This is a genomic window from Streptomyces sp. NPDC002870 (assembly GCF_042888505.1).
Lineage (GTDB): Bacteria > Actinomycetota > Actinomycetes > Streptomycetales > Streptomycetaceae > Streptomyces.
This window is the reverse complement of the sequence record NZ_JBIAPW010000023.1, coordinates 1-55,997: the sequence shown is the minus strand read 5'-3', so window position 1 is coordinate 55,997 and position 55,997 is coordinate 1. Positions and strand designations below refer to the sequence as shown.

Below are 55,997 nucleotides of genomic sequence, written 5' to 3'. Positions count from 1 at the left end.
CAAAGGAGGTGGTTCACGTGCCGGGCACACCCCTGCTGGCGCTGCGCGGAATCTGCAAACGGTTCGGCGCTGTCTGGGCACTCACGGACGTCGAGCTGGAGATCCACGCAGGGGAAGTCGTCGCTTTGGTGGGCGACAACGGCGCGGGCAAGTCCACCCTCGTCAAGGTGATCACCGGCGTCGGCCCCGCCGACGAGGGTGTCATCGAGTGGAACGGCCGTCCCGTCCGGATCACTCGCCCTCGTGACGCCCAGGGCCTGGGCATCGCCGGCATCTACCAGGACCTGGCCCTGTGCGAAACTCTTGATGTCGTCGGCAACCTCTTCCTCGGCCATGAGATGGGCAGCACCGGAGTTCTCGACGAGGTGTCCATGGAGCGCCGGGCCCGGGAACTGGACCTCCTGGACACCCTCTCCATCGGCATCCCCAGCGTCCGGGTCCCCGTCGCCTCCCTCTCCGCGGCCCAACGCCAGACGGTCGCGATCGCGCGCGCTCTCCTCAGCGAGCCCAGGATGCTCATCCTCGATGAACCGACCGCCGCGCTGGGCGTCAGGCAGACCACCTACCTCCTCGACCTGATCGAGCGGCTGCGGGACCGCGGGATCGGTGTTCTCCTCGTCAGCCACAACCTGGGTGACGTCAAGGCTGTCGCCGACCAGGTCGCGGTGCTGCATCTCGGTCGCAACAATGGTTTCTTCAGCGTGCCGACCACGTCCCAGGAGCAGCTCGTCTCCTCCATCACCGGCGCCACGGACAACGCAGTCACCCATCGCACGGCCCGGGCGGGGGAGGGAGCGATGTGAACAGGACACGAGCATCGGAGAACCTCGATCCCGCCAGGGCGGGTGGCGACCCAGCCCACGCCGCACCCACAGCCGTCGACCAGCGCCGGACAGCGGGCGAAGCGGGCTTCAGGAGCTACGTCGGCGACTACATCGGCAAGCTGCGCAGCGGCGAACTCGGATCGCTGCCCGGCGTCATCGGCGTCGTCCTGCTCTGGACCGTTTTCCAGAGCCTTCACCAGCAGTTCCTTTCGCCCCGGAACCTGTCCAACCTCAGCGTGGACATCGTCGGCACGGGCATGATCGCCCTCGGCATCGCCTTCGTACTGCTGCTCGGCGAGGTGGACCTGTCGGTCGGCTCCGTCAGCGGGCTCACGGCCGCGGTGTTCGCCGTGCTGAACGTGAGCAACGGCCTGCCGGAGTGGCTGGCGATCATCGCCGCCATGCTCGTCGGAGCAGCGATCGGAGCGGTTCAGGGGTTCTTCTCGGCCAGGGTCGGCGTCCCGGCGTTCGTCGTCACCCTGGCTGGGTTGCTGGCCTGGAACGGCCTCATGCTCTACGTCCTGGGCGCGAGCGGCACCATCAACCTCGACGAGCAAGGCCTGATCCACGCGCTGACCAGTTACTACTTCCACGACGCGGCAGTCGCGTACGGACTGGCGGCGCTCAGCGGGGCCGCGTTCTTCCTCGCGTCCTATCGGGACACACGCCGCCGCAGGGCCGCCGGCGTGCTGTCCCGGCCGCTTGGCGTCATCGCCGTGCGCACCGGTGCGGTGGTGCTGGTCGCGTTCGCCGCCGCGTATGTCCTCAACCGGTTCCAGGGCCTGCCGCTCGCTCTTCTGATCTTCCTGGCCTTCGTCGTCGGCCTCGACTTCGTCCTTCGCCGCACGTTCTACGGGCGGAAGATCTTCTCCATCGGCGGGGGCGCCGAGGCGGCCCGCCGCGCCGGCATCAACGTGGTGTGGTTGCGGATCTCGGCGTTCATGGTGTCCGGGACGCTGGCCGCTGTCGGCGGGCTCTTCCTGGCCTCACGCGTCGCCGCGGTGGGCCAGACCTCGGGCTCCAGCATCCTGCTGATCAACGCTGTCACCGCGGCCGTCATCGGCGGCGTCAGCCTGTTCGGTGGGCGCGGTACCACCTGGTCCGTCCTGCTCGGCATGCTCGTCATCCAGTCGATCGCGTCGGGCATGGTCCTGCTGAGCATCCCGACGCCGATGCAGTACGTGATCACCGCTGGTGTGCTTCTCGCCGCCGTGGTTCTCGACTCTCTGACCCGCCACTCGCAAAAGGCGCACGGCAGGGCTTGACCGCGTATGCGCCGGGACCCGGGCGATGAACCCGTAGGCCGGAGCGGCGACGGGGCGACGGCTTCGTCCCGGATAAGACGCGGCAACCCCTTGACTGGAGCAGAATCGGGAGGAAACTGGTCAATACACCGGACAACCGGAGAGAGCCACACGGCCGATGGAGACGTCCTGAGGTGCGCGTGACCCTTTTCTCGGCTCTGGCCAGGCCCCCGGCAGAAGCTGTCGATATCGGAGCCAGCAGCGACGACTGGGACTCTCGGCATCGTCAAGGACCGCCGGGGACTGTCATGTCCGGACCCGTGCGCGGCCGGGGGCGGGTTGCCCCGGCATTTCTCGTTGCCCCGGCATATCTCGCGGAACCCCGGGCGTCCAGCAGGGCTGTGCCCTCCACCTGGATCTGAGCGCCGCCGCAACCTCCTGCGCCATGCGCAGCTCAGTGGGCTCACGAGCTCTCCCGGCGCGGGCAGATACGTCCGTACTGAACGGGGATCGCCGTCCCCGGTCGACCGCGCCCCAATCACCCGTGCAGATGCCCCGCAGTGGATCTCTCGGCCTCACTCATGGCTGCCCGGCTCGCCGCCGCTCCCCCACATCACCCTCACGCGTGGTCCGGGTGGCGCGGCCGCGTCCGCGGGTGCTTGCTGGTCCTAGTCCTCAGGCTGTCACCGGACCCGGTGACGCAGGGACCGGGAGAGGAGCGAACGACCGCCCATGGAGACCGTGGAGAGGAAAGGGCCTCAGGCGCTGCGCACTCCACGAGCCGCCGGCCTGGTAGGGATCGTCTTCGCCGTGTTGCTGGCAGCTGCCATCATTCTGATCCGCCTGGCGATCCCGAGTGAGCCGAGCAGCGGGGGCAGCAGCTGGGTCAGCGACCCCTCGCGCCGGCGCACGGTGCAGACGGCGCTCGACCTCATCCCGTTCGCGGGCATCTTCTTCCTGTGGTTCATGGGCGCTGTGCGCGCACGTATCGGAGAGGCGGAGGACCAGTTCCTCGCCACTGTCTTCCTGGGAAGCGGTCTGCTGTTCGTGGCGACTCTTTTCGGGGCCGCGGCGGCGGCCGGAAGCCTGCTGGTCACGGCCGGTTCGTCCGGGGCTGATTCCCACCTGGAACTGCGGGTCTTCGGCCAGCACTTCACCTACAGCCTTCTGACGACCTACGCGATGCGCATGGCCGCGGTATTCGTCTTCTCGACCTCCTCCATTGGGCGTCGGCTCGGAGTACTTCCCCGCTGGCTTTCCCTCCTGGGCTATCTCGTCGCCCTGACACTGCTCCTCGCGTCGGACAGCATCGCTTGGTCCGAGCTGGTTTTCCCCATGTGGGCTCTGGTTGTCAGCCTCTACATCCTTGTGGCCAGTTCCCGTCCACGGCGCGTTATCGACCAATAACTCCTCTGGCCCGCCTGTGCTCGCGGAAGCACAACACCACTCGCATGCTGGGGCAGGGAACTACTGAAAGGGCGGTCCCTTGATGAGGCTTGCCGTCGATCTCAACCGGTGTCAGGGGTACGCGCAGTGCGCCTTCCTCGCACCCGATGTATTCGCCATGCACGGCGACGAGGCGCTGTTGTACAACCCGCACGCCGACGACGCACAGCGGGAGCACGTGGCCCGCGCCGCCGCGGCGTGTCCGGTCCAGGCCATCTTGGTGGACGACCTGGGCGACAACCCCGGCGCGGTGAGGGAGGGCCTGTCCAGTGTCCAGTGACGGGTTCTTGGAGTGGATGAGGAGTGAGGGGCGGATCGTGATCGTGGGCGCCTCCCTGGCCGGTCTCCGAGCCGCGGAGACCCTACGGGAGGAGGGCTTCACCGGTTCCCTGACGCTGATCGGCGACGAGCCCTACAAACCGTACGACCGGCCGCCGCTCTCCAAGCAGGTCCTGCTCGGCAAGGCGTCCGCCGATCGCACCGCACTGCCCCGGCGCTGGGCGATCGACGCCGAGTGGCGGCTCGGTGTCGCCGCAACCGGGCTGGACATGGCGGCCAAACGGGTGCGCCTGGCCAACGGCGACGAGGTGGAGTACGACCGGCTGCTGATCGCGACCGGCGTTCGCGCCCGGCCCTGGCCGCACGAGACAGAAGCCGACCTGGACGGGGTCTTCGTACTGCGCACGCGGGACGACGCGGCCGGGCTGCACCGGCGGCTGATGGCCGCGCCCCGCCGGGTGCTCGTCATCGGCGCCGGCTTCACCGGCTCGGAGATCGCATCCGCCTGCCGCGAGCTCGGGCTGCCGGTCACCGTCGCAGAACGCGCGGCAGCGCCTCTCGTGGGCGCGCTCGGCGGCGTGGTCGGCCAGGCGGCCGCAGAGCTGCAACGCGAACACGGCGTGGACCTGCGCTGCGGCGTCATGGTCACGGGGTTGGAGGGCGACTCGGCAGGACGCCTGCGAAGCGCCCACCTGTCCGACGGCACCACCATCGACGCGGATGTCGCGGTGGTCTCGCTCGGCGCGACACGAAACACCGCGTGGCTGGCGGGATCCGGCCTCGGCGCAGGCCCGCGCGGAATCGCCTGCGACGCCGGATGCCGCGCCTTTGACTTCCGGGGCATCGTGACCGACGACATCTTCGTCGCCGGCGACGTCGCACGGTCCCCGCACGCGCTGTTCGGGTACCAGTTCCTGTCCCTCGAGCACTGGGGCAATGCCGTCGCCCAGGCCGAGATCGCGGCGCACAACATGATCAGCGCCAGTTCGGACCGTCGTCCACACCTGTGGGTGCCGGCCTTCTGGTCCTCCCAATTCGGGGTCAGCATCAAGTCGGTCGGCGTCCCGTCACTGGGCGAGGAGGTCCTCATCGCCCAAGGGTCGCTCGCCGAGCGCCGCTTCACCGGCGTGTACGGATACCAGGGCCGCGTCATCGCCGCCGTCACCTTCGACCAGACGAAGTGGCTGGAGTTCTACGAGCGGCAGATCGAATCGGCTGCGGCGTTCCCGCCGGCATTCCCCACGGTGGACCGCCGTCCCGAAAGTCTGCGGCCGGTCCCGGCCGACTTCCCAGACCCCTCACTGCCCACCCACGGGCCGTCCGTCACCGTCAGCGGCTACTCGCCGACCGACCGGCGGATCACCTTCACCCCTGCCCGAGCCTGACCGCGCCACGGGGAACCCCGGAAGCCCGCTGCCCAACGCGCCCGACCCCAACGCCCAGTGCCCAACGCCCACAAGGACGCCATCATGACGCAAGGCATGCTCCTGCGGCAGATCACCGATCACGCCAACCGCGCCGACCCCTATCCCCTGTACGCCGAGCTCCGCAAGACGCCGGTGTCCCAGCAGGGAGACGCTCTGTTCGTCGTCAGTACCTACTGGGAGATCAAGAGCCTGCTGCACGATCCGCGGATCAGCTCGGACGCCCGTAACCTCTCCCCCCAGGCCGCCGGCGCACTCCCCCCACAGGAAGAGGAGACGACGGCTCTGCCACCCGCCTTCCTGAAGCTCGACCCTCCAGAGCACGACCGGTTGCGCCGTATGACGATGCGCCCGTTCGGACCGCCGCACACACCCCGGCGCGTCAACAACATGCACGGCGAACTGGCCCGGATCGTTTCCGACCTCATCGACGGCTTCGGAGACCGGGACCAGGTCGACCTCGTCGACAACTTCTCCTACCCCTTCCCCGTGACCGTGATCTGCCGACTGCTCGGGATTCCACGCGAGGACGAGGCACGCTTCCACTCCTGGGCCGACACCATCGCCGCCAGCCTCGACCCGGACCCGGACCAGGACCCCGGCGAGCGGCTCCGCGTCACCCAGCAGGCCCGCACCGAACTGGGCATGTACCTGTCCGGGCTCATCGACGAACGTCGCGGCGCACCCGGCGACGACATGCTCTCCGCCCTGGTCACCGACCATGGCCCGGACGGGCAGATGACCCCGATTGAGGTGCTCAGCACTGCTGCGCTGCTCCTGATCGCCGGCCACGAGACCACGGTCAACCTCATCACCAACGGCATGCTCACACTGCTGCGCAACCCGGACGTTCTCAAGCGGCTGCGGGACGAACCCCGCCTGGCCGTCCCGCTCGTGGAAGAACTCCTGCGCTTCGAGCCCCCCGTGCAGCTGCTTCCACAGCGCACCACCCTCGCGGACATCGACATCGCCGGCACCACCATCCCCAAGGGCGCCTCCGTCTGGCTCGTCCTGGCCTCCGGCAACCGGGACCCGCAACGGTTTGCCGACCCCGACCGGTTCGACCCCGACCGCAAGGACAACCAGCACCTCGGTTTCGGCAGCGGCATCCACAACTGCTTCGGCGCGCCCCTCGCCCGCCTGGAGGCGCAGCTCGCCCTGACCGAGCTCGTCCGCAGGCTCGACAACCCCCGCCTGGTCGAGGACCCACCCCCCTACCGCCAGAACGCCGTGCTGCGCGGACCCCGCCACCTGAACATCGCGTTCGACGGCTTCCGTGCCTAGCGTTGTCACCCGGCCCGGCCACACCGCCCGGCCCGAGACGGAGTTGGCCCACTCGGGGGGACGTGAGCGGCCATTCGCGCACAGTAGGTATCCATCCGCTCACTCCATGTGGCGAGCTCGGATGATCGCCCATAGCTTCGCCTCATGACGAAACGACAGATCAGATGCCTCGCATGCATCTCAGTAATCATGGTCACAGGACTGGGCGCGGCGGCGCCGTCCACCGGACCGGCCAGGCACACGGTGTATCCGGGCGAATCGATTCAGGCGGCGGTCAACGCCGCCGCGCCGGGAGACACAATCTTCCTCTACCCCGGCACCTACCGAGAGAGCGTGCTCATCACCAAGGCGGACCTGACCCTGCGCGGGTCCGGCAGGAGCACGGTCATCATGCCGGGGCCCGCTGCCACGCCTGTCGCCAACACCTGTGCGCAGAGCGGCAACGGCATCTGTGTGATGGGTACGGCGGCCAAGACCGTCGACGGGGTCAGCATCCGCTCGCTCACCCTCTCGGGCTTCAAGAAGAACGCCATCTGGGCGTCCGGCACCGACCGGCTGACGGTCAGGCGGGTGCTCGCCGAGAAGAACGGCATCTGGGGCATCGCTCAGCAGAAGTCCACCCGGGGTGTGTTCCGTGGCAACGTCGCCCGGGACAACGGCGACGCCGGCATCTTCATCGCCAACACGGTCGACGAGGAGGGCGGGGCGACCGACACCATGGGTGCGGTGGTCGCGGACAACGTACTGATCGGGAACCGGATCGGAGTCACGGTCAGGCGGGTCCGTAACCTCACCGTCCGCGGCAATGCCATGACCGAGAACTGCGCCGGTGTGTTCGTCGTGGGCGACGAATCAAAGCCCGCGGCCGGCGCGATGACCGTACGCGGCAACATGATCTACAAGAACAACAAGTTCTGCGCCGCCACCCCGCGCCTGCCCGCCATCCAGGGCTCCGGCATCGTCCTCACCGGTTCCGAGGCGACCGTCGTCCGCTCGAACCAGATCCTGAACAACGTGGGCGCAACGCCGCTCTCCGGCGGAATCGTGCTGTTCAAGAGCTTCGTGGGCGCCCAGAACACCGCCAACGTCATCCAGAACAACCAGGTGCAGGGCAACAAGACGGCGGACCTGGTCAACCAGGAAGGGGGGACGGACAACACGTTCCTCAACAACGTGTGCCAGGAATCCGCCCCCGCAGGGATGTGCTGACCGGTGCTCCCCGACACCCGGAGAATCGAGGCGGTATGACCACCGTTAGCCCCAGTCCAGCGACAACATTCGAGTCCACTCCCCAGTCGGCCATGCGTCTGCGGGAGCTCGCCTTCGGAGCCGCGTGCGCCGCGGCCGTGCGTGCGGCGGCCCGGTTGGGTGTGGCCGACGCGCTCGGCGACGCGCCCGCCACCGCGGAGGAGCTCGCGGCCGCGCTGAACACCGAACCGCAGCCCCTGCGCCGGCTCCTGCGGGCCCTGTCCTGTTACGGCGTTTTCGCCGAGACCGAGGACGGGACGTTCGCCCATACGGACATGTCCTGCATGCTGCGCGAGGACGCCCCGAACAGCCTGCGCTACATCGCCCTTTGGTGCACGGAGCCATGGACCTGGGACGCGTGGCCGCGGCTCGACGACGCGGTGCGTTCGGGCAAGAGCATCTTCCACGAGGTGTACGGCAAGGGGTTCTTCGAGTATCTGCACCAGGATGCGCACGAGTCGGCCCACGTCTTCAACCGGGCCATGACCACCTCCAGCGTGCAGTCCGCGCTGGAGGTCGCGGAGCTCCTCGACCTGACCGGGGTCCGTGTGGTCGCGGACATCGGAGGCGGCCAGGGGCATGTGCTGGCGAGTCTGCTCGAGAAGCATCCGGACGTCCGGGGCACACTGCTCGATCTGCCCGACGTGGTGGCGAAGGCGGACCCCCGGCTGCGGGCCGGCGGCTCACTGGCGGAGCGGGTTCGCATCGTTCCCGGGGACTGCCGGGAGGACATCCCGATCGAGGCCGATCTCTACATCGTGAAGAACATCCTGGAGTGGGACGACGAGAGCACTCTCAGGACGCTGGGGAACATCGTCACAGTCGCCCGCCCCGGCGCCAGGGTCGTCGTCATCGAGAATCTCGTCGACGACACTCCCTCGATGAGGTTCACGACGGCGATGGACCTGCTTCTGCTCCTCAATGTGGGCGGCGCGAAGCACACCAAGGCAAGCCTGGTGGACAGGATGACGGAGGCGGGCCTGCTCGTGGGCGAGATCCGTCCGGTGAACGCGTACCTCCACGCGTTCGAGGGCGCCGTGCCCGAGTGACCCCCTGCGGCACACTCCTGCGGCACAAAAGCCCCGGGCCCGGCACAGAGCCGGGCCCGGGGCAATCCTTGTGTCAGGACGCCGCGTCACGCTCCCACCGGTAGAACTGGCGGGCCATCGCGTCCTTGGGGGTGCGCCAGGTCTCCGGGTCGTACGGGCTGACGAAGGCGGTGAGCCGCTCGCTGATGTCCCGGAACGCCGGATGCTCCGTTACCTTCGCGATCTCGGGGCCGGGCGGCCGCTCTGATTCGATCAGGTGCAGATACACGTCGCCGAACTGGAACAGGCTGCGCCGGGCGACTCCGACGAGGTGCGGCAGTTCGCCGCGGTCGGAGTCCTCGAACAGCCTGGCGATGTCCGGGGCCGACTCCGGCGCCATCCGGGCGACGATCAGGGCTTGGTGCATAGGGGAGCTCCCTTTCTCTCTCAGGTCCCTTGCCCGGGGTTCAGTTGGCGGTGACCGAGGCGCTGCGGCTCTCGCGGTCGCGCTGCTCGATCTTGTCCCGGATGAGTTCCATCTGGACGCGGGAGTTGCGGTTGATGTTGTCGGTCATCCAGTCGTCGTCGACCGGGGCGTCCGGCTTCATCGCGAAGTCCTGCGTCCAGTGCATGCGCGTACCGCCCGGGACCTCCGAGTACTCCCAGTGGATGTCCATGAACTGGAAGGGGCCGGTCTCGACCCGACGGGCCTCTACCTTGCGGCCCTTGCGGTCGGTCGTACGCTCCGAGACCCAGCTCCAGACCGTGCCGTTCTCGTCGGGGTGCATGGTCAGGCGGAAGGTCGTGGTGCTGCCCTCCCGGCTGAGGATTTCGACCGACGCGTACTCGCTGAACAGTTGGGGCCAGTTCTCGATGTCGTTGGTCACCTCCCAGACGAGGTCCAGGGGGGCGGCGACGGTGATCTCGTTCTCGGTGTGTCCGGGCACTTCAGGCTCCAGTCATGAGGGTGTTGTTGACGAGGTCCACGAACTCCTGGGGGGTCTTGCAGCGGTCCGCGTCAGGGGGCAGCGGACGGCCGTGCCGGTTCTCCAGCTCGCCGACGATGCCGAGCAGGCCCAGCGAGTCGAGGCCGAACTCGTCGAAGCGGGCCTGGGGCCGGCTCGCCAGGTCGACGGGGTCGACGGTGAGTCCGGCGCCCTTCTTCATCAGGGCGGCGAGTTCTTCGATGGTCAGTCGATCGGACATGGGGACTTCTCCTTCTCACGAGGGGGTGTCGGTGGCGCTGCGCAGCACCAGCGCCGCGTTCGAGCCCATCAGCCCGCGGCTCAGCACCAGCGCGGTCCGCAGCTGCGCCGGGCGGGCCTTGCCCGTCACGACGTCGAGGTCGTGACACACGTCGAAGACGTTGGGCGTGGGCGGTACGAGGCCGTGCTCCATGGCCAGCACCGCGGCGGCCGTGTCGAGCACGGGGCCTCCGCAGTAAGCCCGTCCGGTACCGGTCTTGGGCGCCGTCACCGGTACGCGCAGGCCGTGTGCGCCCAGTGCGTCGGCGATCGCCAGCGCCTCGGCCCGGTCGGCCTCCGGCACGCCGAGCGCGTCCGCGAAGACCACATCGACCTCCTCGGGCGCGCACTCGGCCTCCGCCAGCGCACCGCGGATCGCGTGGGCCAGCCCCTCCCGGGACCGCTCCCACTGGGAGGGCCCGGTGAAGGTGGCCGCGTGCCCTGCCACCAGGGCGCGCGGCCGGGCGCCTCGGCGGCAGGCCGCCGCCGCCTCCTCGACCACGAGCATCGCTCCGCCTTCGGCGGGGACGAAGCCACAGGCGTCGGAGGTGAAGGGCCGGTAGGCGCGCGTCGGGTCCTCGCAGATGCTCAGGTCCTCGTACCCGAGCTGGCAGACGACCGAGTACGGCGCGAGCGGGGCTTCCGCGGCGCCGACGACGACGGCGTCGGTGCCGCGTCGTACCGCCCTTGCCGCGTGCGCGAACGCGTCGAGTCCACCCGCTTCGTCGCTGGCGACGACGCCGCAGGGTCCCTTGAAGCCGGCCCGGATGGATATCTGGCCGGTGCTGGCCGCGTAGAACCAGGCGATGGACTGGTAGGGGCCGACGAAGCGGGAGCCCTGTCCCCACAGCCGCTGCAGTTCACGCTGTCCGAATTCGCCGCCGCCGGACCCGGCGGCGGTCACCACACCCACGGCGAAGGGCGAGCCTTCGTAGTCGGCGCGCCCGAGCCGGGCATCGTCGAGGGCGAGATCGGCCGCGGCCATCGCGAAGTGCGTGAAGCGGTCGGTCTGGACGAGATAGCGCTCCTCGATCAGCGCACCGGGGTCGAAGTCGCGCACCTCCCCCGCCACGCGGAGCGGCAGATGTTCGCAGCCCTCGCGGGTGACCCGGTCGAGGACGCTGGTGCCCGCCTGGGTCGACTTCCAGAAGACTTCGGTGCCGACCCCGTTGGGGGCGATGACGCCGATGCCTGTGATGACCGTCTGGCGGTCCTGTCCGGAGCTCATCGCGCCCTCCCATTCGGCCGGGTGAGGACGACCGCCGACTGGAATCCGCCGAACCCGCTGCCGACCGAGAGCACGCTGCGCAGCTTCCGGGGGCGGGCGGTGCGCGGCACATAGTCCAGGTCGCACTCGGGGTCGGGGGTCTCGTAGTTCGCCGTCGGCGGCACTACTTGCCGGTCCATGGCGAGGACGCAGGCCACGAGTTCGATCGCGCCGATGGCGCCCAGTGAGTGCCCCACCATGGATTTGATCGAGCTCATGGGCGTCTTGTAGGCGTGGTCGCCCAGGGAGCGCTTCACCGCGGCCGTCTCGTGCCGGTCGTTCTGTTTGGTGCCCGAGCCGTGCGCGTTGACGTAGTCGATCTCGGTGCTGTTGATACGGGAGTGCTCGAGGGCGCTGTTGATCGCCTGGGCCATCTCCAGTCCGTCGGGGGTCAGGCCCGTCATGTGGTAGGCGTTGCCGAAGGTGGCGTAGCCGCCTATCTCGCAGTACACACGGGCCCCGCGGGCCCGGGCGTGCTCCAGTTCCTCCAGGACCAGAACGGCCCCGCCCTCGCCCATGACGAACCCGTCCCGGTTGGCGTCGAACGGCCGGGACGCGTGGGCCGGGTCGTCGTTGTTCGGCGAGGTCGCCTTGATCGCGTCGAAGCACGCGACCGTGATCGGTGAGATCGGCGAGTCCGAAGCGCCCGCGATGCAGACGTCGAGCCGGCCGTCCTCGATGGCGTGGAAGGCGTAGCCGATCGCGTCGAGCCCGGAGGTGCAGCCCGTCGAGACGGTCTGCACCGGGCCGTGTGCGCCGACCTGTTCGGCCACCGCGGAGGCGAGGGAGCTCGGCGAGAACGCGCGGTGCAGATGCGGTCCGGCCGGCCGGTGGTCCACGTCCCAGCGCTCGCCCTTGCCGCTGACCGCGACATAGTCGTGCTCCAGGCGGGTGGTTCCACCCACGGCGGTGCCGAGCGAGACCCCTATTCGCCAGGGGTCCTTCTTCTCCGGATCTATGCCGGAGTCGCGTATCGCCTCCTCGGCGGCCACCAGCGCGAACTGGATGTACCGGTCCGAGCGAGCCACTTGCTCCCGGTCGAGACCGTGGGCCCCGGGGTCGAAGTCGACCTCGGCGGCGATGCGCGAGCGAAAGCCCTCCGGGTTGAAGAGCGTGATGCCGCGCGTCGCGGTACGGCCGTTCGCGAGCAGGTCCCAGAACGCCTGGGCGCCGACTCCACCGGGGGCGACGATACCGACCCCGGTGACCGCCACCCGCCGGCTCACGAAACGACCCCAGTCCGTTCCGGCGGCCTGCCCTGCTCGGCGCTTCCGGGGTGTCCGGTGTCGTCAGTCTGCTCGTTCTCCTCGGTGTCGACGTGCCCGAGTTCCGGGCGCGGGGCGAGCGGGCCGAGGTGGAAGACCATGCGGGCCTCCACGTCCCCGACGTTACGGAACCGGTGGCGCACGTTCAGGGGGATCAGGAGGCCCTGATCCGGCCGCATCGGGTGCGTCTCACCATCCAGGTCCACCTCCAGAAGCCCGTTCACCACGTACACGAACTCCTCCGAGTACGGGTGGTAGTGCTCGCCGATGCGTTCGCCGGGCTGCACGATGGCAAGGCCCATGAATCCACTGGTGGCGCCCACCGCGGTGGGGGTGAGCATGGCGCGCAGGTCGCCTCCGCGCCTGCGGTTGGGCTGGGTTTCGCTGAGGTCCACGATGCGTGGGCGGTGCGTGGTCATGACTGGTTCCTCCAGGTGCTTGCCCCCGACGGCTCGGCCGGTGGCCGTGATGGCCAGACGCGCGGTTCAGGATTCCGGCGACGCGATCCGGTCGGTGATCAGGTGCATTTCGGAGTCCGCGAGGAATCGCGACATCTCCTTGTCGGTGGTCGGCATGGCGTCCTCACCGACTGCGAGCAGCCGGGCGAGGGTGGCGGCCTTGCGGGGTCCGTTGACGCCGAGCGCCAGGGCGGGCTTCGCGTTGAGCCCGCCGCTCACATCGAGGAGGCGGACGACGATGTCGTCGCGCTGGAAGATGGTGCTGCTCGCGATGGGGCTCTCGGGGTTCTCGGCCGCCGCCTCGTCCTGCTTGGCGAGCAGCCGGGCCAGCGCCATTCCGCAGCCCTCCTTGGCCGGGTAGTAGAGCGCGTGCCGGCTCAGCTCGGCGGGGTCCCGTCCGTCGCCCGCCACGTGGTGGACCGCCGGGAGCGCCGCCCGGGTGAAGAACATCCGTGCGGAGTCGGGGTCCTCGAGGTCCCGGTCCTGTTCCAGATACGGGTTGATGGCCTCCTCCACGGCCCTGACCTCGGGCTGCCTTGCCACATGGCGCAGTCCGGCGAGGAGGTCGCCCTGCACCTCGACCGCACGCACGACGCGGTTGCCGTGCATGAAGAGCGAGGTGCGGCGCAGCCGGGTGTTCTCGTCGACGCGGGCCGCCGGGGAGGTGTACCCGGCCAGGATCTTCGCGACTTCCTTCTCGCTGCCCGGCTTCACCGTGAAGGTGAGGGCATGCCGTACGACTCCGTCGCCGACCCGGGGTGCGGCCTGGAGCCTGCCCTTGAGCTGTTCGGGTGTTTCTGTGAAGGCCTGCCCGGTCTCCCGCAGGACGCTGAAGCGCAGCGAGCGGGTGTCCCGTACGCAGTTGTGCAGCGGCTGGACCGTCTTCACGTGCTCCTCACTGTTCACCCAGGCGAGGAAGGGCGGGGCGCCCTCCCATTCGCTGGTGATGAGCCACTGCGAGGGGTTCTCGATCGACTGGCACAGCTGGTCGCTGATGTGACCGGGGATCGATGCAACCTGGTTGCGCAGATGCTCGTACGCCTCGAGGAACTGCTTCTGCGCGCCGTCCTGGAGATCCAGCAGCAGCACGACCCGAAGCCTGGAGCCATCGAAGGCGGACTGCGATATCCGTTCCGACAGGGTTGTCATCATTCACACTCCTTATCGACAGCTCGGCCGCCACATGCTGTGGCCCCTCGTCCGTCGTCGGTGGAATCCGCCCGGGTTCAACCACCCTGCGGATACGGACGGTCCGCCTCCCTGGCTCGGGTGGCGCTCCCGCAATTGATCGTGGTCCGGTACTTCGACTGGCGCGAGAGCTGAGAACCAAGCGGGTGAATGGGCGAGGGAACCGTTCCTCCACAGGGCATGAAAGTTCCATCCCCCCGGGCGGCAGGAGCTGGAGCGACTCATGGCAGAGATGGAAGAGAACGTCGACCACCGCGTACCGGTCCTGATCGTGGGCGGCTCCCTGGTGGGCCTGTCCACGTCGGTGTTCCTGGGCCGCCACGGCGTCAGACATCTGCTGGTCGAGAAACACTCGGGCACCTCGATGCATCCGCGTGGGCGCGGAAACAACGTGCGGACGATGGAGCTGTTCCGGGGCGCCGAGGTCGAGGCGGACATCCGGCAGGCCGCGTCGGTCCTCGCGGACAACCACGGCATCCTTCAGGCGGGCTCGCTGACCGGCGACGACCAGGAGTGGCTGTTCAAGGAGATCGACCCCGGCGGCGGGCTGGCCCGCTTCAGCCCGACCACATGGTGCCTGTGCAGCCAGAACGACCTCGAACCCGTGCTGCTGGACCGTGCCCGCGCGCAAGGCGGCGACCTGCGGTTCTCCACCGAACTGCTGAGCTTCGAGCAGGACCCGACGGGCGTGATGGCGGTCCTGAAGAACCGGGACACCGGCGAGCACAGCACCGTGCGTGCCGACTACCTCGTCGCGGCCGACGGGCCTCGCAGCCCGGTCAGGGAACAACTGCGCATCGGCCAGACGGGCAACGGCGATCTGTTCCACAACGTGAGCATCGCCTTCCGCTCCCGCCGGCTCATGGACGCGGTGGGAGACCGGCGCTTCATCGTCTGTTATCTGACCAACCCAGAGGCCGACGGGGCTCTGCTGCCGGTGGACAACCGGGAGCTGTGGGTGTTCCACGCGCCCTGGCACCCCGAGCAGGGCGAGGCACTCGAGGACTTCACCGACGAGCGCTGCGCCGAGCACATCCGCAAGGCAACCGGCGCGCCGGACCTGGACGTTGAGATCACCGGCAAGGCACCGTGGCACGCCGCGGAACGCGTCGCCGGGAGCTACTCGTCAGGCCGGGTCTTCCTGGCCGGCGACTCGGCCCACGAGATGTCCCCGACCGGGGCGTTCGGCTCCAACACCGGCATCCAGGACGCCCACAACCTGGCCTGGAAGCTCGCGCTGGTGCTTGACGGCTCTGCGGGTCCCGGGCTGCTCGAGACGTACGACGCGGAGCGGCGCCCGGTGGCGCGTGCGACGAGCGAACGCGCCTCGTCACGCTCGGCGGAACACAGCCACCCCGGCTACGCACCCGCGATCGCCCCGGGCGGCGGCAAGAAGGGCGGGATCCTCGCGGTGGCGATGGGTTACAGCTATCTGCACGGCGCGGTTCTGGGCGTCACCCCGGACCGGCCCATCGTGCCGGAGCGGATGGAGCTGATGGGTGCCCCCGGCACCCGGGCCCCGCACATGTGGGTCGCAGGGCCGACCGGGAGGGTGTCGACCCTGGACCTCTACGAGCGGTCGTTCGTGCTGCTCAGCGCGGCGGGCACGGCATGGCAGGCAGCGGCGCGCAGGGTCGCGGAGCGGCTGTCCGTGCGGTTGGACGCGTACGCGATCGGTGCGGGTCCGGACGCCGATCTGGTCCCCGAGGGCGATGCGGACTGGGCCGCGATGCACGGCACGACGCCCGAAGGCGCGCTGCTGGTACGCCCGGACGGCTTCGTGGCCTGGCGTTCGCCGGGTGCGGTCCAGGATCCGGAGGCGACGCTCCATGCGGCGGTGAGTACGCTGCTGAGCCGCGCCTGACCGACGTTCGCGCCGCCCCTCCCCGCCGCAGATCCGCCGAACAGATCCGCGGGACCCCACTAAATCTGCGGCGAACGCGTCGCGCGTGGGGCTTCTGCCCTCTACGGTGCGCAGATAGCTCAGCGTATGCGGGAGGTGTAGAAATAGGATATGGCCGCACGCTACGGCCGCCCGCGCTCGGTTCTGCGGATGCGAACTGTCGCAGGTCAGGTCTTTCTCCTGCAGTTGGCGATCGTGGTGTTGCTCGTTGCGGCAGCCATGGTCGCGCTCGTCCTGCAGTCCAGAGCCGACAGCGAGCGCGAGGCCCGCAACCGTTCGGTCGCCGTCGCCGAGACCTTCGCCCATTCGCCTGGCATCGAGGCGGCGCTGAAGAGTCCCGATCCGACGGCGGTGCTCCAGCCGCGCGCCGAAGAGGCCCGCAAGCGGTCCGGCGTCGACTTCATCGTGGTCACCAACACCGACGGAATCCGCTACACCCACCCGCTGACCGACCGGATCGGGAAGAAGTTCGTCGGCAATCTGGGGCCCGCGCTGGCCGGCGGCATCACGACCGAGAAGATCACCGGGACGATCGGGCCGCTCGTCCAGGCGGTGGTGCCGGTCACCGGACGTGACGGCAAGGTCATCGGTCTGGTGTCCGCCGGGATCACGATCGAGCGTGTCAGTAACGTCGTGCAGGACCAGTTCCCGCTGATGTTCGCGGCCACCGGGGCGGTGCTGCTCGTCACCACCGGCGGTACGGCGCTGGTCACCCGGCGGCTGCGCCGCCAGACCCATGGCCTCGGCCCCGCCGAGATGACCCGGATGTACGAGCATCACGACGCGGTGCTGCATGCCGTACGGGAGGGCGTGCTCATCGTCGGCGGCGAGGGGCTGCTGCTGCTCGCCAACGACGAGGCGCGCAGGCTGCTCAATCTGCCGCCGGACGTGGAAGGCCGCCCGGTCACCGACCTCGGCCTCGACCCGCTCACCGCCCGGCTGCTCGCCTCCGGGCGGACCGCCACTGACGAGGTGCATCTGATCGGAGACCGGCTGCTCGCCGTCAACCAGCGCCCGACGGACCAGGACGGCGGCCCGCCGGGCAGCGTCGCGACGCTGCGCGACACCACCGAGCTGCGGGCGCTGACCGGGAAGGCGGATGTGGCGCGGGGGCGTCTGAAGCTGCTGTACGACGCCGGTACCGAGATCGGCACCACCCTCGACGTGGTGCGCACCTGCGAGGAGCTGACGGAGTTCGCCGCGGCGCGGTTCGCCGACTACGCCACCGTCGACCTGCTGGAGGAGGTGCTGCGCGGCGAGGAGCCGACGGCCGCGGGCCCCGGGCACGAGATGCGCCGGGTGGCCTTCACGGGGCTGCAGGAGGACACCGCGCTCTACCCGCTGGGCGAGCTGATCCACTTTGTGCCGTCCACGCGGGTGGGTTTCGGCATCCGCAGGGGCGAGGCGGTCCTGGAGTCGGACCTGGCCGCGTACGCCGGATGGCAGAAGCAGGATCCGGAGCGGGCCAGGAAGCTCGTCGAGCACGGAATCCACTCGATGATCGCGGTGCCGTTGCGCGCCCGTGGCGTGATTCTGGGCGTGGTGCTGTTCTGGCGCTCCCAGAAGCCCGAGCCGTTCGAGGAGGAGGACCTGTCCCTCGCGGAGGAGCTGGTCGCGAGGGCCGCGGTCAGCATCGACAACGCCCGCCGCTACACCCGCGAGCACACCATGGCGGTGACCCTTCAGCGCAGTCTGCTGCCGCGCGGACTGCCCGAGCAGAACGCCATCGACGTCGCCTACCGCTACCGGCCCGCGCAGGCCGGGCTCGGCGGGCTCGGCGGCGTCGGCGGGGACTGGTTCGACATCATCCCGCTGCCGGGGGCCCGGGTGGCGCTTGTGGTGGGCGACGTCGTGGGCCACGGCCTGCACGCCGCGGCGACCATGGGCAGGCTGCGGACCGCGGTGCACAACTTCTCCAGCCTGGACCTACCGCCCGACGAGCTCCTGTGGCACCTCGACGAGCTGGTCGCCCGCATCGACCAGGAAGAGACCGTGGACGGCACGGAGGGCAGGGAGGGGGTCACCGGAGCCACCTGCATCTACGCGATCTACAACCCGGTGTCCGGACACTGCACGATGTCACGGGCCGGCCATCTCCAGCCTGTCGTCGTCCACCCGGACGGCACCGCGGTCTTCGCCGATGTGCCGGGCGGCCCGCCGCTCGGGCTCGGCGGGCTGCCCTTCGAGACCCTGGACCTTCAGCTGCCCGAGGACAGCCGCCTGGTGCTGTACACGGACGGGCTCATCGAGGACCGCGACCGCGACATCGACGACGGCCTGGCGCTGCTGCGCCAGACACTGGGGGAGCACGCGGACCAGAGCCCGGAGGAAACCTGCGAGGCGGTGCTGAAGGAGCTGCTGCCGGAAACCCCGCGCGACGACATGGCGCTGCTCGTCGGCCGTACGCGCATCCTGGACTCCAGCCGGGTGACCGACTGGGACGTGCCGCCCGACCCGTCGGCCGTGGGACGGGTGCGGTCCGACGTCTCCCGCAAGCTGGCCGAGTGGGGTCTGGAGGAGGAGGCCTTCACGACGGAGCTGATCCTCAGCGAGCTGGTCACCAACGCGATCCGGTACGCCACGGGCCCGATCCGCGTACGGCTGATCCGTGACCGCTCGCTGATCTGCGAGGTCTCGGACCACAGCAGCACGTCCCCGCACCTGCGCCAGGCGGCGACCACGGACGAGGGCGGCCGGGGGCTGTTCCTGGTCGCCCAGTTCGCGGAGCGCTGGGGCACGCGGTACACCCCGGACGGCAAGGTCATCTGGACGGAACAGCCGCTGCCGGCCGAGGAGCCGTGAGCGCGGGCGTCAGCCGCCTTCCGGGCCCAGCGGGCGTCCGCACTTCATGTTCCAGCGGCCGCCGCGCCCGGTGAGTTCCGTCAGGGTCAGGGGGGCGACGTCCAGGCGCCAGAACGCCTCCGGTGGCAGGGACAGCGCCTGCACGATCGCCGCCCGCGTCACCGCCGGGTCGACGACCGCGAGGACACGGCCGGCGTCGGGCGGGAGCGACTCCAGCCACGCGCCCACCCGCGCGCACAGCGACCGCAGCGACTCGCCGCCGTGCGGTGCGCACGACGGGTCACTGAGCCACGCAGACACCGACTCCGGCTCGCTCGCGCTCACTTCGTCCAGTCGTCGCCCACGCCAGCGGCCCAGGTCCCACTCGCCGAGGGCCTCGGCAGGCTCCGCCCGCAGGCCCAACTCGGCTGCTGTCTCCCGGCAGCGCGCGGACGGGCCGCTCAACAGCCGGTCCGCGCGCGGCAGCGCACCCGCGGCGGCGCGGGCGCGGCGCGCTCCCGACTCGTCCAGCGGCGCGTCGCCGTCGAAGCGGGCCTCGCGCAGCGCCGCGTTCGTCGCCGGTGAGACCAACATCACCCGTACTGTCATGCCGTGCGCTCGCTTCTCCCTCGCGGCCAAGGAACAAGCACATCATGGGCGTTCGGGCGCCCGGTCACGCGCCCCTGCGCCGTAGCGGCGCAGGCCCGCAAGCGGTACGGTCTCGTGGACATGACGAAGGTGTGACGGAAGTCCGGTGAGAATCCGGCACGGTCGCGCCACTGTGTACCCGCTCCCCGCGGGAAGTCAGACCCAGCACCTTCGTCTCAGGCACCACGATCGGGACGCGTGTTCCCCCAGGAGGTTCTGCCATGGCACATTCTGCCGCGCCCGCCACCGCCGCACCGGCCATCACCCCCATCTCGCTCAAGGCCATCGCCCCGTGGGCGCTCTTCTTCGGCGTTCTGATGCTGGTTCTGCTCTACTTCGTCGGCGCCGAGCAGGGCGCCACCTCGCTCATCTCCGGCGAGAACGTCCACGAGTGGGTCCACGACGGACGCCATCTGCTCGGCTTCCCCTGCCACTAGTACTTCTTCAAAGCTCAGGGGAAACACCATGAACTCCATTTCTGTCAGAGGCCTGCTCGGCCGCGGCATGCTCGCGGGCCTGGTCGCCGGCGTCTTCGCTCTCGTCGTCGCGTATCTGCTCGGTGAGTCCCCTGTGGACGCCGCCATCGCGTTCGAGGAGAGCCACAGCCACGAGCACGGCGGCGAGGAACTCGTCAGCCGCACCATGCAGTCCACGGGCGGTCTCGCCACCGGCGTAGTGGTCTTCGGCGTCGCGATCGGCGGCATCGCCGCCCTCGCGTTCGCTGTCGCGCTCGGCCGCATCGGCCGGTTCGGCCCGCGCGCCACGGCCCTGCTGGTCGCCCTCGGCGCGCTGCTGAGCGTGTACGTCGTGCCGTTCCTCAAGTACCCGCCGAACCCGCCGGCCGTCGGTGACCCCGACACGATCGGCCAACGCACAACGCTGTACTTCCTGATGATCCTGCTCAGCGTCCTGCTCACGGTCGCCGCGGTGATCCTCGGCAGGCGCCTGGCTCCCCGCCTCGGCAACTGGAACGCGTCCATCGCCGCGGCGGCCGCGTTCGTCGTCGCCGCCGGTCTCGCCTTCGCCTTCCTGCCCTCGTTCAACGAGGTGCCGAAGGGCTTCCCGGCAACCGTGGTCTGGGAGTTCCGGCTGGCCACGCTCGCCATCCAGGTCACCCTGTGGACCTGCTTCGGACTGGTCTTCGGGTACCTCGCTGAGCGGCTCCTCACACCGGGGACCGCGACGGCGGCGGACGGGAAGGGCACCGCATCGCGGGCGACAGCCGCCGCGAACTGACCGAGCCGGGGGCTCAGCCCCAGACCCTCCCCCTACGCCCTGGCGGGGCGTGGGGGGGACCTCCAAGAGGCTTGTTTCCGGGGCTCCGCCCCGGCCCCCGCGCCTCGGGGCGTCCGGGGTCCGGGGTGAAGCCCCAGTCGTCCCGCAGACGCCTCCACCGCGTCCGCGACAGCGACGAAGAAGCGCGCGTGCGCGAGGTGGCTGCACGGAGGCTCTTCAACGGCCTTTGGCCGCAGCCGCGGGCAGCGACACCTCGAAGCGGCAGCCGCCCGTCACATTGCGTACGTCGGCGTGGCCGGCGTGCGCCTCGACGATGCCGCGGACGATGGCGAGGCCAAGACCCGCCCCGGCCGGGGGCGTACGCGCCTGCGTGCCGCGCCAGCCCGTGTCGAAGACACGGGGCAGGTCCTCCTCCGGGATGCCGCCGCAGCCGTCGGTGACGGACAGCACCACCCACTCCTCGCGGCGCTCGGCGGCAACGGCGACCGTGCCGTCGGCCGGGGTCCGGCGGATCGCGTTGACGAGGAGGTTCGCCAGGACTCGGGTCATCTCCTTGCCGTCCACCTCGACCGGGACCGGCTCGACACGGTCGCCGACGAGGCGTACGCCGTACTCCCGGGCGAGCGGGTCAGCCCCGGCGAGCGCCTCGCCGACCAGGTCGTACACCGACATCCGGGTGGGTGTGAGGGCCAGCGTGCCCGCGTGGATGCGGGAGAGCTCGAAGAGGTCGCCGACCATGGAGTTGAGGCGGTCGACCTCGGTGCGGATCTGGCGGAAGTAGCGCTCGGGATCCTGGACTACGCCGTCCTCAAGGGCTTCTGACATCGCGCGCAGCCCGGCCAGCGGGGTGCGCAGATCGTGCGAGATCCAGGCGACGAGCTCGCGGCGGGAGGTCTCCAGGGCGCGCTCTCGCTCGCGGGAGGCGGCGAGCCGGTCGCTGGTGGCGGTGAGTTCGCGGCTGAGTGCGGCCAGTTCGGCGGTGGACGCCCCGTCGGGGGCGGCGAAGGAGCCGCCGTCGCCGAACGAGCGTGCCGCCAGGGCGAGTTCCCGGCTGCGGGCGACGACCCAGCGGCCGAGCAGCAGCGCGGTGGCGAGCGAGACGACCGCCGTCATCGCGACGACCGTGGTGACGACGGTGAGGTCGTGCGCGGACAGGAACATGGCCTGGGCGACCGCGAGCGTCCCGGCGAGCATGGCGGTGACCGCGACGGCGGCGACGACGGTGAGGGAGACGGCGACGGACCGATGACGCAGCAGACGCAGGACCAGCGCGCCGAGGAGGCCGACGGCGGCGGCCCCGAGGAAGGCGAAGAGCGCGATGAGGAGCATGTCCCGCACGGTGATCAGACCTCGTTTCGTGGTACGTGGTTGCGCGGTGCGTGACCCTGCGGTGCGTCACCGTGCGGCCCCTGGCCATGCGGTGCGTGACCCTGCGGTGCGCCCTCGCCCGGGGAGGCGTCCCTGGGCACGTCGAAGCGGTAACCCACGCCCCACACCGTCTGGATCAGCCGCGGCCTTGCCGGATCATCCTCGATCTTGCCGCGCAGCCGCCGCACATGAACCGTGACAGTGGACAGATCGCCGAACTCCCAGCCCCATACGTCCTGCATCAGCCGCTCCCGGCCGATCGCCTTCCCCGGGTGCCGCATCAAGTGCGCGAGCAGGTCGAACTCCCGCAGGGTCAGGCCCAGTTCACGCCCGTCCTTGGTGGCCCGCCGCGCCGCCGGATCCAGCACGATGCCCGCGGCCGCCAGCTCGGGCCCCGCCCGCCGCTCCCCCGCCGCGCCGCCCCGGCGCAGTACGGACTCGACCCGGAGCACCAGCTCGCGCGGGCTGAACGGCTTGGTGACATAGTCGTCCGCCCCTACTTCGAGCCCCAGGATCCGGTCGTCCTCGTCGCCCCGCGCGGTCAGCATGATCACTGGCACGGCGGCGCGCGCGCCGGCCCGGAGCCTGCGGCACACCTCCAGGCCGTCCATGCCCGGCAGCATCAGATCGAGGACGACCAGATCGGGCAGCCGCGCGGCGGCGAGCCGGAGCGCCTCTGGCCCGTCGGCGGCCCGGTCCACGGTGAAGCCCGCGCGCTCCAGATAGCCCGTGACGACCTCGGCTACGGTCGGATCGTCGTCGACGACCAGAATGTTGTGCATAAGGCCAGTGTCCTCGTACTGAGCACGGTCTACGGCACCGCCCCCTTACGAAACAATGACGCCCGAGGCCCCCGAGCAACGGCCGAGGAACCGGGTCCTGCGAGACCGCGGACGTCCGATTCGTTCAAGACCGCAGGTCCGGCCCTGCCTACGGTGAGGTCATGACTCCACGACTCGATGCGATCGGCCTCGTCGTCGCCGACATGGCCGCCTCGCTCGCCTTCTACCGACGGCTCGGCCTGGACATCCCCGCCGAAGCCGACTCCGCGCCCCACGCCGAGGCCACGCTGCCGAGCGGGCTGCGCGTGCTGTGGGACACCGAGGAGACCGTCCGCTCCTTCGACCCCGGCTGGACCCGGCCCGCCGGCGGCGGCGAGCGCCTCGGTCTCGCCTTTCTCTGTGACAGCCCCGCCGAGGTGGACTCGGTGTACGCCGAGCTGACCGAGGCCGGCTACAAGGGGCATCTGCCGCCCTGGGACGCCTTCTGGGGGCAGCGCTACGCGGTCGTTCTGGACCCTGACGGCTGTGCCGTCTCGCTGTTCGCCAGCGCCGAGTAGGCACCCAGGGTGATTCCGGCCAGCTCGCGCATTTCGCGGGCGAGGTGCGCCTGGTCGGCGCAGCCTGCCGCGAGTGCCGCTTCGGCGTACGGCACACCTTCCCGTACGAGCGTCAGCGCACGCTGCAGCCGCAGCACCCGGGCCAGCGTTTTGGGCCCGTAGCCGAAGGCGTCCAAGGAGCGGCGGTGCAACTGGCGCGCGCCGAGGCCGATTGCCTCCGCCGCGCCCGCGACCGTGCCGCCCGCCTTCAGGCGGCTCACCACCTCGCTCAGCAGCGGATCGGGCGGGCCGGCCGCGGCCGCGCGCCGCAGCGCCACGGCCTCCAGCTCTTTCACCGGGTCCGCGGCCTCGTCGATCCGCTCCGTGAGCCGGCGCGCTTCGGCACCGCCCCACAGGTCGGCGAGCTCGACCCGCTGGTCGCGCAGCTCGTGCGCCGGTACCCCGAGGAACGCGGGCGCGGTCCCGGGCGCGAAGCGCACTCCCGCGTACACGAGGGCGAGATCGACCTCGGCGGCGTGGGCGTGGGTGTCGGGTCCCGCCACGAGGAGGCGGCCGTCGGCCCACAGCAGGTCCATGCAGCCGTCGGGGAGCACGGGATACACGGCGCCCGCCGACACCGTGCGCGTCCAGACGATGGCGCCTTCGAGCCTCGACGGCCATTCCTCGTACACACCGTCGAGGCTACGGCGTTGCCACTCACGCAGCTCGCCTGACAACGTCACTCGCTGTAGGCCACAATGGCGATCTGCGTGAAGTCGAGCGTTCTCGGGGGGCGGCCGTGGCGGCACTGATGGAGTTCACAACGGACAGCGGTGCGCAGGTCACGGTCGAGGTCGACCGGCACGGGCCGGGCGCCAAGCTCGTCTCGCGCGGCGAGAACTCCCTCGCCCAAGTGGGGCGTACGTTCGACGACGCGCTGGTGGGAATCCGTTCCGCGGCCGAGTCCGCACTCAAGGTCTTCAGGGACGGGACACTCAAACCGGACGGCGTGGAGCTGGAGTTCGGCGTGAAGCTCATGGCGGAAGCCGGCGCGGTCATCGCCAAGAGCTCCGCCGAGGGTCATCTGACCGTCAAGCTCTCCTGGTCCCCGGGGAACGGACCGTCCTCGGCCGCGCCCGACCCGGCCGGAGAGACCGCGGTCGGGCAGTGATGGATTCGCCCTCGTGGCACGCCCGCATCGACCGGGGCGGGGCGGTGGCGGGATCCGGCTTCCTCGTCTCCGACCGGCACGTGCTGACCTGCGCGCATGTCGTCGGCCAGGAGGACGCGGCCGAGATCGTCTTCACCGGCGTGCCCGGTCTGGAGCCGGTTCGCGCGACGGTGGCGGTGCGCGGCGCATGGTCCGGCCGGAATCAGGACCCGGGCGATGTCGCCGTACTCGAACTGGGCCGGCCCGTTCGGATCGCACCCGCCGCCTTCGCAGGCCTCGACGAGCCGCACCGGATGCCGACGCCGAAACTCGTGGCGTACGGATTCCCCGCCGGGTACGGCGAGGAGGGTGTGCAGAGTGAATTACGCGCCACCTCCCGCCAGTTGATCGGCAATGAGTGGAGTCAGCTGGAACTCTGGGCGGGTCACGGCCAGGAACCGTCGTACGGGTTCAGCGGATCCGCGGTCATGCTGGAGAACGGCGCCGTGGTCGGAATGGTCTCCGCACACGACGAGACGGTGCGTAACGGCCGGATGATCCCGGCGCAGGTGCTCGCCCGCCACTGGCCGCCCGTCGCCGACCTCATCCCCACCCCTGGGTATCCGGCCGAGGAGAAACGCCGGCTGCGGGAGCTGATCGAACTGACCGCCCGTGCGCCGGAGCCGGGATACGCCGTGGACCGGCTGCTGCAGGCGGCGATTGCGCCGCTCGGCGTCGACGTACCGGCGCACTCGGTGAACAACCTGTGGCAGGCGGTCTGGTACCTGCTCTCCGAGACCCTCCCCCGTCCCGCTTCTCTCCCACTCGCCGAACTCGCCGTACGGCTGGCCGACCTGGTCGAGGACTCCTCGCTCGGCCGGGACCTGCGCGCCTGGTCGCTTGCGCACCGCGGCACGCACGGGCACGCGGCGGGCGCGGTCTCGCCTCCTCCCCCGCCCCCACTGACGCCTCCCCCGTCTGTTCCACCGCTGCACGCGACTGCGCCGCACCTGCCACCGCAGCCGCCCGCCCCTGCCGGTGTGCGCGCCCCGGCGCGCCCCTGGTCGCCCATCCTCGTCGCGATCAGGCACAGCGGGGCCGACCGCAATGCCGTGCTGGCGGAGGTCGCCGCGTACCGCGACGGCCACCGCCTGCTGGTCGGCGAGAAGCGGCTGCTCCGGGCCCAGGTGCGGGACTGGGCGCTGGACCGTGTCGACGAGGCGTTCGGCGAGATCGATTCCGAGGGCCGGGAGCTGATCGCGTTCGCGCTGCCGCGCGGCTGGATCAACCAGCCGGTCGACCAGTGGACCCAGCGCAAGGGCATCCGCACCCCGCTCGGCTGCCGCTCGCCGGTCGTGGTGATGGACCAGGACCGGCGGAGCAGCGATCTGCTCCAGTTCAAGCTGCGCAAGATGTGGGACGTACTCGACCGGCAGGAGGGCTGCGCCGTCCACCCCGTCCACTGCGACAGTGCCCAGCGGCCCGAGCGGCTCTCCGTGCAACTGCAGGAGGTGCACGGGCCGGTGGGCATGGCCAGACCGCCGAAGTCCGCGCGCGACAAGGAGCTGCACCGAGCGGTTCTGGACGCGCCGTCGCCGATCGTGCTGTGGCCCCGGACGGGCTGCCCGGGCAGGCGCGGCGCCGGGCAGTGTGCTCTGGACTGCCGGCGCGACGGCTTCCTCGACACGCTGGCCGAGCAGCTCGCCCAGCTGCCGCCGACCGAACTGCCCGAGCGCGTCCTGGAGTTGCGCAGGCGGGCGTTCCTCCACGAGGGACCGGAGCCGCACTGGGCGGACGGCCTGTCCCTGGTGTGGGAGGACCCCCGCTGGTTTCCCGAGGCGCGCAGGCTGAACGACTCCCCTGTCGGCTGAGAGAACAGGAGCGACCCGCATGTCCCTGTGGCCCGTCTACCGCGGCTCGAGCGAACCCCACGACGGAGTGCACCGGCTGCCGCCGCCCCCGCCCTGGCGGGCCTTCAACGGCGGGCCGCCGCTGGGCCTGCCCAGCGCGGACGAGGACGCTGCGGCCTCGCCGTACCGGGCCCATCGCGCCGAGACGTACCGCCCGACGGAGAAGGCCGTCCAGCTGGTCAACGCGGCGCTGTATCTGCGGCGTCCGCTGCTGGTCACGGGACCGCCCGGAAGCGGCAAGTCGAGCCTGCCCTACGCGGTCGCCCGGGAGCTGGGCCTGGGACCCGTGCTGCGCTGGAACATCACCAGCCGGGCGACGCTCACGGACGGGATCTATCAGTACGACCCGCTGTCCCGGCTGTACGCGGCGGGCCGCCGGGCAGAGGACGGACCCGTAGAGGACGGCGCGGTCGAGGACCATCTGCGGCTGGGCCCGCTGGGCACCGCCCTGTTGCCGTACGAGCATCCTCGGGTGCTGCTCATCGACGAGATCGACAAGAGCGATCTCGATCTGCCCAACGATCTCCTGCACATCCTGGAGGAGGGCCAGTACGAGATCCCGGAGCTGGTGCGCGCGGCACGGACACGGCCGACGGCGGATGTCCTGATCGCGGACTCGGACGACCGGGTCACCTTGCCGCACGGCCGGGTGCGCTGCCGTGCCTTTCCCTTCGTGGTGCTCACCAGCAACGGCGAGCGGGAGTTCCCGCCGGCTTTTCTCCGCCGTTGCGTGACGCTCGAGCTCAAACAGCCGCTGCCCGTCCATCTGGTGGACATCGTGCGGGCGCACCTGGGTGAGCCGGACGACGAGGCGCGCGAGCTGGTGGCGCTCTTCCTGGAGCGGGGCAGCGCCGGAGAGCTGGCGACCGACCAGTTGCTCAACGCCATCTATCTGACGCGTGCCTCGGGGCTGGACGCGGTGTCGCGCGAGGACCTGGCGGAGAGCCTCATGCCGTATCTGAGCCGGGCCACGAACGCGCTCGACGGCGATGACCTCTGACCGGCTGGACACCCTGGCCCGGGTGCTGGCCCACGCCGCCGGGGAGCCGCCCACCGGTCGGGAGCTCGCCGAACTGCTGTGGCTGGCACGGCAGATGGAGAGTCCTGGGGCCGGTGTCGGCACCGCGGACGGCCCGGCGTCCTTGGCCCGGATGCCGTCGCCTCCGGTCGGCGGGCAGCGGCCACGCGCGGACCCGCCTCAGCCGTCCCCACCGGTGACGGCACGCGACGCGCAGCCGCCGAGGAGCGCCCCGCACCCCGAGCGGGTGCCGCTGCACACTCCTGCCGGTCCGCCCTCCGCACCGTTCGACGCCGCAGGCGAGGGAGCCGACCCGGACGGCGGGACCGGCGGTGGATACGCGCCACTGCTGGCGCCCGCCCCGCCCATGCTCCCCCGGCCGTTGGCGATCCAGCGCTCCGTGCGCCCGCTGAGCCGCAGGGTGCCCAGCGCGCACGGCTGGGAGCTGGACGAGACGGAAACCGTCAACCGGATCGCGACGCTGGGCGCCCGGCGCGAGCTGTGGCTGCCCGTGCTGCGGCCACGGCGAGAGCGCTGGCTGCATCTCCGCCTCGTCTTCGACAGTGGACCGACCATGCCCATGTGGCGGCCGCTGCTGCGCGATCTGCGAACCGCCATGGAACAGACCGGTGCGTTCCGCACGGTGGACAGCGTGCTCCTCGATGCGCGCGGCGAAGTGCCGCAGAGGCACTGGGAGCGGGGCCGCACCGCCGTCATGGTGATCAGCGACTGTATGGGGCCGCAGTGGCGCGAGGGCCCGGCCGGCCGGCAGTGGTACCGCACACTGCGCGCCTGGGCGAACGAGCTGCCGGTTGCGGTCGTGCAGCCGCTTCCGGAACGCCTGTGGCGTCACACCGCCTTCCCTCCCGCGGCCGGGCTCCTCTCCGCGCCCGGCCCAGGCGCCGCCAACGCGGCGCTGGACTTCGTCCCCTACGAGAGCGGCCCGGGCGGGGAGGGCGTCCCGGTTCCCGTGCTGGAGCCTTCGCCGGCCTGGCTCGGCAACTGGGCGTCCCTGGTGGCCACTTCGGGCGGCACCCGGATCCCGGGCACCGCTGCTTACGCGACCGCCCGGCCACCGGGCGCGTTCGGCGCCGAGGGGCTCGACCTGGAGGATGTGGAGCCGGAGGAGCTGGTCCTGCGGTTCCGTTCGCTCGCCTCGCGCCAGGCCTTCCGGCTGGCGGCCCATCTGGCCGTCGGCACTGCGCACTTGCCGGTGATGCGTCTGGTGCAGGCGGCGATCGAGGAGCGTCCGGAACCGCAGCATCTGGCGGAAGTGGTGCTGAGCGGGATGCTGAAGGCGCTTCCGGACGCGGCGGCGGGCTCGTACGTCTTCCGTCCCGGGGTCCGCGAGGTGCTGCTGGGGACACTGCCGCGTACGGCGCTGGCGGCCACGACCCGGCTGTTGGGCCGGGTGAGCGCCCAGCTCGAGTCGCGGGCGGGTGCGGTCCCGGGCGAGTTCCGCGCCCTGGTGGCGGGGCGGGGCGGGCCGGTCGGGGCTGCGTTGGGCGATCCGTTCGCGCTGGTGAGCCGGGAGAGCGTGCAGCTGCTGCGGGGGCCGGAGCCGTACGGCGCCGGCACCCCACAAGGTGCGATGGAGCTCCTGGACAACCGTTACGAGGTGGGCGGACTGCTCGGCAGGGGCGCGACCGGAGAGGTCCGGCGTGCCTACGACCGGTCCTGGAGGCGCCCGGTCGCCATCAAGATCTACCGGTTCGGCGCCGGTGTGTCATCGGCCGACCGGGAGGCGATCTCGGAGGACTTCGTGGCGCAGGCGCGCCATCTGGCCTCCCACCCTTCGCTGCGGCACCCCCAACTGGCCGCCGTGTACGACGGGTTCGCCCAGGACGGCGCATGCTTCCTGGTCATGGAGCTGGTGGAAGGAGGATCGCTGCGCGAACTCCTGGCACGACTGCCGTCCGGCCTGGTGGAGGAGCGCCTCACGGAGCTGGCGCGTGATCTTCTGACCGGGATCGAGGTACTGCACCTTGCGGGGTTCGTGCACGGTGACATCAAGCCGGCCAACATCCTGATGTCGCCGGAGCGCGGTCCCGTGCTCTGCGACTACGGCGTGGCGTGGGCCCAGCCGCTGGAGGCACGGACTCCGGACCGGACCGCCACCGAGGTGCGACTCACCGCATCGGCCACCATCGGGGAGTTCGGCCTGCCCGGGACTCCCCGCTATCTCGCCCCCGAGCGCATCAGGTCCAGTGACGGGAGCACGCGCGGGCCGATCGATCTGTACTCCTTGGGCTGTGTGCTGTACGAACTCGCCACCGGCTCGTACGCGATACCCGGGGACGATCTTCAGACCGTGCTGCGAGGGCATCTGGAGGCTACGCGCGAGAGGCACAGCCCGCAGCTCGCGGACCTGTCCCCCGCGCTCCGTTCGGTGATCCTCGAACTGCTCGACAAGGATCCCCGGCGACGAGCGATGGGCGAAGCCCGGCTGAGCGCCCTCACGGAGGAGACTCTCCCCTCCCCCTCGGTGCCGACGCAGAGGCTCCACTACCGGGTGCTCGGCTCGCCGATGGCCGAGGACGGCGCGACCGTGCTGGAGGTGCCGTACGAGCCGAGCGTGGTGCTGGCGCGGCTGCTGCTGGCCCGCGGCAGCCCAGTGCCCGTCACCGAACTGCGCACGCTCTCCCCGGGAGCGGGCGAAGATCTGCGCGGACTGGTCGGGCGGCTGCAGGAACGCGGACACCCGGTTCGCGCCGCGGACCACGCCTTCGTTCTGCCGCTCGACGACATCGATCTCGACCTGCTCGACATGGAGCGCCATGTCGAGCTCGCACACGAGGCCCAGGCGGCCGACGCCCCTGCCGAGGCCATTCGCCACTACGACGCGGCGCTCTCGCTCTGGGACTACGAACCGCTCGCGAACGTGCCGGGCGGCTGGGCCCGGGCGGAGCGGCAGCGGTTCCTGGACCGGCGCGAATCGCTGACCAGGGACCGGGACGATCTCCTTCACGCCATCGCGCCCGACGCCGCCGCGTGGGTCGTGCTGGAAGTCGTCCTTCCCGCGAACGTGTATCCGCTGGAGCCGTTCGCCACGGCGCTGCACGTTGCGACAGGCGGATTCTTCGAATCCGTGCCTCCTCCGCACCGGGGGCATCTCCTGGGGCAGCCGTCCTATGTGATCCGCCTGCCCATTCCGAGCGGGACCACCACGTCCGCTGTCGTCACCTGGGCTGCCACGACACTGCCCCAGCGCATGGTGCGGCTGTTGCCGGACATCCCGGCGCCCGTCCTGATGCGCGTCCTGGTCATGGAGTGGGGCGCCGAGCTGGCCGATCTGCTGCCCTTCGGGCTCGAGAGGCCCGGTACGGGACTGGTGGTGACCGTCGGCGTGTCCAACCCGGTCCACGCCGGACTGGACCCGGAGCTGCAACACGACTTCATCCAGATCGCAGCGGGGGTCGCCGGCCGCAACGCGGCGGTCACCGGTCACTACCGGGTCGTCGACGTGGCTCGCGGTGCGGCTGCGGGACCGTCGGACCCGTTCCCGAGCCGCCGCGCCCAGAGACAGCCGGAGAGACCGGCGGAGACGAGAAGGGAGACGCCGAAGGCACCACGGGCCAGGGCCCCCCAGTCGGAGTCGGCCGAACCGGCACAGGAGGAGGACCGTGCTTCCTGGCTGCGGCGCCTCTTCCCGCGCCGCCGCGATGACGACAACGGCCCGGGCCATCCGGGCTCGGTCTGAGTCCTCGCCCTCTCCGCCCGGCGGCCTACTCCTTGGACTCCATGTCGCGGCCGTTGTCGCGGCCGTTGTCGCGGCCGTTGTCGCGGCCGTTGTCGCGGCCGTTGTCGCGGTGCTCCTTCGCACGGTGCTCCCGGGTCGTGTGCAGCCGGGACTTCACATCGTCCGGCGGCAGGAACCGCGACCACCGCTCCGGGAACTCCGAGGGCATCTCCCCGGTGTCGTCCGCGTCGTCATCGTCGTCGTCCTCGTCCCCGAAGACGTGGGCCGCCCTCGCCCGGGCCAGGACCTCCGCCGCGTGGGCGGCGCGGACGCGTTCGTTGGCCGCGCGGGCCGCGGCCGTGGCGACCGACGGCCAGACGCGGTCGATCGCGGCGTTCACCGCCGCACCCACCAGGACGGCGAAGGCGGTGAGGCCGATCCACAGCAGGACGGCGATGGGCGCGGCGAGCGAGCCGTAGATCGTGGGGCCCTCGACCGTGCTGGTGAGGTAGATGCGGAGCAGGAAGCTGCCGAACACACCCATCCCGAGCGCCACCAGCGCTCCGGGCACGTCCTCGATCCACGGGGACCGGACGGGGACGGACACGTGGTACAGCGTGGTCAGGAACGCGATCGAGAGCAGGCTGACCACCGGCCAGTACAGGACGCTGACGACTTCCGTGCTCCATGGGATGAACTCCACCACCCGGTCAGGCCCCACCACCGCCAGCGGCAGCACCACCGCGCCGATCAGCAGGGCCACGATGTAGAGCAGGAAGGCGAGCAGCCGGGTGGCGACGATGCCGCGCTGCCCGTCGAGGCCGTACATCACGGTGATGGTGTCGATGAAGACGTTCACCGCCCGCGATCCCGACCACAGAGCGATCGCGAAGCCGATGGAGATGATGTCGGGACGGCCGCCGTGGGTGACGTCCGCCAGCAGGGGCTTCGCGATCTCGTTGACGCCCCGTTCGGACAGCACCGTGCCGACCGCGGCCAGGATGTTCTCCTCGATCGAGGCGACGGTGGTGGTGTTGGTCCAGTTGTCGATATAGCCGAGGAGACCGATCAGGCCGAGCATGAGCGGCGGCAGGGACAGCAGCGTGAAGAACGCCGCCTCGGCGGCGAGGCCCAGGATGCGGTACTCGATGCACGAATTGACCGTGTCCTTCAGCAGCAGCCATGCCATCTTCCGCTTGGAGACGTTGCGGTAGAGCACTCGGGCCCGGTGGAGTCGGCCCGATGGCCGCTCGGGTGTTTCATTTGCTGCCTGCACCTCCTTACCGTATCGGCATGGCAGCTACCACCCACACAGTGACCAACCAGGCTCCGCCCCTGGTGGGGTACGACGTCTACACCTCCGACCAGGCGCTCACCGAGGGCGTGGAGCGGCATGTAGCGCCGGAACTCCTCGACGAGGCACAGGAAGAGCTCAGAGAGCTCGGCCGCACCGCGGGCTCCGCGCAGGCCCAGGAATGGGGGGTGCGGGCCAACGAGAATCCGCCGAAACTGCGGACGCACGACCGGTACGGAAACCGGATCGACGAGGTCGAGTTCCATCCGGCCTGGCACCGGCTGCTGGGCCACGGCGTCTCCGCGGGTCTGACGAACGCATGGGGCACCCCGGCCGGGCATGTGCGGCGCGCGGCCGGGTTCCTGGTGTGGACGCAGGCCGAGGCCGGGAACGGCTGTCCGCTGTCGATGACGCACGCCTCCGTCCCGGCGCTGCGTACGGACCCGGCGCTGGCGGCCGAGTGGGAGCCGCGGCTGACCTCGCGGGTGTACGAGGAGGGGCTGCGGCCTGCCTCGCTGAAGGCGGGGTCGCTGTTCGGGATGGGGATGACGGAGAAGCAGGGCGGCAGCGACGTCAGGGCCAATACGACGCGGGCCGAGCCCATCGCCGGTGACGGTGAGTACGTGCTCACCGGTCACAAGTGGTTCTGCTCGGCTCCGATGAGTGACGGTTTTCTGGTACTCGGCCAGGCGGCCGGGGGCTTGACCTGTTTCCTGGTGCCTCGGGTGCTGGAGGACGGGACGAGGAACGTGTTCCGGATCCAGCGGCTCAAGGACAAGCTGGGCAACAGGTCCAATGCGTCGAGCGAGGTCGAGTTCGACGGGACGTGGGCGCGCCGGGTCGGCGACGAGGGGCGCGGGGTGCGCACGATCATCGAGATGGTGGCGGCGACCCGGCTCGACTGCGTCCTCGGATCGGCCGCGTTGATGCGGCAGTCGGTCGCGCAGGCGATCCACCACAGCGCGTACCGCAGCGCGTTCGGCGGGCTGCTGATCGACAAGCCGCTGATGCGCAACGTACTGGCCGATCTGGCGCTGGAGTCGGAGGCGGCTACGACGCTGGCGCTGCGGCTCGCCGCGGCGTACGACGCCGACACGGAGGAGGAGCGGGCGTTCCTACGCCTTGCGGTGCCCGCGGCCAAGTACTGGGTGACCAAGCGGTGTACGCCGACGGTGGCCGAGTCGCTGGAGTGTCTGGGCGGCAATGGCTACGTCGAGGAGTCGGGGCTGCCGCGGCTGCTGCGGGAGTCGCCGCTCAACTCGATCTGGGAGGGCTCGGGCAACGTACAGGCGCTGGACGTCCTTCGGGCGCTCCAGAGGGAGCCGCAGGCGCTGAACGCATTCCTGCAGGAGGTCGGCACGGCGCGGGGCGCGGACCACCGGCTGGACGGGGCGATCAAGGACCTGCTGACCGAGCTGGCCGATCTGAACGGCATCGAGGCGCGGGCGCGGCGGCTGGTGGAGCGGATGGCGCTGGTGCTTCAGGGGTCGCTACTGGTGCGCTGGGCGCCGCCGGAGGTGGCGGACGCGTTCTGCGCGTCGCGGCTGGGCGGGGACTGGGGCGCGGCCTTCGGCACGCTGCCGCACACGCTGGACCTGGCGTCGATCGTGGACCGGGCACGAGCGGTGGTCTGACAGCGCGGGCTGCGGACTGCGGACCACAACCGGCCCCTCCGGGCGCCGTCGCCGCACGGTGCGAGCCTCAGGGAAGACTGTCGGGGTGGTGCTGCGCCGACACGGCACCACCCCGCGCTCCGTCATGCACCCCACAACGCAGGGCGGTGCGGTGCATGACGGACCACCGGAACGAACCGGTGCTCCGTCAGCCTCGTACACACGCACACCCGTTCGCGAGGGTTGCAAAGGGTTGCAGCTTTGTCCGCCGTATCGCCACGGCTCTCGGCCAGGAGGGGCACGATTGTGTCAGCCCCCCGCACTCGGACGCTGGCCTCGCCCAGGAGGACCCCAGTGCAGACGACATCACTCGACATGGCCAGACTCGCCGCCATGGACACCGCGGAGGCCGCCCGGCTGCTGAAGGGAGTGCGGGACGCCACGCTCAGCGGTCGCCCGTCGCGAGTCGGCCCGCGGGCCGACATCGAGGAGTCCTGGCAGCGGATGCTGCGCGGGGGCGTGGATCCCGACCGGGGCCGAAGGGCCGGCCTGCTGCCGCTGGAGGAGTTGGAACGCCGCCGGCACGCCTCGCCGCTACGGGAAGTGCTGCCCGTCCTGCGGGACGGTCTGGTGTCGATCGCCGAGGCGGCGCAGCACATCATGGTCGTCGCGGACACGGAGGGAAAGCTGCTCTGGCGCGAGGGCAAGGCGACCGTGCTGCGCAAGGGCGACTCGCACGGGTTCGTGCTGGGCGCCGACTGGAACGAGGACCTCGTCGGCACCAACGGCATCGGCACCCCCCTCGTCTCCCGGCGGCCGGTCCAGGTGCACTCCGCGGAGCACTTCGTCTCCGCCCACCACAACTGGACCTGCGCGGGCGCGCCGGTCACCGATCCGCGCGACGGCAGGCTGATCGGTGTCGTCGACATCAGCGGACCGGTGTCCACCATGCATCCGGCGACCCTCTCACTGGTCACCTCGGTCGCCCGGCTCGCGGAGGCCGAGCTGCGCAACCGGCATTTCGCGGCGCTGGACCGGCTGCGCGGTGTGGCGGCCCCCCTGCTCGCGAGGCTGGCCGGCCGGGCACTGGCCGTGGACGTGAACGGCTGGCCCGCCGCGGTCACCGGCATGCCGCCGACCGGTCGGCTGCCGCTGCCGAAGTCCATCGGCGGCGGCCGGCTCTGGCTGCCCTCGCTCGGCATGTGCACGGTCGAGCCGCTGCCCGGCGGCTGGCTGGTACGGGTGGACGAGGAGCGCTCCACCGCGGCGCCGGCCCGGGTGGTGCTGGACCTGAGCAGACCCCGGCTTCCCTCGGTCACCGTCTCGGGCGACGCGGGCAGCTGGGTGCAGGAGCTCAGCCCCCGCCATGCCGAGCTGCTGTATGTGCTGACGCTGCACCGGGACGGGCGCAGCGCCGCGCAGCTGGCGCAGGACATCTTCGGGGACGGGACGCGGACGGGGACGGTACGGGCCGAGATGTCGCGGCTGCGGCGGCATCTGGCGCCGGTCCTCGCACACCGCCCGTACCGCTTCGTCGAGTACGTCGAGGTGGAGCTGGTGGGGCCGGAACAGCCGGCCGAGCTGCTGCCGCACTCCACGGCCCCGGCCGTGCGCCGCGCCCACCGCGATCCTCAGTGATCCTCAGTGATCAGGGGACGCGGCTTTGGTCTGATCAGGGGGTCGTGATTCCCTGGCCGGCATGAGCATCACCGTGACCACCTGGTCCCTGGAACAGACCTCGCCCGCGGATCTGCGTCCGACCGCCGCGCCCGACGGGGATGTGCGCATCGTCCGCGCCGAGGTGCCGTCCCCGGAGTTCAGCCGCTTTCTGTATACGGCTGTCGGCGGTGACGTCCGGTGGAACGACCGGCTCGGCATAACGTACGCACAGTGGGAGGAGCTGCTCGCCAGGCCGGGCACGGAGACCTGGGTGGCGTACGAGAAGGGCACCCCGGCAGGCTATGCGGAGCTTCAGGCGCAGGACGGCGGGTCGGTCGAGATCGTCTACTTCGGGCTGATCCCGTCGTTCCGGGGCCGGCGGATCGGTGGCCATCTCCTGTCGTACGCGGTCGCCAGGGCCTGGGACCTGGCGGAGCGGTGGCCGGGGCTGACGCCGACGAAGCGGGTCTGGCTGCACACCTGCTCCAAGGACGGCCCGCACGCCATGGACAACTATCTGCGGCGAGGCTTCACTCTCTTCGACACCGTGGTCGCGGAGGAGTCCGAAGCGGCCGCTCCCGGTCCCTGGCCAAGCGCTCACGGCTGAGTGACGGGCAACACACCGTCTCGCGATGCAGGACGGTGTTGTCCACATTCTGGATAACGGTGGACTGCCCTCGGATCGCCGTGACACGCTTCCGTCATGTCTCGAGCTGGAATTGCCTTGGTGAGTCGGCGGCACGTCGACCTCGGCCGCATGTCCAGCGCCATCTGTCCGGTCTGCTGAAAGACCAGCACAGCCGAGCATTCCGCAGTCCGTTGAACCTCCTGCGCACCGCCGCGCCCCCACGCGAGTGTGCAGCTCAGAGCCGCCCTCCTGCAGTCTCGAAGGACATACCGCCATGGCCGCCACCCCCGAAAAGCCCGCCTCTGCCACGCCCCGCCGCAAGGCCGGACGCCACCGCGGCGAGGGCCAGTGGGCCGTTGGCCATATGACACCGCTGAACGGCAACGAGCAGACCAAGAGGGACGACGACGGTCTCAATGTTCGGACACGCATTGAGACGATCTACGCCCACCGCGGCTTCGATTCGATCGACGGCGCCGATCTGCGCGGCCGGATGCGCTGGTGGGGCCTCTACACCCAGCGCAAGCCCGGGATCGACGGCGGCAAGACCGCGATCCTGGAGCCGGAGGAGCTGGACGACAAGTACTTCATGATGCGCGTCCGCATCGACGGCGGCCGGCTGACCACCGAGCAGCTGCGCGTCATCGGTGAGATCTCGCAGGAGTTCGCGCGCGGCACCGCGGACATCACCGACCGGCAGAACGTCCAGTACCACTGGATCCGCATCGAGGACGTCCCGGAGATCTGGCGCCGCCTCGAAGAGGTCGGCCTGTCGACCACCGAGGCCTGTGGTGACACCCCGCGCGTCGTGCTCGGCTCGCCGGTCGCCGGTATCGCCGAGGACGAGATCATCGACGGCACCCCGGCCGTCGACGAGATCTGCCGCCGGATCGTGGGCAACCCCGCCTTCTCCAACCTGCCGCGCAAGTTCAAGTCGGCGATCTCAGGATCGCCGCTGCTGGACGTCGCGCACGAGATCAACGACATCGCCTTCGTCGGCGTGAACCACCCCGAGCACGGCCCCGGCTTCGACCTGTGGGTCGGCGGCGGTCTCTCCACCAACCCCAAGATCGGTGTCCGGCTCGGCGCCTGGGTCCCCCTCGACGAGGTCCCTGACGTCTACGAAGGCGTCATCTCGATCTTCCGCGACTACGGCTACCGGCGGCTGCGCACCCGCGCCCGCCTGAAGTTCCTGGTCGCCGACTGGGGCGCCGAGAAGTTCCGCCAGGTGCTGGAGGACGAGTACCTGAAGCGCAAGCTGATCGACGGGCCCGCCCCGGCACAGCCCGTGCAGCAGTGGCGCGACCACGTCGGTGTGCACCGGCAGCAGGACGGACGCTTCTACGTCGGGTTCGCGCCGCGCGTCGGCCGGGTCGACGGCGCCACGCTCACCAAGATCGCCGAGGTGGCGGACGCGCACGGCTCGGGCCGGCTGCGTACCACCGTCGAGCAGAAGATGATCGTGCTCGATATCGAGGAGTCGCAGGTCGAGTCGCTGGTGGCCAGCCTCGAGGCGCTGGATCTGCGGGTCAACCCGTCGCCGTTCAGGCGCGGCACGATGGCCTGCACCGGTATCGAGTTCTGCAAGCTGGCCATTGTCGAGACCAAGGCCCGTGGTGCCTCCCTGATCGACGAACTCGAGCGCCGCATCCCCGAGTTCGACCAGCCGATCACCATCAACCTCAACGGCTGCCCCAACGCCTGCGCCCGCATCCAGGTCGCGGACATCGGTCTCAAGGGGCAGCTGGTCCTGGACGACGAGGGCAACCAGGTCGAGGGCTTCCAGGTGCACCTGGGCGGCGCGCTCGGTCTGGAGGCCGGGTTCGGCCGCAAGGTCCGTGGACTGAAGGTCACCTCGGCCGAGCTGCCCGACTACGTCGAGCGGGTGCTCAAGCGCTTCCAGGCGGAGCGCGAGGACGGCGAGCGCTTCGCCACGTGGGCGGCGCGCGCTTCCGAGGAGGCCCTCTCGTGAGCGAGCGTGCCGCGCCCTTCTACTGCCCCTACTGCGGAGACGAGGACCTGCGTCCCAGCGAGCAGGGCCACGGCGCCTGGGAATGCGCAGCCTGCAATCGAGCCTTCCAGTTGAAGTTCCTCGGGCTGCTGACCCGGGGACTTCAGCGCAACGACGGTGGAAGGGACGAGATATGACGACAACTCAGGCAACAGACCTGAAAGAACTCGCCGAGCGGGCCGGGCGGGAGCTCGAAGACGCCTCCGCCCTGGAGATCCTGAAGTGGGCGGCCGACACCTTCGGCCCGCGCTTCTGCGTCACCTCCTCGATGGAGGACGCGGTGGTCGCCCATCTCGCCTCCCGTGTCCTCCCCGGAGTCGACGTCGTCTTCCTCGACACCGGCTACCACTTCCCCGAGACCATCGGCACCCGCGACGCGGTCGAGGCCGTGATGGACGTCAACCTCATCACGCTCACGCCCCGCCAGTCGGTGGCCGAACAGGACGCCGAGTACGGCCCGAAGCTGCACGACCGCGACCCCGACCTGTGCTGCGCCCTGCGCAAGGTCAAGCCCCTCGAAGAGGGACTGACCGCGTACGAGGCGTGGGCGACGGGCCTGCGCCGCGACGAGTCCCCGACCCGGGCGAACACCCCGGTCGTCGGCTGGGACGAGAAGCGGCAGAAGGTCAAGATCTCGCCGATCGCCCGCTGGACGCAGGACGACGTGGACGCCTACGTCGCCGAGCACGGCGTCCTCACCAACCCGCTGCTGATGGACGGTTACGCCTCGGTGGGCTGCGCACCCTGCACCCGCCGGGTGCTGGAGGGCGAGGACGCCCGGGCCGGCCGCTGGGCCGGGCGGGGCAAGACCGAATGCGGGCTGCACGGATGACGATTCTGGGAGACAAGAACGTGACTGGGGCCACCATCTGGCTCACCGGTCTGCCGAGCGCGGGCAAGACCACCATCGCCTACGAGCTGGCGGACCGGCTGCGCGCCGACGGCCACCGGACCGAGGTTCTCGACGGCGACGAGATCCGCGAATTCCTCTCGGCCGGCCTCGGCTTCAGCCGCGAGGACCGCCACACCAACGTTCAGCGGATCGGCTTCGTCGCCGAACTCCTCGCGTCCAACGGCATCAAGGCGCTGGTGCCGGTGATCGCCCCGTACGAGGACAGCCGCGAGTCCGTCCGCAAGCGCCACCAGGCCGAGGGCACCGCGTATCTGGAGGTGCATGTCGCCACTCCGGTGGAGGTGTGCTCCGTACGCGATGTGAAGGGTCTGTACGCCAAGCAGGCGGCCGGTGAGATCAGTGGTCTCACCGGCGTCGACGACCCGTACGAGGAGCCGCAGAGCCCGGATCTGCGGATCGAGTCGCACACCCAGACCGTGCAGGAGTCCGCGGCGGCACTTCACGCGCTGCTCACCGAGAGGGGCCTGGCATGACGACCGCCGCCACTGTTCACGAGGGCACCGACAGCCCGTACGCACTGTCGCACCTGGACGCACTGGAGTCCGAGGCGGTGCACATCTTCCGCGAGGTGGCGGGAGAGTTCGAGCGGCCGGTGATTCTCTTCTCCGGCGGCAAGGACTCCATCGTCATGCTGCATCTGGCGCTGAAGGCGTTCGCGCCGGCCGCGATCCCCTTCACGCTGCTGCATGTCGACACCGGACACAACTTCCCCGAGGTGCTGGAGTACCGCGACCGCGCGGTGGCGCAGCACAACCTCCGGCTGCACGTGGCGTCCGTACAGGAGTACATCGACGCCGGGAAGCTGCGCGAACGTCCCGACGGGACACGTAACCCGCTGCAGACCGTGCCGCTGACCGAGGCCATCCAGGAGCACCGCTTCGACGCGGTGTTCGGCGGTGGCCGCCGGGACGAGGAGAAGGCACGCGCCAAGGAGCGGGTGTTCTCGCTGCGGGACGAGTTCTCGCAGTGGGACCCGCGCAGGCAGCGGCCCGAGCTGTGGCAGCTCTACAACGGCCGCCATGCGCCCGGCGAGCATGTGCGTGTCTTCCCGCTGTCCAACTGGACAGAGCTGGACGTCTGGCAGTACATCGAGCGCGAGAAGATCGAGCTGCCCGAGATCTACTTCGCGCACGAGCGCGAGGTCTTCCAGCGCTCCGGGATGTGGCTGACCGCCGGTGCGTGGGGCGGCCCCAAGGAGTCCGAGAGCGTCGAGACGCGGCTGGTGCGTTACCGCACCGTCGGAGACATGTCCTGCACCGGTGCCGTCGACTCCGACGCCACCACGCTGGACGACGTGATCACCGAGATCGCCGCATCCCGTCTCACCGAGCGGGGCGCGACCCGCGCCGACGACAAGATGTCCGAGGCCGCGATGGAAGACCGCAAGCGCGAAGGGTACTTCTAGCCATGACCTCCACGACCGGGCAACTCGCCGGGATCTCAGCCACCACCCTGCTGCGTTTCGCCACCGCCGGGTCCGTCGACGACGGCAAGTCCACCCTCGTCGGCCGGCTGCTGCACGACTCCAAGTCGGTCCTGACCGACCAGCTGGAGGCCGTCGAGCACGCCTCCCGCTCGCGTGGCCAGGAGACCCCGGACCTGGCGCTGCTCACCGACGGTCTGCGGGCCGAGCGGGAGCAGGGCATCACCATCGATGTCGCCTACCGCTACTTCGCCACGCCGCGCAGGCGGTTCATCCTCGCCGACACCCCCGGGCATGTGCAGTACACCCGCAACATGGTCACCGGCGCGTCCACGGCCGAGCTGGCCGTGGTGCTGGTCGACGCCCGTAACGGCGTGGTCGAGCAGACCCGCCGCCATGCCGCGGTCGCCGCCCTGCTGCGCGTCCCGCATGTCGTCCTCGCCGTCAACAAGATGGACCTCGTCGACTATGCCGAGCCCGTCTTCGCCGCGATCGCCGAGGAGTTCACCGCGTACGCCGCCTCCCTCGGCGTACCGGACATCACCGCGATCCCGATCTCGGCGCTGGCCGGTGACAACGTGGTGGACCCGTCCGCGAACATGGACTGGTACGGCGGCCCGACCGTCCTGGAGCACCTGGAGACGGTCCCGGTCAGCCACGATCTGACGGGCTGCCACGCCCGGCTCCCGGTGCAGTACGTGATCCGCCCGCAGACCGCCGAGCACCCCGACTACCGCGGCTACGCCGGCCAGATCGCCGCGGGCACGTTCCGGGTCGGCGAGCAGGTGACCGTCCTGCCGGCGGGCCGTACGTCGAAGATCGCCGGGATCGACCTGCTCGGCGAATCGGTGGACATCGCCTGGACCCCGCAGTCCGTCACCCTCCTGCTCGAGGACGACATCGACATCTCGCGGGGCGACCTGATCGTGCCGAGCGGCGACGCGCCCGCGACCACGCAGGACGTCGAGGCGACGGTCTGCCATGTCGCGGACCAGCCGCTCGCCGTCGGCCAGCGGGTGCTGCTCAAGCACACCACCCGCACGGTCAAGGCGATCGTCAAGGAGATCCCGTCCCGGCTGACCCTCGACGACCTGTCCCAGCACCCGAACCCCGGGCAGCTGGTGGCCAATGACATCGGCCGGGTCAAGATCCGTACCGCCGAGCCGCTCGCGCTCGACTCGTACGCCGACTCCCGCCGCACCGGGTCGTTCCTGCTGATCGACCCCGCGGACGGCACCACGCTGGCGGCCGGCATGGCGGGCGACTCCTTCGCCACGAACGTCGCGACCGTGCAGGTGGCCGACGACGAGGGCTGGGACTTCTGATGACCATCGACTACTACGCGACCTTCGCGAAGGAGGGCGGCCGCGTCGGCAGCGGCGCCCTCGGCGCGGGAACCGGCGGGGTGGCGCGATGTGCGCAATGACGTACGCGCACTGCCGGCGCGCCCGTACCCCCCGCACCCCGCACCGACGAAGACCCGCCGACTCCCCGGCCGCGTCCGATGTGACGTAAGAACCGGGCCTCCGAGAGGAAACCCTCCCGTGCCTGCCACCCGTACGACCCTCCGCCGCAGCATCGCCGCTGCCGCCGCCCTGCCGCTCCTCGCCGTCGCGCTCACCGCCTGCGGCTACGGCTCCGAGGCGAAGAAGGACGACAACGTCGCTCCTGCCGCCAAGGGCGAGAAGCTCTCCGTGGACACCGTCAAGCTCGGCTACTTCCAGAACCTCACGCACGCCACGGCGCTGGTCGGCGACCAGGAGGGTCTGATCCAGAAGGAGCTGGGCGGCACCAAGCTCGCCTCGACCACCTTCAACGCCGGTCCCTCCGAGATCGAGGCGCTGAACGCGGGCTCCATCGACATCGGCTTCATCGGCCCCTCGCCGTCCATCAACGGCTACATCAAGTCCAAGGGCAAGAACCTGCGCATCATCGCGGGCTCGGCCTCCGGCGGTGTGAAGCTCGTCGTCAACCCGGACAAGATCAAGACCCTGGACGACCTCAAGGGCAAGAAGATCGCCACGCCCCAGCTCGGCAACACCCAGGACGTCGCGTTCCTGAACTGGATCGCCGAGAAGGGCTGGAAGGTCGACGCCCAGAGCGGCAAGGGTGACGTCTCCGTCGTCCGTACGGAGAACAAGGTGGCCCCCGACGCCTACAAGTCCGGCTCCATCGACGGCGCCTGGGTGCCAGAGCCGACGGCGTCCAAGCTGGTCAGCGAGGGCGCCAAGGTACTGCTCGACGAGTCGACACTGTGGCCCGACAAGAAGTTCGTGATCACGAACATCATCGTGTCGCAGAAGTTCCTCAAGGAGCACCCGGACGTCGTCGAGGCCGTGCTGCGCGGCTCGGTGAAGACCAACGCGTGGATCAACGCCAACCCCGACAAGGCGAAGGCGTCCGCGAACGCCAAGCTCAAGGAGCTCACCGGCAAGGCGCTGGCGCCCGAGGTGATCGACCCGGCGTGGAAGTCGATCCAGTTCACCGACGACCCGCTGGCCGCCACGCTCCGGACCCAGGCCGACCACGCGGTGAAGGCGGGCCTGCTCGAGGAGCCCGACCTGACCGGCATCTACGACCTGACGCTGCTCAACAAGGTCCTGGGGGCCGAGGGCAAGCCCGAGGTCGCCGACGCCTCGCTCGGCGTCAAGTAAGCCTCTACCCCCGCATCCGACCGAGTTCCCAGGAGGTGACGACCATGGCCACAGCGATCGCCAAGGCCGAAGACCGCGTGACGGTCGAGCACGCCGCCCGTCTCGAGCACGTCTCGAAGTCCTTCGCCGGACCGTCCGGGCAACAGCTCGTCCTGGACGACATCACCCTCGATGTCGCTCCGGGCGAGTTCGTCACCCTCCTGGGAGCCTCCGGCTGCGGAAAGTCGACGCTGCTCAACCTGGTGGCAGGCCTCGACCGCCCCACCGCGGGGTCCATCGCGACCCCCGGCGGGCGGCCCGCCCTGATGTTCCAGGAGCACGCCCTGTTCCCGTGGCTGACCGCGGGCAAGAACATCGAACTGGCACTGCGGCTGCGCGGTGTCCCCAAGACCGAGCGGCGCGCCGAGGCGCAGCGGCTGCTGGAGCTCGTACGGCTCCAGGGCGCGTACGGCAAGCGGGTGCACGAGCTCTCCGGCGGGATGCGCCAGCGCGTGGCGATGGCCCGGGCTCTGGCGCAGGACAGCCAACTGCTGTTGATGGACGAGCCGTTCGCGGCGCTGGACGCCATCACCCGGGACGTGCTGCACGACGAGCTGACCCGGATCTGGCGCGAGACCAACGTCTCGGTCCTCTTCGTCACGCACAACGTCCGTGAGGCGGTACGGCTCGCCGAGCGGGTGATCCTGCTGTCCTCCCGCCCGGGCCGGATCGCCCGCGAGTGGACCGTGGACATCGAGCAGCCGCGCCGTATCGAGGACGCCGCCGTGGCGGAACTGTCCGTCGAGATCACCGAAGAACTGCGTGGGGAGATCCGCCGTCATGGCCAGCACTGAGACCAAGGCCGCCGGCAAGGCCGACGATCTGGCCGGACTCGAAGCCGGACTCGACGCACTCGACGCGGTGCAGGTTCGCCGTACGCCCGTGCGCGAGGTGCTTCTCAAGAAGATCCTGCCGCCGCTGACCGCCGTCGCTCTGGTCCTCGTCGTCTGGCAGGCCCTGGTCACGGCGAAGGTCACCGACGAGGGAAGCCTGCCCGCACCGTCCGCGGTATGGGACAGCGTGTCCGACATGTGGCTGCAGGGCACGCTGCTCGAGGTCGTCTGGACCAGCGTCTCCCGCGGTCTGCTCGGCTTCCTGCTGGCGCTCGCCATCGGTACGCCGCTGGGACTGCTGGTCGCCCGGGTGAAGTTCATCCGGGCCGCGATCGGCCCGATCCTGTCGGGTCTGCAGTCCCTGCCGTCCGTCGCCTGGGTGCCGCCGGCCGTGATCTGGCTCGGGTTGAACAACTCGATGATGTACACGGTGATCCTGCTGGGCGCCGTGCCCTCGATCGCCAACGGCCTGGTGTCGGGCGTCGACCAGGTGTCGCCGCTGTATCTGCGCGCCGGCCGCACCCTCGGCGCGACCGGGCTCAAGGGCACCTGGCACATCGTGATGCCCGCGGCACTGCCCGGCTATCTCGCGGGCCTGAAGCAGGGCTGGGCCTTCTCCTGGCGCTCGCTGATGGCGGCGGAGATCATCGCCTCGTCCCCGGATCTCGGCCTGGGACTCGGGCAGCTGCTCGAGAACGGCCGCAACAACTCCGACATGCCGGGCGTCTTCCTCGCCATCCTGCTCATCCTGATCGTCGGTATCGCCATCGACCTGCTGATCTTCAGTCCGCTGGAGCGGTGGGTGCTGCGCAGCCGCGGTCTCCTCGTCAAGAACTGAGCCACCTCATGCCCAGCCCCGTCCTCCTCGTCATCGCACACGGCAGCCGCGACCCGCGGCACGCCGCGACCGTGCATGCCCTGGTGGAGCGTGCCCGGTCGCTGCGGCCGGGGCTGCGCGTGGAGACGGGATTCCTGGACTTCAACGCGCCGTCCGTGCCGAGGGTGCTGGAGCGTCTTGCGGCCGAGGGCGTACGGGACGTGGTGGCGCTGCCGCTGCTGCTGACCCGCGCCTTCCACGCGAAGGCCGACATCCCCGCCGTACTGCGCAAGGCCCCGCCGGTGCTGCGCATCGACCAGGCCGACGTACTCGGCCCGTCCCCCTTGCTGCTGTCCGCCCTCGAACGGCGGCTGTACGAGGCCGGGCTCGACCCGTCCCACAAGCGCTCGACGGGCCTGGTGCTGGCCTCGGCGGGCTCCACAGACCCGGAGGCGATCGCAGTGATCGCAGATGTCGCGCGGGAGCTGCGGCACACCGGTTGGTGCGCCGTGCGGCCTGCGTTCGCCTCCGCATCTCTTCCCCGCACCGAGGCCGCGGTACGGGCGCTCCGCGACGAGGGCTGCGAGCGCGTGGCGGTGGCGCCGTACGTCATCGCGCCGGGCCGCCTCCCGGACCGCATCGCCGCGGGCGCGCGGGAGGCGGACGTGCTGGCCGATGTCCTGGGTCCGGCCCCGGAGCTGGCGGAGCTGTTGCTGGAGCGCTACGGGGAGGCATTGGCGGCTGGGGCCGCCCGCGCCTCGCTCGCCTTCACGGGGTGACCACACCCCGTCCCCGCGCAGCCTCGGTCCGGGCCGAAACCGGCGCGACGTGCAGCGCTACGACGGGCACGCCCCGCGCGATCCGGCGCCGAAACCGGTCTCATGGGCCCACAGATGGGCGCAGTTGGAGCACTGCAGATGCAGCAGGCTGCCCTTGTTGGACAGCAGATAGCGCCAGTGGTCTCTGCAGGCGCGCCCCGCCAGGCAGACGGCGCAGTCCCGGTGGTCGGCGCATCCTGGGCACGGCACCCAGGCCCTGCGCCCGGCATCGGCCGTCGGATCAAGCGGCAGCATGGCCCTCGCCCTCCCCTCCCGGAAGGACGCCGGCCGACACGAGCCGGTCGTAGGTCTCCTGCTGCTGCGGGTCCAGGTTCGAGTACAGCAGGCGGTACGCCTCCCGCTCACCCTCCAGCACGGCCACCGGGTCCCAATTGTCTCCGATGGCTTCAAGCACTGCGGCGCGCCGCCTGGCCTCGTCGACGGTCAGGTCGATCTCGAACTCATAGTGATCCGGAGTCTGGTCGTGGATCATGCGGTGCTTCTCTCGCCGGGTCGGTGGCCGAACCCGTCGTGTCTATCAGGGGCCTTCGAACCGAGGAAGCGTCAGTTCAAACGGGCAGTTACCGCATGAAACGGACTGTCGACTCGCTGAAGTCACTTCCTTCTCATAACAGGCAAAAGGCATCATGCGACCTCCGTAGTGTGAGGGACTGCACACCGCTGCGCCCGCCCGTCCGGCGTGACGGCAGGAACGACAGCGGTGGGCGTCAGTCGCGGGGCGACCTTCAGGCCCGCGGGTCGCGTCCGCTCGTCGCCAGGGCTCGGTCGAAGGCGGAAGAATCGTCCGCGACCGGGACCGGCTCGGCGAAGCCGTCGTACCGGCGGTAGACCTCGGCGTGCTCCTCGACCACCGTGAGCACGAACTGGCCCGTCTCGTTGGGGAGTTCGAATTCCTGGCCGATGGAGCGGGCCAGGTCCCAGCCGTGGACCGCGAGCTCCTTGACGAGAAGCGAGGCGATCTCAGGGGCGGGCATCGTCATGAAGCCGAGGTCCACATCGCCTTCCCAGACCGCCGGATCGGACCAGGCGGCGAGAGCACGTTCCAGCTGGCCCGCGTACCGCTCCGCCCAGTCGTCGCACTCCGTGAAGTCGCGCTTCGTGAGCTCCTCGGGGAGCTGCTTGCGCAGGGCGCGGTGCTCAAGGCCGTGGGACGTGTACAGAACCAGGTGGTTGACGAGCTCCCGGACCTCCCAGTCCTCGCAGACGGACGGGGCCGGCAGCTGCTCGGCGGTGACCAGGCGGGCGACGCGGGCGGCTTCGGCGGCACAGGTGGTGAGGTGCGCGTGGATGCTGTTCATGCCCGCGAAGCTATGCGCGCGGCTTCCGGCCGGTCTTGAAGGAACGCGACACCGCCGTCAGCCGAAGTTCAGGCTCCCGGTGCGGGTGCGCTTCAGCTCGAAGAAGTCCCGGTGTCCGGCGATGACCCGGAAGCTGTCGAAGAGCCGGGCGGCCTCCTCGCCGCGCGGGATGGAGTTGAGCACCGGGCCGAACCAGACCGTGCCGTCGACATGAATGGTGGGCGTGCCCACATATGCGTCGGCCGCCGGGTCCTTGCCCGCGTCGTGGCTGCGGCGCACCGCTTCGTCGTACGACTCGTCGTGCGCCGCCTCGGCGAGCGACGCGGGCAGGCCGAGTTCGACCAGGGACTGGGCGATGACCTCGTCGAAGTCCTCGATGTCGCGCTCGTGGATCCGGGTGCCGAAGGCGGTGTAGAGGCCGCGCAGGATCGCGTCGCCGTGCTGCTCGGCCGTGGCGACAGCCACCCGTACCGGACCGATCGACTTGTCGACCAACTCGCGGTACCACTGCGGCAGTTCGTTGCCGATGTTGTGGAGATACAGACTCATCGGCCGGAAGCTCAGGGCGATGTCGCGCTCCCGCTCGACCTCCAGCATCCAGCGGGAGGTGATCCAGGCGAAGGGGCAGGCGGGGTCGAACCAGAAGTCGACGGCGATGTTGTTCTTCTCAGTGGTCATGCCCTGAGGCTAGCCATGAAGTGGCCCGGCATCCCGGGCCACTCACGCGCTGATTCACTGGTCCATTTCGGCGTCGACGAGCGCGGTCGGCTCGGCGACGGACATCGAGCCGGCTGCCCTGCGCTCACGGGCGAGGCTGTTCGGCCACCCGCCGGAGGACTTCATTGACGGGCACCGGGACGCCGTGCAGCCTGCCCAGCAGGGCGATCTCGCCGTTGAGGCAGTCGGCCTCGATCGTTCCCGTGCCGCGGTTGAGCGACTGCCAGGACGAGCCGCCGCTTGCGCGGGGTCACTCGCGCGTCAGTTCCACCAGTTTGACGACCGTGTTCCAGTTGCGGCTGGTGGCGACGGTGCCCCTGAAGAGGCTCGGCTTTCCGAGCGCTTCGGCGAGTTTGGAGCGGCCGAGCCCGTTCGGCGCGTACAGATACAGCGCCCGGTCACCGAGCCGGAACTCATCCGGCAGATACGCCGCCGCGTCGATCGACGCGAGCCGCTCGGGGCCGACCGGCTCCGAGAAGTAGATGACGTGCAGCTGCTTGCCCTCCAGCGAGGCGGCGGGAAAGGGGCACGCCTCGGCCACGGCACGCAGATACGGACCACTGCGCACCAGGCAGTCGACACCGAAGCCGAACCGCTTCTCGATGGCACGTTCCAGCGCGGCACAGACGGCCTTCTCGTCGTCCGAGTCACTGGTGAAGACGGCGTTGCCGCTCTGCAGATACGTGGCGACGTCGCCGTGGCCCAGTTCCGTGAGCAGTTCGCGGAGTTGGGCCATCGGCACCTTCTTGTGCCCGCCCACGTTGATTCCGCGCAGGAGTGCCGCATACCTCGTGGTCATGGGCACACCATAGGACGGCCGCCGCGCCCCGTGGGGGAGGGCACGGCGACCGCCGGTTCAGCAATGGAGGACGTCGGTTACTCGACGACCTTCAGCAACTTGTTGGGCGTGCCCTCACTGGGGTTGGTGATCTTGTCGGCCGTGGCGCCGTCGGTCAGCGCCGTGGCCACCTGCTCCGGCGTGGCGTCCTGGTGGGCGCCGAGGTAGATTGCCGCGGCGCCGACGACGTGCGGCGTCGCCATGGAGGTGCCGGAGATGGTCTTCGTACCCTCGTCGCTGTCGTTCCACGCCGAGGTGATGTCCGAGCCCGGGGCGTAGATGTCCACGATCTGGCCGAAGTTGGAGAACTCCGACTGCGCGTCGTCCTTGGTCGAGGAGGCCACGGTGATGGCTTCCTTGACGCGCGCCGGAGAGCCCTGGCTCGCGTCGGTGGACTCGTTGCCGGCCGCGACGGCGAAGGTGACGCCGGAGGCGATCGCCTTGCTTACGGCCGCGTCGAGCGCCTCGTCGGCGCCGCCGCCGAGGCTCATGTTGGCGACGGACGGGCCCTTGTGGTTCTTGGAGACCCAGTCGATGCCCGCGACGACCTGCTCGGTGGTGCCTGAGCCGTTGTCGTCGAGGACGCGGACGGCGACGACCTTCGCCTTCTTGGCGACGCCGTGGGCAGTACCGGCGATGGTGCCGGCGACATGGGTGCCGTGGCCGTTGCCGTCGTCGGCGGAGTCGTCATTGTCGACGGCGTCGAAGCCGTGGGTCGCGCGACCCTCGAAGTCCTTGTGCGAGACGCGGACTCCGGTGTCGATGACGTACGCCGTGACACCCTCGCCCGCGCTGTCCGGGTAGGCGTACTTCTTGTCGCCGGCGGTGTCGGCCTGGTCGATCCGGTCCAGGCCCCACGACGGCGGGTTGTCCTGAGTCGCGTTGATCGAGAACTTCTTGTTCTGGACGACCTTCGCGACGGCCGGGTCGGCGGCGAGGCGCTTGGCCTCGGTCTCAGAAAGGCCGCTGGCGGAGAAGCCGTTGACGGCCGAGCTGTAGTTGCGCTGCAGCTTGCCGCCGTACTCCGCGGCCAGGTCCTTCTTGTCGGCCTTCTTGTCCAGCAGCACGATGTAGCTGCCTGCGACGGCGCCTTCGGCGTTCGCTCCGTAGATGGTGCCCTGGGCAGGAGTGGTCGCTCCGGCGAAGGACGTGCTGAGTACGGTCACTCCGGCTGCGGCAGCCACGGCAGTTATCGCCGCGGTCAGCTTGGTCCTGCTCGCACGCTTGTGAGTTGCCATGAAGAGGGGGCTCCTCGTCATCATTTGTGGGGGGATTGGCCCGTGGACGGAAAATCTCCGGGGGCTGGTTCGAAACCCTGACCGATTGACGGGCTCAGATCAAGACCTTCATACAGCTGTGACTTAGACAACAAGGTTTCGTAATAAGAAATCGGCCAGGGCCCCACAAGTCGGACTTCTCCCTCAACTCCCCAATAGATGTAAGGGGCTTCGATCCTTCTTGTCGGGGATCCAACCGATCCGAAAGGAGGAGTCAACCGCCCAGCGGGGTCACCGGTGAGCAGGAGGAGAAGGCCTGAATGAGCCCATAGTTTCGAAGCGGGACGACGGCGCAGCGCCGACGTCATGCGCCAAGGGGGCAGGGCTGTCATGGGAAACGCAGGAGGAAGGCCGCGCGGAATCGCCGCGCGGGCCGGCGGCTGGAGTGCACAGCACCGCTGGGCTGCCGTGGGAATCTGGGTGTTGTTCGTCCTTCTCGCCATGGTGGCCGGTTCGGCCGCGGGCACGGTGGAACTCAAGGACAGCGATCAGCTGAAGGGTGAGACGACCCAGGCGTCCCGGATCGCGGAGGACGCGGGCGTCGAGGAGCCGGCCGGCGAGACCGTGCTCGTCCAGGCCAAGAACGACACGGCAAAGGCGACGGACCCGGAGTTCCGCAAGGCCGTCGACGCGGTGATCAAGGCGGTCGGCGGCACGGGTGAAGTGGCCGCGGTGACTTCTCCGTACGACACCAAGAGCATCTCCAAGGACGGGCGCAGTGCGCTCGTCCAATTCAATGTGCGCGGTGATCCAGAAACGGCCGCCGACCGGATCGAGCCGGTTCTGGAGGCCGTTGCCAAGGTCCAGGACGCGCACCAGGAGCTGCGGATCGAGGAGATCGGCAGCGCCAGCATGAACAAGACCTTCGACGACGCGTTCGGCGACGACTTCAAGCAGGCGGAGCTCTCGGCGGTGCCGGTCGCGCTCGGCATTCTGCTGATCGCCTTCGGCGCCCTGGTGGCTGCGCTGCTGCCGGTAGCTCTGGCCATCACCGCGATCATGGCGACGATGGGGCTGATGGGCGTCGTCAGCCACGTGATGCCGATGAGCGATACGGCGAACTCCGTGATGCTGCTGGTGGGTCTGGCCGTCGGCGTCGACTACTGCCTGTTCTATCTGCGGCGTGAGCGCGAGGAGCGGGCCGCGGGGCGTGACCGGCAGACGGCGATGCAGATCGCCGCCGCGACCAGCGGGCGGGCCGTCATCGTCTCCGGCGTGACCGTGTGTGTGGCCATGGCCGGCATGCTCTTCACCGGGATCGGCGAGTTCGAATCGATGGGCCTGGCCTCGCTGATCGTGGTGGCCGTGGCCATGGTCGGCTCGGTGACGGTGCTGCCGGCGCTGCTCTCGCTGCTCGGTGACCGGGTCGAGAAGGGCCGCATCCCCTTCCTCAACCGCTTGAAGCGCGGTGCCAACGGCACCGGCGGCGAGAGCCGCGTATGGACCTGGGTGCTCGGCGGCGTACTGAAGCGGCCCCTGGTTTCGCTGCTCGTCGCGGCGGGCGCGCTGGTGGCTGTCGCGCTGCCCGCGGTCGGCATGAAGACCCAGAACTTCACGCTGGACCAGGAGTTCGGCGACTCGGTGCCGATTGTGGCGACGTACGAGCGGGTCAACGAGGCGTTCCCGGGCGGGGCGGACCCGGCAGAGGTCGTCGTCAAGGCGGACGACATCAACGCGGCGCCGGTACGGGATGCGATCGCCGACTTCCGTGAGCGGGCGGTGAGTTCGGGCGCGTCCCGTGGCCCGGTCGAGGTCGTGACGCACGATGCGCAGAACCTCGCCTTCGTATACGTTCCTCTGGTGGGCGGCTCCGACCAGGACAAGGCGGAGAAGAGCCTGGCCATCCTGCGCGACGACGTCCGGCCCGCCACCCTGGGCAAGATCGACGGAGTCGAGGCGCCGATCAGCGGTCAGGTCGCGGGGTCGAAGGACTTCAACGACCAGCTCGGCTCGGCGGTGGCGCCGGTCTTCGTGTTCGTGGTGCTGTTCGCCTTCGTACTGATGCTGCTGTCGTTCCGCTCGCTGACGATCGCGATCACGTCGATCGTGCTCAACCTGCTGTCGGTGGGGGCGGCTTACGGCATCCTGACGGCCGTCTTCCAGCACGGCTGGGGCGCCTCGGTGTTCGGCGCGGAGGGCGTGGGGGCGATCATCGCCTGGCTTCCGCTGTTCCTGTTCGTGATCCTGTTCGGGCTCTCGATGGACTATCACGTGTTCGTGGTCTCGAGGATCCGCGAGGCGAAGGTTCAGGGGCGCAGCACGCGGGACGCGATCACGCACGGAGTGGTGACGACGGCCGGTGTGGTGACGAGCGCGGCGGTCATCATGGTGGCGGTGTTCGCGATCTTCGGCACGCTGTCGATGCAGTCGATGAAGCAGATGGGCGTGGGTCTCGCGGCGGCGGTGCTGATCGACGCGACGATCATCCGCGGGGTGCTGCTCCCGGCGATCATGGCCCTGCTGGGCGAGCGCAACTGGTACTTCCCGAAGTGGCTGCGCTGGCTGCCGGATCTGACGCACGACGAGTCGGCGGTGGCACCGGCCCCGGTGGCGGACGCACGCCACGACGACGGCAGGCCGGATCCGGTGCGGGTCTAGCGGTTACGGACGGGGACGGGGCCCTGACTGGGGCTCCGCCCCGGACCCGCCCCCCCTGCCCTGGCGGGCAGGGGGGACCCCCAGGTCCTCAATCGCCCAACGGGCTGGAATCCAGCCCGTTGGGGTTCCCCCGGACGAAGTCTGGGGGAGATTGAGGACAGAGCAGTAACGTCAGCCGCGCCCGACGCCGAGCTCCGCCTCGATCAGGTCCGCCGCACGCATCGTGCCGCCCTCCGCCCCCATCGGGTCCCCGATCTCCTTCAGTTTCCGGGCCACTTCGGGATCCCCCGTCAGACCCAGCACCGCCTCCCTCAGCTCAGCCGCCGTCGCCGTCTCCGAGTCGAGCCGACGGGCCACGCCCAGGCCGACGAGCATGTCGGCGTTTCCGAACTGGTCGACCGCCTGCGGGACCGCGACCATCGGGGTGGCCGTCGCCAGGCCCTCCTGACTGCCGCCCGCGCCTGCATGGGTGATGAAGGCGTCCGCCTGGCGCAGGATCGCCAATTGCGGCACCCAGCGGTGCACCTCGACATTGGCCGGAACCTCACCCAGCTCCGACTCGTCGACGTACCGGCCGATCTGCAGCACCACATGCCAGCCCGGCAGATCGCCGAACGCCTTCACGCACTCGCGGTAGAAGGCGGGTTGCTTGGTGAAGGCCGACCCGAGCGAGACCAGCAGCACCTTGTCGGCGCCCGCCGGCCGCTGCCACTCCCCTTGTTCCTTGCGGTCGCCCTGGCACGCGCCGACGAAGGAGTGGACGAACTCGTCGACCCGGTCGGCGCACGGCTGGAGCGCCTTCGGGATGAGGACGATCGACCGCCGGGGCCGGCCGACGAAGGGGTCGGGATGGGTGTCGATGCCGTTCTCGGCGAGCCAGGCGCGGAAGCGGGCGTAGTACGCCTGGCCCCGCTCGGACGCCTTCAGCTCCGCGAACATCGGCTCGGCGACCTCCTCCTCGTACCCCTGCCAGGCGACGAGGTTCGGCGAGAGCGAGACCGCGGGCACGCCCCACCGGTGGGCGAGGACGACGGCCGGGTACGAGGTGATGTCATGGATGACCAGATCCGGCTCGTCCCCCTCGAACGCGGCCGCCAGCTGCGGCAGCACCTGGATCGCGTCGTTCAGGAACGGCTCGATGTTGTCGATCAATTCTGTGCCCCACAGCTCCGGTTCCTCCTCCGTGGGCAGCGTGGAGGAGTAGATCACCGGCTCGGCACCGGTCGCGGCGATCTTGTCTGCGTACGACGCGGGGATCGCGTAACTGACACGGTGCCCACGGGCGACGAGCTCCCGGACGACCTCGATGCTGGGGTTCACATGGCCGGGGGCGGCGATGGAGAACATGGCGATATGGGCGCGCTGACGTTCGGTCATGCCCTAAACATTAACGAGACGATACGTCTCGTGCAACTATCGCGGAGTCGCTCGCGAGGTCTGCGAGAGAGCGCGGGTGAGACCGTGGCCCGCCGGGCCGGCCGGGAGCCCGCCCCGGGCGCGAACGCCCCTCGCCGTAGTGGAGTACGCGCGGGTTTCGCCGGCGTTGCCGGCGAAAACCCACTCGCGGCACGGGCCTTTCAACAGTGCGGGACGGTTGTACGTGAGGGTCTTGCGTTGCCGGCGTGGGCGTCGGCAACGGGCCCGCCCGATCTTCCCCCCGCCCTTCAGGGCTGGATGTTCTCCAGGTCCTCCAGAAGGCTGGGGTGCTTCGGCTCCCAGCCGAGCGCCTGCCGGGTGTGGGTGCTGGACGAGGGCTGATCCCTCGCGAAGATCGGGCCGAGAGGGCCGTAGGTCTCCGATGGCACCGACTCGACCGGCAGGCCCAGCCGTCGGCCGATGACCGCGGCGATGTCACGAACCTTGTCTCCGTCGTCGGCCACGGCGTGCCAGGAGGTACCAGCTTCCGCCTGCTCCAGGGCGAGCCGTATGAGGACTGCCGCGTCGAGCGCGTGCACGGCCGGCCAGCGCTGTGCGCCGTCGCCCGGGTAGCCGGACACTCCGGTCTGGCGTGCGATGTTGGTCAGCAAACCGGCGAACCCGCCCGTGCCCTGGTTGTGAACCGTGCGCGGCATGCGTACGGCGGTGCTCCGGACCCCGCGGGAGGCCAGGCCCAGGACCGCCGTGACCGCGCGACCGCGACCACCGACCGGCCCGTCGGTCGGCACCGGGTCGGCCTCGGTGGAGACGCGGCCCGGCACATAGGGCGTACCTGAGACGGTGACGAAGGGACGGTCGCTGCCGACGAGTTCCTCGCCGAGGGTCGCGAGGGCGGCACTTTCCTCGGCGACCGCCTTTGCGAGGGCGTCGGAGCTGCTGAAGTCGTTGGCGAATGCCAGGTGGATCACCCCGTCGGTCTGAGCAGCGCCGGCGCGAAGGATGTCCAGATCGGCGAGACCTCCCCGGAGCGGCTCCGCGCCGGCCGCCTCGGCGACCATCGCAGAAGCGTCGGAGCGGGCGAGCGCGAGGACGGTGTGACCGTTGCCGAGCAGTTCGGCGACGACGGCGGAACCGATCAGACCGGTGCCACCGGTGACAAAGACGCGCATGAGACTCTCCCTCAAGTGATGGGACTCTTGTCCCGTCACTCTAGCAGGGTGACGGGACAAGAGTCCCATCACGTACGATGGGCCCATGGGTCGATGGGAACCAGGCGCACGCGAACGCCTCGTCGTGGCTGCCGTCGACCTGTTCACCGAGCAGGGGTACGACGCCACGACGGTCGCGCAGATCGCCGAGCGCGCCGGAGTCACCAAAAGCACTTTCTTCCGGCACTTCCCCGATAAGCGCGAGCTGCTGGTGGCCGGTCAGGAGACGCTGAGCCGGCTGCTGGCCGAGGGGATCGCCGAGGCGCCCGGTGACGCCAGCCCGCTCGAGGCGGTCGCTGCCGGTCTTGAGCGCGCCTCGAGCGCGATGGGCCCCATGAATCGCGAGCTCGCTCCTCGCCTGAAGGCGGCCGTCGCTGCCAGCGCCGAACTTCAGGAGCGTGACGCCCTCAAGAGCGTCAGCCTCGCGGCCGCCATGACAACCGCTCTGGTCGCCCGCGGCGTACCCGATCCGACTGCGGCTCTCGCGAGTGAGCTGGGCGTCCTCGCCTTCAAACGGGGGTTCGCCGAATGGTCCGAGGTCGACCGTGATGCCAAGGACGAGCTCGCCGAGTACACCCTGGCGGCCCTGCACGAACTGCGTGCGGCGAGCGCATCGCTGGGCTGACCGGACAACCTCACCGGTCGTTCACGGAACTGATGCTGTTGGTGATCTCTAGGTCGTCAGCCTTTGGCAGAGCCGCTGGAAGTGGCTGGGTGGTCGTGGCGGAGAAGCCGGTGTAGTGCCCGGTGG

At 70.1% G+C, this 55,997-nt stretch carries 53 protein-coding genes, 1 pseudogene and 1 riboswitch; of the genes and pseudogenes, 33 read left to right on the top strand and 21 right to left on the bottom strand.

The annotated features are described in order from the left end of the window. Window positions 1-8 precede the first annotated feature (8 nt). The 8 genes from ACFYWY_RS25250 (at window position 9) to ACFYWY_RS25215 (ending at window position 8,798) form a co-directional block, all read left to right on the top strand. Window positions 9-803, top strand: coding sequence for an ATP-binding cassette domain-containing protein (locus ACFYWY_RS25250; protein ID WP_389190289.1), 795 nt, complete (start codon window positions 9-11; stop codon window positions 801-803). Next, window positions 800-2,089, top strand: coding sequence for a sugar ABC transporter permease (locus tag ACFYWY_RS25245; RefSeq protein ID WP_389190288.1), 1,290 nt, complete (start codon window positions 800-802; stop codon window positions 2,087-2,089). Before ACFYWY_RS25250 ends, ACFYWY_RS25245 begins: the two co-directional genes overlap by 4 nt. Window positions 2,090-2,800: 711 nt before the next feature. Beyond that, window positions 2,801-3,475: a hypothetical protein gene (locus ACFYWY_RS25240; protein WP_389190287.1), complete on the top strand. Its 675-nt coding sequence runs from the start codon at window positions 2,801-2,803 to the stop codon at window positions 3,473-3,475. 82 nt (window positions 3,476-3,557) lie between these two features. Then, window positions 3,558-3,794, top strand: coding sequence for a ferredoxin (locus tag ACFYWY_RS25235; protein WP_389190286.1), 237 nt, complete (start codon window positions 3,558-3,560; stop codon window positions 3,792-3,794). 16 nt (window positions 3,795-3,810) lie between these two features. After that, the gene (locus ACFYWY_RS25230; protein ID WP_389190349.1) at window positions 3,811-5,178 is read left to right on the top strand and encodes an NAD(P)/FAD-dependent oxidoreductase; all 1,368 of its coding nucleotides are present in this window, start codon (window positions 3,811-3,813) and stop codon (window positions 5,176-5,178) included. Between the two features lie 84 nt (window positions 5,179-5,262). Then, window positions 5,263-6,501: a cytochrome P450 gene (locus ACFYWY_RS25225; protein WP_389190285.1), complete on the top strand. Its 1,239-nt coding sequence runs from the start codon at window positions 5,263-5,265 to the stop codon at window positions 6,499-6,501. Between the two features lie 144 nt (window positions 6,502-6,645). Next, window positions 6,646-7,710: a nitrous oxide reductase family maturation protein NosD gene (locus ACFYWY_RS25220; RefSeq protein ID WP_389190284.1), complete on the top strand. Its 1,065-nt coding sequence runs from the start codon at window positions 6,646-6,648 to the stop codon at window positions 7,708-7,710. A gap of 35 nt (window positions 7,711-7,745) precedes the next feature. Beyond that, window positions 7,746-8,798 carry a methyltransferase gene (locus ACFYWY_RS25215; RefSeq protein ID WP_389190283.1) on the top strand — a complete coding sequence of 351 codons (1,053 nt, stop codon included), beginning with the start codon at window positions 7,746-7,748 and terminating at the stop codon, window positions 8,796-8,798. Between the two features lie 73 nt (window positions 8,799-8,871). Here ACFYWY_RS25215 and ACFYWY_RS25210 read toward each other — a convergent pair whose 3' ends face one another. From ACFYWY_RS25210 to ACFYWY_RS25180, 7 genes are all read right to left on the bottom strand, one after another. Next, complete coding sequence (locus ACFYWY_RS25210; protein ID WP_389190282.1) at window positions 8,872-9,204, bottom strand: TcmI family type II polyketide cyclase; 333 nt, start codon at window positions 9,202-9,204, stop codon at window positions 8,872-8,874. Between the two features lie 40 nt (window positions 9,205-9,244). After that, a complete protein-coding gene (locus tag ACFYWY_RS25205; RefSeq protein WP_389190281.1) occupies window positions 9,245-9,724 on the bottom strand; it encodes an SRPBCC family protein in 480 nt (159 codons plus the stop codon). Between the two features lies 1 nt (window position 9,725). Beyond that, the gene (locus ACFYWY_RS25200) at window positions 9,726-9,983 is read right to left on the bottom strand and encodes an acyl carrier protein (RefSeq protein ID WP_307660450.1); all 258 of its coding nucleotides are present in this window, start codon (window positions 9,981-9,983) and stop codon (window positions 9,726-9,728) included. 15 nt (window positions 9,984-9,998) lie between these two features. Further along, window positions 9,999-11,249 carry a ketosynthase chain-length factor gene (locus tag ACFYWY_RS25195; RefSeq protein ID WP_389190280.1) on the bottom strand — a complete coding sequence of 417 codons (1,251 nt, stop codon included), beginning with the start codon at window positions 11,247-11,249 and terminating at the stop codon, window positions 9,999-10,001. After that, window positions 11,246-12,514 (bottom strand): beta-ketoacyl-[acyl-carrier-protein] synthase family protein, encoded by a 1,269-nt coding sequence (locus ACFYWY_RS25190; RefSeq protein ID WP_389190279.1) that lies wholly within the window; start codon window positions 12,512-12,514, stop codon window positions 11,246-11,248. Before ACFYWY_RS25190 ends, ACFYWY_RS25195 begins: the two co-directional genes overlap by 4 nt. Continuing rightward, window positions 12,511-12,972, bottom strand: coding sequence for a cupin domain-containing protein (locus ACFYWY_RS25185; RefSeq protein WP_389190278.1), 462 nt, complete (start codon window positions 12,970-12,972; stop codon window positions 12,511-12,513). The genes ACFYWY_RS25190 and ACFYWY_RS25185 overlap by 4 nt, the downstream gene beginning before the upstream one ends. Window positions 12,973-13,038: 66 nt before the next feature. Then, a complete protein-coding gene (locus ACFYWY_RS25180) occupies window positions 13,039-14,160 on the bottom strand; it encodes a SchA/CurD-like domain-containing protein (RefSeq protein ID WP_389190348.1) in 1,122 nt (373 codons plus the stop codon). Between the two features lie 271 nt (window positions 14,161-14,431). Between ACFYWY_RS25180 and ACFYWY_RS25175 the strand changes: the two genes are divergently transcribed. Together ACFYWY_RS25175 and ACFYWY_RS25170 are read left to right on the top strand one after the other, a co-directional pair. After that, a complete protein-coding gene (locus ACFYWY_RS25175) occupies window positions 14,432-16,063 on the top strand; it encodes an FAD-dependent oxidoreductase (RefSeq protein WP_389190347.1) in 1,632 nt (543 codons plus the stop codon). A 150-nt stretch (window positions 16,064-16,213) separates the two neighbouring features. Further along, window positions 16,214-18,904 carry a SpoIIE family protein phosphatase gene (locus ACFYWY_RS25170; protein WP_389190277.1) on the top strand — a complete coding sequence of 897 codons (2,691 nt, stop codon included), beginning with the start codon at window positions 16,214-16,216 and terminating at the stop codon, window positions 18,902-18,904. A gap of 9 nt (window positions 18,905-18,913) precedes the next feature. On the opposite strand, the gene ACFYWY_RS25165 is transcribed toward ACFYWY_RS25170, so the two are convergent. Beyond that, window positions 18,914-19,492, bottom strand: a complete 579-nt coding sequence (locus ACFYWY_RS25165) for a histidine phosphatase family protein (protein ID WP_389190276.1) — start codon at window positions 19,490-19,492, stop codon at window positions 18,914-18,916. A 122-nt stretch (window positions 19,493-19,614) separates the two neighbouring features. Then, window positions 19,615-19,707: riboswitch (adenosylcobalamin (AdoCbl) riboswitch) on the top strand. 45 nt (window positions 19,708-19,752) lie between these two features. Between ACFYWY_RS25165 and ACFYWY_RS25160 the strand changes: the two genes are divergently transcribed. Both ACFYWY_RS25160 and ACFYWY_RS25155 read left to right on the top strand, forming a co-directional pair. Continuing rightward, entirely contained in the window at window positions 19,753-19,968 is a 216-nt protein-coding gene (locus tag ACFYWY_RS25160) for a CbtB-domain containing protein (RefSeq protein WP_355835489.1), read from the top strand. A gap of 28 nt (window positions 19,969-19,996) precedes the next feature. Beyond that, complete coding sequence (locus ACFYWY_RS25155; RefSeq protein WP_389190275.1) at window positions 19,997-20,767, top strand: CbtA family protein; 771 nt, start codon at window positions 19,997-19,999, stop codon at window positions 20,765-20,767. 216 nt (window positions 20,768-20,983) lie between these two features. Here ACFYWY_RS25155 and ACFYWY_RS25150 read toward each other — a convergent pair whose 3' ends face one another. Together ACFYWY_RS25150 and ACFYWY_RS25145 are read right to left on the bottom strand one after the other, a co-directional pair. Next, a complete protein-coding gene (locus ACFYWY_RS25150; RefSeq protein ID WP_389190274.1) occupies window positions 20,984-22,105 on the bottom strand; it encodes a sensor histidine kinase in 1,122 nt (373 codons plus the stop codon). Window positions 22,106-22,110: 5 nt separating this feature from the next. Beyond that, a complete protein-coding gene (locus tag ACFYWY_RS25145; RefSeq protein ID WP_389190273.1) occupies window positions 22,111-22,917 on the bottom strand; it encodes a response regulator transcription factor in 807 nt (268 codons plus the stop codon). 161 nt (window positions 22,918-23,078) lie between these two features. Between ACFYWY_RS25145 and ACFYWY_RS25140 the strand changes: the two genes are divergently transcribed. Further along, on the top strand, window positions 23,079-23,474 hold the full coding sequence (locus ACFYWY_RS25140; RefSeq protein WP_389190272.1) for a VOC family protein: 396 nt from the start codon (window positions 23,079-23,081) through the stop codon (window positions 23,472-23,474). Here ACFYWY_RS25140 and ACFYWY_RS25135 read toward each other — a convergent pair. Next, complete coding sequence (locus ACFYWY_RS25135) at window positions 23,414-24,145, bottom strand: DUF6597 domain-containing transcriptional factor (RefSeq protein ID WP_389190346.1); 732 nt, start codon at window positions 24,143-24,145, stop codon at window positions 23,414-23,416. The two genes, ACFYWY_RS25140 and ACFYWY_RS25135, sit on opposite strands and share 61 nt — an antisense overlap. A 107-nt stretch (window positions 24,146-24,252) precedes the next feature. Here ACFYWY_RS25135 and ACFYWY_RS25130 point away from each other — a divergent pair, with 107 nt between their 5' ends. From ACFYWY_RS25130 to ACFYWY_RS25115, 4 genes are read left to right on the top strand one after another with little or no spacing between them, the layout of a single operon-like run. Then, entirely contained in the window at window positions 24,253-24,624 is a 372-nt protein-coding gene (locus ACFYWY_RS25130; RefSeq protein ID WP_389190271.1) for a CU044_2847 family protein, read from the top strand. Then, window positions 24,624-26,474: a trypsin-like peptidase domain-containing protein gene (locus ACFYWY_RS25125; RefSeq protein WP_389190270.1), complete on the top strand. Its 1,851-nt coding sequence runs from the start codon at window positions 24,624-24,626 to the stop codon at window positions 26,472-26,474. Before ACFYWY_RS25130 ends, ACFYWY_RS25125 begins: the two co-directional genes overlap by 1 nt. A 19-nt stretch (window positions 26,475-26,493) precedes the next feature. Further along, entirely contained in the window at window positions 26,494-27,513 is a 1,020-nt protein-coding gene (locus tag ACFYWY_RS25120; RefSeq protein ID WP_389190269.1) for an AAA family ATPase, read from the top strand. Next, window positions 27,503-31,231 carry an SAV_2336 N-terminal domain-related protein gene (locus ACFYWY_RS25115; protein ID WP_389190268.1) on the top strand — a complete coding sequence of 1,243 codons (3,729 nt, stop codon included), beginning with the start codon at window positions 27,503-27,505 and terminating at the stop codon, window positions 31,229-31,231. The genes ACFYWY_RS25120 and ACFYWY_RS25115 overlap by 11 nt, the downstream gene beginning before the upstream one ends. A 25-nt stretch (window positions 31,232-31,256) precedes the next feature. Here ACFYWY_RS25115 and ACFYWY_RS25110 read toward each other — a convergent pair whose 3' ends face one another. Beyond that, on the bottom strand, window positions 31,257-32,486 hold the full coding sequence (locus tag ACFYWY_RS25110) for a YihY/virulence factor BrkB family protein (RefSeq protein ID WP_389190267.1): 1,230 nt from the start codon (window positions 32,484-32,486) through the stop codon (window positions 31,257-31,259). Window positions 32,487-32,503: 17 nt separating this feature from the next. On the opposite strand from ACFYWY_RS25110, the gene ACFYWY_RS25105 reads away from it, so the two are divergent. From ACFYWY_RS25105 to ACFYWY_RS25040, 14 genes are all read left to right on the top strand, one after another. Beyond that, window positions 32,504-34,138, top strand: a complete 1,635-nt coding sequence (locus ACFYWY_RS25105; RefSeq protein ID WP_389190266.1) for an acyl-CoA dehydrogenase family protein — start codon at window positions 32,504-32,506, stop codon at window positions 34,136-34,138. Between the two features lie 333 nt (window positions 34,139-34,471). After that, a complete protein-coding gene (locus ACFYWY_RS25100) occupies window positions 34,472-35,755 on the top strand; it encodes a GAF domain-containing protein (RefSeq protein ID WP_389190265.1) in 1,284 nt (427 codons plus the stop codon). A 61-nt stretch (window positions 35,756-35,816) separates the two neighbouring features. Next, window positions 35,817-36,383 (top strand): GNAT family N-acetyltransferase, encoded by a 567-nt coding sequence (locus ACFYWY_RS25095; RefSeq protein ID WP_389190264.1) that lies wholly within the window; start codon window positions 35,817-35,819, stop codon window positions 36,381-36,383. A 96-nt stretch (window positions 36,384-36,479) separates the two neighbouring features. Further along, window positions 36,480-36,563 carry a putative leader peptide gene (locus ACFYWY_RS25090; protein ID WP_351448512.1) on the top strand — a complete coding sequence of 28 codons (84 nt, stop codon included), beginning with the start codon at window positions 36,480-36,482 and terminating at the stop codon, window positions 36,561-36,563. A 115-nt stretch (window positions 36,564-36,678) separates the two neighbouring features. Further along, entirely contained in the window at window positions 36,679-38,376 is a 1,698-nt protein-coding gene (locus tag ACFYWY_RS25085; RefSeq protein WP_389190263.1) for a nitrite/sulfite reductase, read from the top strand. After that, window positions 38,373-38,552, top strand: a complete 180-nt coding sequence (locus ACFYWY_RS25080) for a hypothetical protein (protein ID WP_389190262.1) — start codon at window positions 38,373-38,375, stop codon at window positions 38,550-38,552. The genes ACFYWY_RS25085 and ACFYWY_RS25080 overlap by 4 nt, the downstream gene beginning before the upstream one ends. After that, window positions 38,549-39,247: a phosphoadenylyl-sulfate reductase gene (locus ACFYWY_RS25075; protein ID WP_389190261.1), complete on the top strand. Its 699-nt coding sequence runs from the start codon at window positions 38,549-38,551 to the stop codon at window positions 39,245-39,247. The genes ACFYWY_RS25080 and ACFYWY_RS25075 overlap by 4 nt, the downstream gene beginning before the upstream one ends. Continuing rightward, the gene (cysC, locus tag ACFYWY_RS25070; protein ID WP_389190260.1) at window positions 39,244-39,801 is read left to right on the top strand and encodes an adenylyl-sulfate kinase; all 558 of its coding nucleotides are present in this window, start codon (window positions 39,244-39,246) and stop codon (window positions 39,799-39,801) included. The genes ACFYWY_RS25075 and cysC overlap by 4 nt, the downstream gene beginning before the upstream one ends. Next, window positions 39,798-40,733: a sulfate adenylyltransferase subunit CysD gene (gene cysD, locus ACFYWY_RS25065; RefSeq protein WP_389190259.1), complete on the top strand. Its 936-nt coding sequence runs from the start codon at window positions 39,798-39,800 to the stop codon at window positions 40,731-40,733. Before cysC ends, cysD begins: the two co-directional genes overlap by 4 nt. 2 nt (window positions 40,734-40,735) lie before the next feature. After that, complete coding sequence (locus ACFYWY_RS25060) at window positions 40,736-42,076, top strand: sulfate adenylyltransferase subunit 1 (protein WP_389190258.1); 1,341 nt, start codon at window positions 40,736-40,738, stop codon at window positions 42,074-42,076. 219 nt (window positions 42,077-42,295) lie between these two features. After that, window positions 42,296-43,405, top strand: a complete 1,110-nt coding sequence (locus tag ACFYWY_RS25055; protein ID WP_389190257.1) for an aliphatic sulfonate ABC transporter substrate-binding protein — start codon at window positions 42,296-42,298, stop codon at window positions 43,403-43,405. A gap of 44 nt (window positions 43,406-43,449) precedes the next feature. After that, a complete protein-coding gene (locus tag ACFYWY_RS25050; protein ID WP_389190256.1) occupies window positions 43,450-44,238 on the top strand; it encodes an ABC transporter ATP-binding protein in 789 nt (262 codons plus the stop codon). Beyond that, window positions 44,225-45,115, top strand: coding sequence for an ABC transporter permease (locus tag ACFYWY_RS25045; protein WP_389190255.1), 891 nt, complete (start codon window positions 44,225-44,227; stop codon window positions 45,113-45,115). Before ACFYWY_RS25050 ends, ACFYWY_RS25045 begins: the two co-directional genes overlap by 14 nt. A gap of 8 nt (window positions 45,116-45,123) precedes the next feature. Next, window positions 45,124-45,873 (top strand): sirohydrochlorin chelatase, encoded by a 750-nt coding sequence (locus ACFYWY_RS25040; RefSeq protein ID WP_389190254.1) that lies wholly within the window; start codon window positions 45,124-45,126, stop codon window positions 45,871-45,873. Window positions 45,874-45,930: 57 nt separating this feature from the next. On the opposite strand, the gene ACFYWY_RS25035 is transcribed toward ACFYWY_RS25040, so the two are convergent. The 7 genes and pseudogenes from ACFYWY_RS25035 to ACFYWY_RS25005 all read right to left on the bottom strand — a co-directional run bounded on the left by ACFYWY_RS25035 (window position 45,931) and on the right by ACFYWY_RS25005 (window position 50,024). Then, window positions 45,931-46,167: a hypothetical protein gene (locus ACFYWY_RS25035; protein ID WP_389190253.1), complete on the bottom strand. Its 237-nt coding sequence runs from the start codon at window positions 46,165-46,167 to the stop codon at window positions 45,931-45,933. Beyond that, window positions 46,154-46,405, bottom strand: a complete 252-nt coding sequence (locus ACFYWY_RS25030; protein WP_389190252.1) for a DUF6400 family protein — start codon at window positions 46,403-46,405, stop codon at window positions 46,154-46,156. The genes ACFYWY_RS25035 and ACFYWY_RS25030 overlap by 14 nt, the downstream gene beginning before the upstream one ends. 253 nt (window positions 46,406-46,658) lie before the next feature. Then, window positions 46,659-47,231 (bottom strand): TIGR03086 family metal-binding protein, encoded by a 573-nt coding sequence (locus tag ACFYWY_RS25025; protein WP_389190251.1) that lies wholly within the window; start codon window positions 47,229-47,231, stop codon window positions 46,659-46,661. 57 nt (window positions 47,232-47,288) lie between these two features. Beyond that, window positions 47,289-47,909, bottom strand: coding sequence for a DsbA family protein (locus tag ACFYWY_RS25020; protein ID WP_389190250.1), 621 nt, complete (start codon window positions 47,907-47,909; stop codon window positions 47,289-47,291). Window positions 47,910-47,963: 54 nt separating this feature from the next. Further along, window positions 47,964-48,186 (bottom strand): annotated as a pseudogene (locus tag ACFYWY_RS25015) (ketopantoate reductase C-terminal domain-containing protein); the annotation flags it as partial. 12 nt (window positions 48,187-48,198) lie between these two features. Then, complete coding sequence (locus ACFYWY_RS25010) at window positions 48,199-48,747, bottom strand: DUF1697 domain-containing protein (protein WP_389190249.1); 549 nt, start codon at window positions 48,745-48,747, stop codon at window positions 48,199-48,201. A 77-nt stretch (window positions 48,748-48,824) separates the two neighbouring features. Continuing rightward, a complete protein-coding gene (locus tag ACFYWY_RS25005; protein ID WP_389190248.1) occupies window positions 48,825-50,024 on the bottom strand; it encodes a S8 family peptidase in 1,200 nt (399 codons plus the stop codon). Window positions 50,025-50,393: 369 nt separating this feature from the next. On the opposite strand from ACFYWY_RS25005, the gene ACFYWY_RS25000 reads away from it, so the two are divergent. Beyond that, complete coding sequence (locus ACFYWY_RS25000; protein WP_389190247.1) at window positions 50,394-52,661, top strand: MMPL family transporter; 2,268 nt, start codon at window positions 50,394-50,396, stop codon at window positions 52,659-52,661. Between the two features lie 171 nt (window positions 52,662-52,832). Here the strand turns inward: ACFYWY_RS25000 and mgt are convergent, their stop codons facing one another. Further along, complete coding sequence (gene mgt / locus ACFYWY_RS24995) at window positions 52,833-54,038, bottom strand: macrolide-inactivating glycosyltransferase (RefSeq protein ID WP_389190246.1); 1,206 nt, start codon at window positions 54,036-54,038, stop codon at window positions 52,833-52,835. 287 nt (window positions 54,039-54,325) lie between these two features. Continuing rightward, window positions 54,326-55,207 carry an SDR family oxidoreductase gene (locus ACFYWY_RS24990; protein WP_389190245.1) on the bottom strand — a complete coding sequence of 294 codons (882 nt, stop codon included), beginning with the start codon at window positions 55,205-55,207 and terminating at the stop codon, window positions 54,326-54,328. An 85-nt stretch (window positions 55,208-55,292) separates the two neighbouring features. Between ACFYWY_RS24990 and ACFYWY_RS24985 the strand changes: the two genes are divergently transcribed. Continuing rightward, complete coding sequence (locus ACFYWY_RS24985) at window positions 55,293-55,871, top strand: TetR/AcrR family transcriptional regulator (RefSeq protein ID WP_389190244.1); 579 nt, start codon at window positions 55,293-55,295, stop codon at window positions 55,869-55,871. The last annotated feature ends 126 nt before the right edge of the window (window positions 55,872-55,997 follow it).

Bases quoted from the DNA above. Each gene is read 5' to 3' on its own strand.
- ACFYWY_RS25240 (WP_389190287.1), top strand. From the start codon at position 2,801: ATGGAGACCGTGGAGAGGAAAGGGCCTCAGGCGCTGCGCACTCCACGA.
- ACFYWY_RS25235 (WP_389190286.1), top strand. From the start codon at position 3,558: ATGAGGCTTGCCGTCGATCTCAACCGGTGTCAGGGGTACGCGCAGTGC.
- ACFYWY_RS25230 (WP_389190349.1), top strand. From the start codon at position 3,811: ATGAGGAGTGAGGGGCGGATCGTGATCGTGGGCGCCTCCCTGGCCGGT.
- ACFYWY_RS25225 (WP_389190285.1), top strand. From the start codon at position 5,263: ATGACGCAAGGCATGCTCCTGCGGCAGATCACCGATCACGCCAACCGC.
- ACFYWY_RS25220 (WP_389190284.1), top strand. From the start codon at position 6,646: ATGACGAAACGACAGATCAGATGCCTCGCATGCATCTCAGTAATCATG.
- ACFYWY_RS25215 (WP_389190283.1), top strand. From the start codon at position 7,746: ATGACCACCGTTAGCCCCAGTCCAGCGACAACATTCGAGTCCACTCCC.
- ACFYWY_RS25210 (WP_389190282.1), bottom strand. From the start codon at position 9,204: ATGCACCAAGCCCTGATCGTCGCCCGGATGGCGCCGGAGTCGGCCCCG.
- ACFYWY_RS25200 (WP_307660450.1), bottom strand. From the start codon at position 9,983: ATGTCCGATCGACTGACCATCGAAGAACTCGCCGCCCTGATGAAGAAG.
- ACFYWY_RS25195 (WP_389190280.1), bottom strand. From the start codon at position 11,249: ATGAGCTCCGGACAGGACCGCCAGACGGTCATCACAGGCATCGGCGTC.
- ACFYWY_RS25185 (WP_389190278.1), bottom strand. From the start codon at position 12,972: ATGACCACGCACCGCCCACGCATCGTGGACCTCAGCGAAACCCAGCCC.
- ACFYWY_RS25180 (WP_389190348.1), bottom strand. From the start codon at position 14,160: ATGACAACCCTGTCGGAACGGATATCGCAGTCCGCCTTCGATGGCTCC.
- ACFYWY_RS25175 (WP_389190347.1), top strand. From the start codon at position 14,432: ATGGAAGAGAACGTCGACCACCGCGTACCGGTCCTGATCGTGGGCGGC.
- ACFYWY_RS25170 (WP_389190277.1), top strand. From the start codon at position 16,214: ATGGCCGCACGCTACGGCCGCCCGCGCTCGGTTCTGCGGATGCGAACT.
- ACFYWY_RS25165 (WP_389190276.1), bottom strand. From the start codon at position 19,492: ATGACAGTACGGGTGATGTTGGTCTCACCGGCGACGAACGCGGCGCTG.
- ACFYWY_RS25160 (WP_355835489.1), top strand. From the start codon at position 19,753: ATGGCACATTCTGCCGCGCCCGCCACCGCCGCACCGGCCATCACCCCC.
- ACFYWY_RS25155 (WP_389190275.1), top strand. From the start codon at position 19,997: ATGAACTCCATTTCTGTCAGAGGCCTGCTCGGCCGCGGCATGCTCGCG.
- ACFYWY_RS25145 (WP_389190273.1), bottom strand. From the start codon at position 22,917: ATGCACAACATTCTGGTCGTCGACGACGATCCGACCGTAGCCGAGGTC.
- ACFYWY_RS25140 (WP_389190272.1), top strand. From the start codon at position 23,079: ATGACTCCACGACTCGATGCGATCGGCCTCGTCGTCGCCGACATGGCC.
- ACFYWY_RS25125 (WP_389190270.1), top strand. From the start codon at position 24,624: ATGGATTCGCCCTCGTGGCACGCCCGCATCGACCGGGGCGGGGCGGTG.
- ACFYWY_RS25120 (WP_389190269.1), top strand. From the start codon at position 26,494: ATGTCCCTGTGGCCCGTCTACCGCGGCTCGAGCGAACCCCACGACGGA.
- ACFYWY_RS25115 (WP_389190268.1), top strand. From the start codon at position 27,503: ATGACCTCTGACCGGCTGGACACCCTGGCCCGGGTGCTGGCCCACGCC.
- ACFYWY_RS25105 (WP_389190266.1), top strand. From the start codon at position 32,504: ATGGCAGCTACCACCCACACAGTGACCAACCAGGCTCCGCCCCTGGTG.
- ACFYWY_RS25095 (WP_389190264.1), top strand. From the start codon at position 35,817: ATGAGCATCACCGTGACCACCTGGTCCCTGGAACAGACCTCGCCCGCG.
- ACFYWY_RS25090 (WP_351448512.1), top strand. From the start codon at position 36,480: ATGTCTCGAGCTGGAATTGCCTTGGTGAGTCGGCGGCACGTCGACCTC.
- ACFYWY_RS25085 (WP_389190263.1), top strand. From the start codon at position 36,679: ATGGCCGCCACCCCCGAAAAGCCCGCCTCTGCCACGCCCCGCCGCAAG.
- ACFYWY_RS25075 (WP_389190261.1), top strand. From the start codon at position 38,549: ATGACGACAACTCAGGCAACAGACCTGAAAGAACTCGCCGAGCGGGCC.
- cysC (WP_389190260.1), top strand. From the start codon at position 39,244: ATGACGATTCTGGGAGACAAGAACGTGACTGGGGCCACCATCTGGCTC.
- cysD (WP_389190259.1), top strand. From the start codon at position 39,798: ATGACGACCGCCGCCACTGTTCACGAGGGCACCGACAGCCCGTACGCA.
- ACFYWY_RS25060 (WP_389190258.1), top strand. From the start codon at position 40,736: ATGACCTCCACGACCGGGCAACTCGCCGGGATCTCAGCCACCACCCTG.
- ACFYWY_RS25050 (WP_389190256.1), top strand. From the start codon at position 43,450: ATGGCCACAGCGATCGCCAAGGCCGAAGACCGCGTGACGGTCGAGCAC.
- ACFYWY_RS25045 (WP_389190255.1), top strand. From the start codon at position 44,225: ATGGCCAGCACTGAGACCAAGGCCGCCGGCAAGGCCGACGATCTGGCC.
- ACFYWY_RS25040 (WP_389190254.1), top strand. From the start codon at position 45,124: ATGCCCAGCCCCGTCCTCCTCGTCATCGCACACGGCAGCCGCGACCCG.
- ACFYWY_RS25035 (WP_389190253.1), bottom strand. From the start codon at position 46,167: ATGCTGCCGCTTGATCCGACGGCCGATGCCGGGCGCAGGGCCTGGGTG.
- ACFYWY_RS25030 (WP_389190252.1), bottom strand. From the start codon at position 46,405: ATGATCCACGACCAGACTCCGGATCACTATGAGTTCGAGATCGACCTG.
- ACFYWY_RS25025 (WP_389190251.1), bottom strand. From the start codon at position 47,231: ATGAACAGCATCCACGCGCACCTCACCACCTGTGCCGCCGAAGCCGCC.
- ACFYWY_RS25020 (WP_389190250.1), bottom strand. From the start codon at position 47,909: ATGACCACTGAGAAGAACAACATCGCCGTCGACTTCTGGTTCGACCCC.
- ACFYWY_RS25010 (WP_389190249.1), bottom strand. From the start codon at position 48,747: ATGACCACGAGGTATGCGGCACTCCTGCGCGGAATCAACGTGGGCGGG.
- ACFYWY_RS25005 (WP_389190248.1), bottom strand. From the start codon at position 50,024: ATGGCAACTCACAAGCGTGCGAGCAGGACCAAGCTGACCGCGGCGATA.
- ACFYWY_RS25000 (WP_389190247.1), top strand. From the start codon at position 50,394: ATGGGAAACGCAGGAGGAAGGCCGCGCGGAATCGCCGCGCGGGCCGGC.
- mgt (WP_389190246.1), bottom strand. From the start codon at position 54,038: ATGACCGAACGTCAGCGCGCCCATATCGCCATGTTCTCCATCGCCGCC.
- ACFYWY_RS24990 (WP_389190245.1), bottom strand. From the start codon at position 55,207: ATGCGCGTCTTTGTCACCGGTGGCACCGGTCTGATCGGTTCCGCCGTC.
- ACFYWY_RS24985 (WP_389190244.1), top strand. From the start codon at position 55,293: ATGGGTCGATGGGAACCAGGCGCACGCGAACGCCTCGTCGTGGCTGCC.